52 protein-coding genes, 1 tRNA gene, 1 pseudogene and 1 CRISPR repeat array (2 of these 55 cut by a window edge) are annotated in these 57671 nt (G+C 37.1%); of the genes and pseudogenes, 22 read left to right on the forward strand and 32 right to left on the reverse strand.

Annotated features, from left to right (window positions below; translation table 11 throughout):
• Positions 1 to 190 carry the 3' end of a histidine kinase gene (locus AAEU33_RS17765; RefSeq protein ID WP_345989341.1) on the forward strand. 1475 nt of this gene lie to the left of the window's left edge, so the window shows 190 of its 1665 coding nt (coding positions 1476-1665); the start codon falls outside the window, past its left edge; it ends in the stop codon at positions 188 to 190.
• Positions 190 to 888, forward strand: a complete 699-nt coding sequence (locus tag AAEU33_RS17770; RefSeq protein WP_345989343.1) for a response regulator transcription factor — start codon at positions 190 to 192, stop codon at positions 886 to 888. Before AAEU33_RS17765 ends, AAEU33_RS17770 begins: the two co-directional genes overlap by 1 nt.
• An 11-nt stretch (positions 889 to 899) precedes the next feature.
• On the opposite strand, the gene AAEU33_RS17775 is transcribed toward AAEU33_RS17770, so the two are convergent.
• Positions 900 to 1499, reverse strand: coding sequence for a DUF6624 domain-containing protein (locus AAEU33_RS17775; RefSeq protein ID WP_345989345.1), 600 nt, complete (start codon positions 1497 to 1499; stop codon positions 900 to 902).
• A 253-nt stretch (positions 1500 to 1752) separates the two neighbouring features.
• On the opposite strand from AAEU33_RS17775, the gene AAEU33_RS17780 reads away from it, so the two are divergent.
• The 5 genes from AAEU33_RS17780 to AAEU33_RS17800 all read left to right on the forward strand — a co-directional run bounded on the left by AAEU33_RS17780 (position 1753) and on the right by AAEU33_RS17800 (position 5197).
• A complete protein-coding gene (locus tag AAEU33_RS17780) occupies positions 1753 to 2781 on the forward strand; it encodes a rod shape-determining protein (protein WP_172277960.1) in 1029 nt (342 codons plus the stop codon).
• A gap of 226 nt (positions 2782 to 3007) precedes the next feature.
• Positions 3008 to 3403 (forward strand): DUF3574 domain-containing protein, encoded by a 396-nt coding sequence (locus tag AAEU33_RS17785; protein ID WP_345989347.1) that lies wholly within the window; start codon positions 3008 to 3010, stop codon positions 3401 to 3403.
• Between the two features lie 286 nt (positions 3404 to 3689).
• Positions 3690 to 4148 (forward strand): MaoC family dehydratase, encoded by a 459-nt coding sequence (locus tag AAEU33_RS17790; protein WP_345989349.1) that lies wholly within the window; start codon positions 3690 to 3692, stop codon positions 4146 to 4148.
• 59 nt (positions 4149 to 4207) lie between these two features.
• Positions 4208 to 4738: a Crp/Fnr family transcriptional regulator gene (locus AAEU33_RS17795; RefSeq protein WP_345989351.1), complete on the forward strand. Its 531-nt coding sequence runs from the start codon at positions 4208 to 4210 to the stop codon at positions 4736 to 4738.
• Positions 4739 to 4813: 75 nt separating this feature from the next.
• Entirely contained in the window at positions 4814 to 5197 is a 384-nt protein-coding gene (locus AAEU33_RS17800) for a hypothetical protein (RefSeq protein WP_345989353.1), read from the forward strand.
• 78 nt (positions 5198 to 5275) lie between these two features.
• Here AAEU33_RS17800 and AAEU33_RS17805 read toward each other — a convergent pair whose 3' ends face one another.
• The 3 genes from AAEU33_RS17805 to AAEU33_RS17815 all read right to left on the reverse strand — a co-directional run bounded on the left by AAEU33_RS17805 (position 5276) and on the right by AAEU33_RS17815 (position 8606).
• Positions 5276 to 7075: a hypothetical protein gene (locus AAEU33_RS17805; RefSeq protein WP_345989355.1), complete on the reverse strand. Its 1800-nt coding sequence runs from the start codon at positions 7073 to 7075 to the stop codon at positions 5276 to 5278.
• 295 nt (positions 7076 to 7370) lie between these two features.
• Positions 7371 to 7835, reverse strand: a complete 465-nt coding sequence (locus AAEU33_RS17810) for a hypothetical protein (protein WP_345989357.1) — start codon at positions 7833 to 7835, stop codon at positions 7371 to 7373.
• 165 nt (positions 7836 to 8000) lie between these two features.
• A complete protein-coding gene (locus tag AAEU33_RS17815; RefSeq protein ID WP_345989359.1) occupies positions 8001 to 8606 on the reverse strand; it encodes a DUF6134 family protein in 606 nt (201 codons plus the stop codon).
• A gap of 441 nt (positions 8607 to 9047) precedes the next feature.
• On the opposite strand from AAEU33_RS17815, the gene AAEU33_RS17820 reads away from it, so the two are divergent.
• Positions 9048 to 10544 (forward strand): BspA family leucine-rich repeat surface protein, encoded by a 1497-nt coding sequence (locus AAEU33_RS17820; RefSeq protein ID WP_345989361.1) that lies wholly within the window; start codon positions 9048 to 9050, stop codon positions 10542 to 10544.
• A 233-nt stretch (positions 10545 to 10777) separates the two neighbouring features.
• Here AAEU33_RS17820 and AAEU33_RS17825 read toward each other — a convergent pair whose 3' ends face one another.
• The 7 genes from AAEU33_RS17825 to holA all read right to left on the reverse strand — a co-directional run bounded on the left by AAEU33_RS17825 (position 10778) and on the right by holA (position 22516).
• A complete protein-coding gene (locus AAEU33_RS17825; protein WP_345989363.1) occupies positions 10778 to 12016 on the reverse strand; it encodes an erythromycin esterase family protein in 1239 nt (412 codons plus the stop codon).
• Positions 12017 to 12306: 290 nt separating this feature from the next.
• A CRISPR array of direct repeats spans positions 12307 to 13893; the repeat unit is 47 nt; unit sequence GTTGTGAATTGCTTTCAAAAATTATTAACTTCGTGATTAATCACAGC.
• A gap of 57 nt (positions 13894 to 13950) precedes the next feature.
• On the reverse strand, positions 13951 to 14289 hold the full coding sequence (cas2, locus tag AAEU33_RS17830; RefSeq protein ID WP_345992788.1) for a CRISPR-associated endonuclease Cas2: 339 nt from the start codon (positions 14287 to 14289) through the stop codon (positions 13951 to 13953).
• Positions 14286 to 15179, reverse strand: a complete 894-nt coding sequence (gene cas1, locus AAEU33_RS17835) for a type II CRISPR-associated endonuclease Cas1 (protein ID WP_345989365.1) — start codon at positions 15177 to 15179, stop codon at positions 14286 to 14288. Before cas1 ends, cas2 begins: the two co-directional genes overlap by 4 nt.
• 2 nt (positions 15180 to 15181) lie before the next feature.
• On the reverse strand, positions 15182 to 19510 hold the full coding sequence (gene cas9 / locus AAEU33_RS17840; protein WP_345989367.1) for a type II CRISPR RNA-guided endonuclease Cas9: 4329 nt from the start codon (positions 19508 to 19510) through the stop codon (positions 15182 to 15184).
• A gap of 413 nt (positions 19511 to 19923) precedes the next feature.
• Positions 19924 to 20008, reverse strand: a tRNA-Ser gene (locus AAEU33_RS17845).
• A gap of 226 nt (positions 20009 to 20234) precedes the next feature.
• A complete protein-coding gene (gene trxB, locus AAEU33_RS17850) occupies positions 20235 to 21176 on the reverse strand; it encodes a thioredoxin-disulfide reductase (RefSeq protein ID WP_172277927.1) in 942 nt (313 codons plus the stop codon).
• Positions 21177 to 21478: 302 nt separating this feature from the next.
• The gene (gene holA / locus AAEU33_RS17855; RefSeq protein WP_345989369.1) at positions 21479 to 22516 is read right to left on the reverse strand and encodes a DNA polymerase III subunit delta; all 1038 of its coding nucleotides are present in this window, start codon (positions 22514 to 22516) and stop codon (positions 21479 to 21481) included.
• A gap of 6 nt (positions 22517 to 22522) precedes the next feature.
• Between holA and AAEU33_RS17860 the strand changes: the two genes are divergently transcribed.
• The 3 genes from AAEU33_RS17860 to AAEU33_RS17870 all read left to right on the forward strand — a co-directional run bounded on the left by AAEU33_RS17860 (position 22523) and on the right by AAEU33_RS17870 (position 24738).
• A complete protein-coding gene (locus AAEU33_RS17860) occupies positions 22523 to 22957 on the forward strand; it encodes a type I restriction enzyme HsdR N-terminal domain-containing protein (RefSeq protein ID WP_172277923.1) in 435 nt (144 codons plus the stop codon).
• Between the two features lie 232 nt (positions 22958 to 23189).
• Positions 23190 to 23801: an HAD family phosphatase gene (locus tag AAEU33_RS17865; protein ID WP_172277921.1), complete on the forward strand. Its 612-nt coding sequence runs from the start codon at positions 23190 to 23192 to the stop codon at positions 23799 to 23801.
• A 193-nt stretch (positions 23802 to 23994) separates the two neighbouring features.
• Complete coding sequence (locus AAEU33_RS17870) at positions 23995 to 24738, forward strand: dienelactone hydrolase family protein (protein WP_345989372.1); 744 nt, start codon at positions 23995 to 23997, stop codon at positions 24736 to 24738.
• Between the two features lie 84 nt (positions 24739 to 24822).
• On the opposite strand, the gene AAEU33_RS17875 is transcribed toward AAEU33_RS17870, so the two are convergent.
• The 7 genes from AAEU33_RS17875 to AAEU33_RS17905 form a co-directional block, all read right to left on the reverse strand.
• Positions 24823 to 25182: a cupin domain-containing protein gene (locus AAEU33_RS17875; protein ID WP_273647574.1), complete on the reverse strand. Its 360-nt coding sequence runs from the start codon at positions 25180 to 25182 to the stop codon at positions 24823 to 24825.
• Positions 25179 to 25709 carry a GNAT family N-acetyltransferase gene (locus AAEU33_RS17880; protein WP_345989374.1) on the reverse strand — a complete coding sequence of 177 codons (531 nt, stop codon included), beginning with the start codon at positions 25707 to 25709 and terminating at the stop codon, positions 25179 to 25181. Before AAEU33_RS17880 ends, AAEU33_RS17875 begins: the two co-directional genes overlap by 4 nt.
• Before the next feature lie 5 nt (positions 25710 to 25714).
• Positions 25715 to 26320 carry a DUF2911 domain-containing protein gene (locus tag AAEU33_RS17885; RefSeq protein WP_172277915.1) on the reverse strand — a complete coding sequence of 202 codons (606 nt, stop codon included), beginning with the start codon at positions 26318 to 26320 and terminating at the stop codon, positions 25715 to 25717.
• 78 nt (positions 26321 to 26398) lie between these two features.
• Positions 26399 to 26953, reverse strand: a complete 555-nt coding sequence (locus tag AAEU33_RS17890) for a DinB family protein (RefSeq protein ID WP_345989376.1) — start codon at positions 26951 to 26953, stop codon at positions 26399 to 26401.
• Between the two features lie 54 nt (positions 26954 to 27007).
• Positions 27008 to 27541 carry a Crp/Fnr family transcriptional regulator gene (locus AAEU33_RS17895; RefSeq protein ID WP_345989378.1) on the reverse strand — a complete coding sequence of 178 codons (534 nt, stop codon included), beginning with the start codon at positions 27539 to 27541 and terminating at the stop codon, positions 27008 to 27010.
• 48 nt (positions 27542 to 27589) lie between these two features.
• A complete protein-coding gene (locus AAEU33_RS17900) occupies positions 27590 to 28633 on the reverse strand; it encodes a methylated-DNA--[protein]-cysteine S-methyltransferase (protein WP_345989380.1) in 1044 nt (347 codons plus the stop codon).
• Positions 28633 to 29409: an isocitrate lyase/phosphoenolpyruvate mutase family protein gene (locus AAEU33_RS17905; protein WP_345989382.1), complete on the reverse strand. Its 777-nt coding sequence runs from the start codon at positions 29407 to 29409 to the stop codon at positions 28633 to 28635. The genes AAEU33_RS17900 and AAEU33_RS17905 overlap by 1 nt, the downstream gene beginning before the upstream one ends.
• A gap of 123 nt (positions 29410 to 29532) precedes the next feature.
• On the opposite strand from AAEU33_RS17905, the gene AAEU33_RS17910 reads away from it, so the two are divergent.
• Entirely contained in the window at positions 29533 to 30384 is an 852-nt protein-coding gene (locus AAEU33_RS17910) for a hypothetical protein (protein WP_345989384.1), read from the forward strand.
• Between the two features lie 23 nt (positions 30385 to 30407).
• On the opposite strand, the gene AAEU33_RS17915 is transcribed toward AAEU33_RS17910, so the two are convergent.
• From AAEU33_RS17915 to AAEU33_RS17940, 6 genes are all read right to left on the reverse strand, one after another.
• Positions 30408 to 31007: a hypothetical protein gene (locus tag AAEU33_RS17915; protein WP_345989386.1), complete on the reverse strand. Its 600-nt coding sequence runs from the start codon at positions 31005 to 31007 to the stop codon at positions 30408 to 30410.
• 49 nt (positions 31008 to 31056) lie between these two features.
• A complete protein-coding gene (locus tag AAEU33_RS17920; protein ID WP_172277903.1) occupies positions 31057 to 31560 on the reverse strand; it encodes a hypothetical protein in 504 nt (167 codons plus the stop codon).
• Between the two features lie 188 nt (positions 31561 to 31748).
• Positions 31749 to 34931: a carbamoyl-phosphate synthase large subunit gene (carB, locus tag AAEU33_RS17925; RefSeq protein WP_345989389.1), complete on the reverse strand. Its 3183-nt coding sequence runs from the start codon at positions 34929 to 34931 to the stop codon at positions 31749 to 31751.
• Positions 34932 to 34989: 58 nt separating this feature from the next.
• Positions 34990 to 35343, reverse strand: coding sequence for a four helix bundle protein (locus AAEU33_RS17930; protein ID WP_345989391.1), 354 nt, complete (start codon positions 35341 to 35343; stop codon positions 34990 to 34992).
• Positions 35344 to 35396: 53 nt separating this feature from the next.
• Complete coding sequence (locus AAEU33_RS17935) at positions 35397 to 36470, reverse strand: carbamoyl phosphate synthase small subunit (protein ID WP_345989393.1); 1074 nt, start codon at positions 36468 to 36470, stop codon at positions 35397 to 35399.
• Positions 36471 to 36568: 98 nt separating this feature from the next.
• Positions 36569 to 37459, reverse strand: a complete 891-nt coding sequence (locus AAEU33_RS17940) for an aspartate carbamoyltransferase catalytic subunit (RefSeq protein ID WP_345989395.1) — start codon at positions 37457 to 37459, stop codon at positions 36569 to 36571.
• Positions 37460 to 37702: 243 nt separating this feature from the next.
• On the opposite strand from AAEU33_RS17940, the gene AAEU33_RS17945 reads away from it, so the two are divergent.
• On the forward strand, positions 37703 to 38164 hold the full coding sequence (locus AAEU33_RS17945) for an Lrp/AsnC family transcriptional regulator (RefSeq protein ID WP_172277890.1): 462 nt from the start codon (positions 37703 to 37705) through the stop codon (positions 38162 to 38164).
• A gap of 92 nt (positions 38165 to 38256) precedes the next feature.
• Here AAEU33_RS17945 and argH read toward each other — a convergent pair whose 3' ends face one another.
• The 8 genes from argH to AAEU33_RS17985 all read right to left on the reverse strand — a co-directional run bounded on the left by argH (position 38257) and on the right by AAEU33_RS17985 (position 46841).
• Positions 38257 to 39561 carry an argininosuccinate lyase gene (argH, locus tag AAEU33_RS17950; protein ID WP_345989397.1) on the reverse strand — a complete coding sequence of 435 codons (1305 nt, stop codon included), beginning with the start codon at positions 39559 to 39561 and terminating at the stop codon, positions 38257 to 38259.
• Between the two features lie 247 nt (positions 39562 to 39808).
• Complete coding sequence (locus AAEU33_RS17955; RefSeq protein ID WP_345989399.1) at positions 39809 to 40891, reverse strand: M20 family metallo-hydrolase; 1083 nt, start codon at positions 40889 to 40891, stop codon at positions 39809 to 39811.
• Positions 40866 to 41657: an acetylglutamate kinase gene (argB, locus tag AAEU33_RS17960; RefSeq protein ID WP_345989401.1), complete on the reverse strand. Its 792-nt coding sequence runs from the start codon at positions 41655 to 41657 to the stop codon at positions 40866 to 40868. Before argB ends, AAEU33_RS17955 begins: the two co-directional genes overlap by 26 nt.
• A 9-nt stretch (positions 41658 to 41666) precedes the next feature.
• On the reverse strand, positions 41667 to 42629 hold the full coding sequence (locus AAEU33_RS17965) for an N-acetylornithine carbamoyltransferase (protein ID WP_345989403.1): 963 nt from the start codon (positions 42627 to 42629) through the stop codon (positions 41667 to 41669).
• 161 nt (positions 42630 to 42790) lie between these two features.
• Entirely contained in the window at positions 42791 to 43930 is a 1140-nt protein-coding gene (locus AAEU33_RS17970) for an aminotransferase class III-fold pyridoxal phosphate-dependent enzyme (RefSeq protein ID WP_345989405.1), read from the reverse strand.
• Between the two features lie 94 nt (positions 43931 to 44024).
• The gene (gene argC, locus AAEU33_RS17975; RefSeq protein WP_345989407.1) at positions 44025 to 44987 is read right to left on the reverse strand and encodes an N-acetyl-gamma-glutamyl-phosphate reductase; all 963 of its coding nucleotides are present in this window, start codon (positions 44985 to 44987) and stop codon (positions 44025 to 44027) included.
• The gene (locus AAEU33_RS17980) at positions 44984 to 46180 is read right to left on the reverse strand and encodes an argininosuccinate synthase domain-containing protein (protein ID WP_345989409.1); all 1197 of its coding nucleotides are present in this window, start codon (positions 46178 to 46180) and stop codon (positions 44984 to 44986) included. The genes argC and AAEU33_RS17980 overlap by 4 nt, the downstream gene beginning before the upstream one ends.
• The gene (locus AAEU33_RS17985; RefSeq protein ID WP_345989411.1) at positions 46152 to 46841 is read right to left on the reverse strand and encodes a GNAT family N-acetyltransferase; all 690 of its coding nucleotides are present in this window, start codon (positions 46839 to 46841) and stop codon (positions 46152 to 46154) included. Before AAEU33_RS17985 ends, AAEU33_RS17980 begins: the two co-directional genes overlap by 29 nt.
• A gap of 158 nt (positions 46842 to 46999) precedes the next feature.
• On the opposite strand from AAEU33_RS17985, the gene AAEU33_RS17990 reads away from it, so the two are divergent.
• The 9 genes and pseudogenes from AAEU33_RS17990 to acs all read left to right on the forward strand — a co-directional run.
• Positions 47000 to 47416, forward strand: a complete 417-nt coding sequence (locus tag AAEU33_RS17990; protein ID WP_172277876.1) for a helix-turn-helix domain-containing protein — start codon at positions 47000 to 47002, stop codon at positions 47414 to 47416.
• A 203-nt stretch (positions 47417 to 47619) separates the two neighbouring features.
• Positions 47620 to 48999, forward strand: a complete 1380-nt coding sequence (locus AAEU33_RS17995) for a porin (RefSeq protein WP_345989414.1) — start codon at positions 47620 to 47622, stop codon at positions 48997 to 48999.
• 57 nt (positions 49000 to 49056) lie between these two features.
• Complete coding sequence (locus tag AAEU33_RS18000) at positions 49057 to 50637, forward strand: MFS transporter (protein WP_345989416.1); 1581 nt, start codon at positions 49057 to 49059, stop codon at positions 50635 to 50637.
• A 43-nt stretch (positions 50638 to 50680) separates the two neighbouring features.
• Entirely contained in the window at positions 50681 to 50908 is a 228-nt protein-coding gene (locus AAEU33_RS18005; RefSeq protein ID WP_172277871.1) for a DUF6814 family protein, read from the forward strand.
• Between the two features lie 79 nt (positions 50909 to 50987).
• Positions 50988 to 51182 (forward strand): hypothetical protein, encoded by a 195-nt coding sequence (locus AAEU33_RS18010; protein WP_306611580.1) that lies wholly within the window; start codon positions 50988 to 50990, stop codon positions 51180 to 51182.
• Positions 51172 to 53871, forward strand: a complete 2700-nt coding sequence (locus AAEU33_RS18015; RefSeq protein WP_345989418.1) for an ATP-binding protein — start codon at positions 51172 to 51174, stop codon at positions 53869 to 53871. The genes AAEU33_RS18010 and AAEU33_RS18015 overlap by 11 nt, the downstream gene beginning before the upstream one ends.
• A gap of 9 nt (positions 53872 to 53880) precedes the next feature.
• The gene (locus tag AAEU33_RS18020) at positions 53881 to 54246 is read left to right on the forward strand and encodes a response regulator (protein ID WP_172277867.1); all 366 of its coding nucleotides are present in this window, start codon (positions 53881 to 53883) and stop codon (positions 54244 to 54246) included.
• 78 nt (positions 54247 to 54324) lie between these two features.
• Positions 54325 to 56223 carry an AMP-binding protein gene (locus AAEU33_RS18025; protein WP_345989421.1) on the forward strand — a complete coding sequence of 633 codons (1899 nt, stop codon included), beginning with the start codon at positions 54325 to 54327 and terminating at the stop codon, positions 56221 to 56223.
• A gap of 42 nt (positions 56224 to 56265) precedes the next feature.
• Positions 56266 to 57671: pseudogene (gene acs, locus AAEU33_RS18030) on the forward strand (acetate--CoA ligase); its annotated part runs 511 nt beyond the window's last position; the annotation flags it as partial.

Here is a 57671-nt window from a genome sequence, read left to right on the forward strand (position 1 = left end):
ATCGGGAAATCATCACAAATATGTATTCGAAACCATTGCAAAAAACCGTGAGGTATTCACAAGCCGGAGTGGCGGCAACGGACTTAAATATATCCATGCCCGTCTGACAGAAAGTTACGGACAAAACTGGGTATTCAAATCCGTTCAAACAGAAAACGGCTGGCTATCGACCATTCTAATTACAAGATAATGAATATATTGATTATAGAGGACGAATCAAGGATCGCATATCGCCTGCAGCGTATGACAGCAAAATTCTTCGGAAACAGACCTGCCCGGATTACAGTTTGCGATTCTCTGCAAAAAGGACTTTCCCAAATAGAACAGGATCTTCCTGATCTGCTGCTTCTCGATCTGAACCTCAATGGTGATAATGGTTTTGAAGTATTGGAACATATGGTAGCCTCTTCTTTTCACACCATCATTGTTTCAGCCAATACCGATAAAGCAATCACTGCCTTTGCATACGGAGTACTCGACTTTGTTCCCAAGCCTTTTGATGAGGACAGGCTTTTTCAGGCCCTTAACCGTTTTAGCAGCCCTTCCATAAAGTCGGGTGACGACATCCAATACCTGGCTGTGAAGAGATCCGGACAAATACGGTTGGTGAATATTTCGGATCTGATTTATATAAAAGGAGCCGGAATTTATACCGAACTTCACTTAAAAGATGGCCGGCAGGAGCTTCACGATAAATCTTTAGAGCTTTTACAACAGCTTCTTCCGGGAGAATTTGAGCGGATTCATAAATCCTATCTTGTCAATCTGTCTCAGGCTGAAAAGATCACCATCAGCCCCGGCTCCCGTTACGGCTTATTGCTTAAAAACGGGGAAACCCTTCCGATTGGACGTTCAAAATACAAAGAGCTCAGAAATAAGACCATTTGATTGTTACCGTTTTATTTTATCCATCCTACTTTCTTCTTCCAGGCTTCCACCTCATTTTTTCTTTTGCTAAAATCTTCAGGTGGCGATTGATTTTCTCTTTTTACCTGCTCACGGATTATGGCCGTTTGCTCTTCGAGTGTGTTCAGCCCAATAGATTTTCTACGTTCATTAACTTTTGTGATATTGTCAACAAAATTCGGGACCATTTCTCCGTTCTCATTCCAGTCAAATTGGGTTCCGTATAGCTGCGGCTTTCCTTCAAACACGGCAATCCGGTCACTAAGATAGGCGAGGTTTTTAGGATCGGCCTTTTGTTCATTTACTGCGTCTTTTAATAACCGGACGCATTTTCTCATCAATTCAGGCTGGCCGATAGCATGCTGTATAATCAGCCAGGCAGCTTCACTGGCTTCCTTACCCACTTTGTCAATACCGGGGTAACCAATAATATCCATGATATCATTCAGTTTTTTCGCATTCCTGTTATGCAATTGTTCCATTTCTTTATGATATCCTTCCCCGAGTTCCCCTCTTTTGATAAGCTGATCACGCAATTCGAGATCTTCATTTTTTAGTTCAATAATTCTTTCTGCAAAATGGTTATGGCTCATAATAAGTTTTTAATAATATTTACTACAGGTATTTTTGATCGCTTAATACCTATCTTGATCTGCCTTTATAAATATACTCTATATTTTAAACTAATCAATTGAACAATGACATTCCCGGGAAACTTTCCAAAACTCCGGAATGCGGATTAGGGAGAAAGATAATTAACACAACTTTAACGCCTTTACTTAAATTCGGAGGCTGTGATTTTAATACATAAAGCCGTACTTTGCAGCCTAAAAAACAACGAAAAAGATGGGGCTATTTGATATGTTTACACAAGAGATCGCAATGGATCTTGGAACCGCTAATACACTAATTATACATAATAACAAAATCATCATTGATCAGCCCTCGATCGTCTCTATTGACCGTACAACGGGAAAACCAATAGCAGTCGGAGAACAGGCGAAGCTTATGCAGGGGAAGACCCATGAAAATATTAAAGCAGTACGTCCGCTGAAAGACGGTGTGATTGCTGATTTTCATGCTTCCGAACACATGATCAAAGAATTCATTAAACAGATACCAGGAATTAAGGGAAGATTTATACAGCCAGCACTTAGAATTGTCATTTGTATTCCTTCAGGGATTACGGAAGTGGAAAAAAGGGCTGTAAAAGATTCTGCATTGAAAGTGAATGCAAAAGAAGTTAAGCTGATCTATGAGCCAATGGCCGCTGCAATTGGTGCTGGTATTGACGTTCAGAATCCGGAAGGAAATATGATTGTAGATATAGGCGGCGGAACGACTGAAATTGCAGTCATTGCACTGGGTGGAATCGTTTGTGACAGATCGCTTAAAATAGCCGGAGATGTCTTTACCAATGATATTGCTTACTTCCTGAGATCCTATTACAATCTGTATGTTGGAGAGAGAACAGCTGAAAGAATAAAAATCGAAATCGGATCTGCACTGGAAGAGCTGGACTATCCTTTGGAAGACATTCCGGTACAGGGAAGGGACATGATCACCGGGAAACCTAAAGAGATCATGGTGAATTACAAAGAGATTTTTAAAGCCCTGGATAAATCCCTGATGAGAATTGAAGATGCGGTGATGGAAACGCTTTCCCTCACTCCGCCTGAACTGGCAGCAGACATCTATAAAACGGGAATCTATCTCGCCGGAGGTGGTGCCCTTCTTCATGGACTTGCAGACAGAATACACAAAAAAACAGGATTACCTGTATGTGTGGCGGAAGATCCTTTGAGAGCCGTTGTACGTGGTACAGGTATCGCGCTTAAAAACATCAATAAGTTTAGTTTCCTGATGAGTAACTAATATTGAGCGGAATAAATAGCAAAAGGCTTTGAATACATATTTAAGGCCTTTTTGTGTTGGGTAAAAAACAACAATATTATAAATGGTTAAAATATATTTATCACCTGGCATTGAATTGTTTTAATTAAAATTTTATATTTGCTGAGTACATAATTTGCATCCGGATTCTAAGAAAAGCAGTACCAAAAAGGAAAAAGTGTTCCAACATATCATTACCCCAAAAGCCATGAAAACTTTAAAAACAGCCTTATCTGTATCTATTTTCAGTCTTGCTCTTACTTCCTGCGCTACCATGCAGCGAACCGATCTGTATTTTGGAACTAATATCCCGACCGGAGGCAATGTAACCCAGCAGCAGTGGAAGGAATTTTCTGACGGAGTTATTACCCACTACTTCCCTGAAGGATACACAGAAGTAGATGCTGTGGGGAAATGGATGGACACCCAGACCAAACAAACCATTTCCGAAAATACCAAGGTGGTGACCTTTCTCGGTAAACCCACCAAAAAAAGAAATGCTTCCCTCGACAGTATTACACAAAAGTATATTCGTCAATTTCATCAGCAAAGTGTCCTCAGAATAGATAGCAAGCCCAAAGTAAAATTCATCAGTAAGACATAATCTGTTTGTAAATTACTCTTTTCCTACATTTCATCCTTCTGGAAACTCCGTGTATACCCTTTCCATTAGAAAAATCATTAGTAACTGATTTTACTTATATTTTTTACAAGTAAGCCCAAAGTGAAATTCTTTTGTTCAAAACCCTCATCATCATTCATATAAAAGAACGACCAAAAAAGTGAAATGACTTTTAATATGTAATTCCGGATCAATAGCCTTAACTTGGCAGGAAACTTGGTAAGTAAAACAATAAAGCCGATCAGGTTAAAAAATAAACGGAAATACAATGGTAACGATCAACAATTTTGAAGAATATAAGTCCTTTGAAGGAAAAACCATAGGTGTTTCCAACTGGCATCAGATAGATCAGGAACAGATCGATAAATTTGCTGATGCAACTTTAGACCGGCAATGGATACATGTCGATCCGGAAAGGGCAAAAAAAGAAGGACCTTTTGGATCAACCATAGCCCACGGGTATCTCACTCTTTCTCTTATCCCCTATTTATGGAAGCAGATAGCGGATGTCCGTAATGTAAAAATGGAAATCAATTACGAAATAGAAAGCTTCAAATTCGGGCAGGCTGTACGTGTTAACAGCGAAGTACAGCTACAAGCCACCGCAAAAATGATATCCAACCTCAGAGGAACTGTTAAAGCGGTGATCCAGGCTAAGCTGATCATTAAAGGTGAAGAGAAACCCGCATACACCGGTGATGTTATTTTTCTTTACCACTTCGCTTAAAAACAGGAAGAATTCATTATTTTCATCCCGTAAACATGAATAATGTTTAGTTGCATTTTATGAAAGACCACGAATTACATCAGCTTACTGATCTTCTTTTCAAATCCGGGAAAGAAGAAAAATACGGGCCTAAAAGCGTAATAATCGAAGAAGGAACAGTTTCGCGAAAGTTCTATTATTTAAAAAAAGGAATTCTGAGAGGCTGGACTCATTATGACGGTAAAGAAGTCACATTTCAATTCCTTTTTGAAAATCATATTTTTTGCTGTTCGGAGAGCTTCTTTTATCATCAGCCAAGCTCTTATACAGTGGAAACGATCGAAGCATGCAGCCTTTTATCAGTAGAAAAAACGGATATCGATACATTATCCGAAGACATTACCTTCGTGAATCTCTTTAATAAATATCTCATAAGCCGGGTAAATGATTACCAGCAGTTATTGATCTCTCAGATCCGGGAAAAGCCGGAAATGCGCTACAAAAAGCTTCTTGAAGAAAATCCGGAAATCATCCTCTGTATTCCTCAGCATTTGATCGCGTCTTACCTCGGTATGACGCCGGTCAGCTTAAGCAGGATCAGAAATCGATGAACGATTCATTTCTTTACAATTGTTAACGACGGGTTACTTACTTCCAGGCTACATTTGTTGAAAATTATATCAATAATGGAAAAATTAATACAAGCCGTATTCAAAGAAGTCATAGAAAACAAAAATTATGACGAATCTCTTATCAACAAATACTTCAGTGAAGATTATATTCAGGAGGTAGATGGCGTAACGCTGGATTTTAATTCTTTTAAAAATCATATCCGGAAATTAAAGGAAAAAGTAGTTGAGCAAAAGGTAGTGTTTGACAATATAATGAGTGATGAAAATTGCGTGATTACCAAGCATTATGTGACCAGTATTCTTCAGAATCAAGAGGTGGTAAAACACAAAGTCTTTGCAGAATTCAAATTCAAAAATGACAAAGTAGTCCATTGTGACGAACTAACTTTCCTTTTAGAAGGTGCTTCATCTGAAAAAAAATTAGGTTCTGAAGTTTGATCTATTTCGGGCTATAATCTCAAACAAAAAGAGCCTTCTCAGGAAGGCTCTTTAAACGAAAGTATAAAAAACTGTCCTTTAATTTCCAAAATTCACAAAATGCGGAATATCGGTCGAAAAGTTATTGATTGGTAAAAGATTATTTCGGTTGCTGTTAAAATCAAAAACCGAATTATTATCAAACGGAACACGCGGATAATAAGTAAAAGAGATCTGGATCCTGTTGAAAACCAGAAAAGGATTATTGATCAGAACACCAATTCCTATTTTTGTGTTGGCTGTTGTTTTCAGTAATTTGTCATCAGGCATACCCAGCCAGCCCACTGCGGCGGTTAAATATGGGCTGAAGTGAAAATTCTTCCATGTTTTATTAACGAACAACTGAAGCTGATATCTCAGAACCAGTTTCTTAGTTCCGATATAATCCGAGTTATAAACCGGAAATTCATCTGAAGCTGAAAGATTAATTCTGTCTTTGTAAGAATAGTTATGCTGTGGATTTCCCAAAGCCAGGGTCGGAGAGAAAAAATGTCTCACCTTGGCAAATTTCCAATCCATAAGATGGGTAAAATAAGTTCCATCCAACCGGAAGGACTCGCGATTTTGATTGTCTTCATTAAAAAACCTTCCGAACTCAGCTTTTAAATTAAAATATCCCAGCCTGGTAAAATTACCATAAGACGCCGCAACTCCCACATATGGTTTTACGTCGTTATTTCTAGACAATCCCCCGGCAGTCAAATTCAACGATTTACCATAAGCAATATCTTCAGGCAAATCATATTGAAAAATATTTTTCTGAACCGAAAAATTCCTTTGGATAAACCCGATAGACATCAGGAAACTGCTGTAAGAATTAAAATACTGATACCGGTCGATTCCCGGGCTGTCTTTATATTGATAGTTTTGAAACCTCCCGATTATGGCAATATTACTGGAGACCTTTTCATTCGGATCGGATGAAACGGGAATCTGATATCCACCCCATACATCCTGGCTATATACCTTGATCTGGACTTCCGGATATGTTGTATCATTCTCTACAGGAAGTAAAACATGTCTCATGAAATATTCCAGACTAACACCACCGGCCCATTTGGTGAGCGGTGAGAAAAAGTCTCTCCTGACATTGAAGTTGATTCTTTCATTTTTAAAAAAATCCCTCTCTCCCAGAATCTGTGCATCAACATAGGACCCGAAAAGGTTATAGGCCGTGTAACTTCCCAAAAGGTAGTTTTGCTTTTCTTTGGAATCGTTCCGGTAAAGAAAATCGAAGGTATGGCCTAATCCCAGAACATTTTCTTCCGTAACTCCAAGCCCGATTTTACTTCCCGAGTAGCTTAGCCTGGGTTTTAAACTCCATGAGTCGAGAACCCTTACCACCACATCAATAGAATCATTGTTGGAATCACTTTCCTCAACATCGATATGAACCCTGTTGACAAAAGCCATCTTTCTCAGCAAACGTTCGGATTCATAGAGTTTCTGTGCATTATACTCTTCCCCTTCGTGAAAAAGCAGGTAATTATTAACCGTAGAAGTCCTGGTCTTAGGATGAAGGTGATTGGTGATCCAGTCGTACCATTTAGATTGCTCTTTGGTATCCTTGGAACCATATCCAAAGGGGTCTATCGTTTCTATACGGATATTTCTGATGTATTTCCTGTTATATTTCTCCTGCGATAGCTTTTCAGTTCTGGACTTAACAGAAGTAGAATCCGCTTCCCTACGGAATATGAGCCGGTGAAAGAATTTGGTCACTTTATGATGATCCGAAAATTCTTCTATTTTGTAATAAAGAGAATCTTTTTTTTCCTGTGCATTTAAAAAGAAAAAACCACCGAACAGCAAAATTAAAAATATAGTAGATCTAGTCATTAGTCATCAAAAATTCAATAAGCTTGATAATATCAATTTACAAGCCAATAAGAATTAAAAACGTACTAAATTCTATTGAAATCATATCATCTTTCACTCCAGGAAAGATGAATGCATCTGCAGATAGCAAATGAAAAAATCATCTTTTGATAGAAGTTGAACTCAACAAATTTAAAATCAAACGGTTACTTTGTTATAGATCAACTGGCAATTTATTGCGCTTTGAACCAAAGTAAACAGCAAGCAAAATACTGGGGTATTCAACCGTAATAGCGCAAAAAACTTTTGGAGAAAACTATTTCAAAAGCGACCAGATAAGAACCCCCGCACCGGCATAGGCCGCTACCGTAATGATGTCAGCTATGGGTTGCGAAAATCTTTTTTCAGCAATTCTTTCGGCATTAATCTGATTCTTATGAAATTTTAGAATTTTCTTAGGATTATGGACCGGATGCGCAACCAGACTATCACTCTCCCATCTGTCCACTATTACTTTGTAGGTTTTGCCGTCTGCTTCAATCCTCACATTTTTATTAGGTGAGAGCTTCTCCTGAACATTCACAGGAGCGGATACTTGTTGCAGATTCAGATTTTGGGAATCAGCGTTTGGATTTTTCGTTTGCGCAGGTGCATTATTACCAGAGCTCATTTTGGATGCCTGCTTATTGTCGGCTGTGGGATTGGCCTGTTTTTTTACCTGATAAGTATAGCAACTCACAAGAGAAAATGATAGGAGGATACAATAAAGATTCTTTCGCATGAGTCAAATTTAAGAAATAAACGCAAAAATCAGTATTTTCTTTTGAAAGATCCTGTGATATTATTACCAAAACAAAAAACACTGTCAACAATAATATTTCCATGTTTTTAAATGTATTGATTTCGGCCTTTATGAGAAAGGGTTCAGGTCATTTGTTACTCCTGATTATCGGTTCTGATCAAGAACAAATTTTAAGTTCGCAAAATCCGTATCGGCTTCCACCAAAGTACAAATTCCATTGCTGTAGGTATAAGTAGTGGAGTTTCCGTTGGGCAGATCAATTCTGTACTTTCCCGAAGTAATCTTCCGGACAGGAATCATTTTTTGGAATTTCTCCGAAAAAACAGATTTTATATTTCCCGGTTCATTAAAATACAAACTTGCCGTCGAACTGAAAATTGACTGTTTCAGCGAGCCACTCGCTCCATCTTTATCCGAAAGATGATAAAAACTTCCGTTCCAGGTAGCAGTATTGTTCACCTTTAGTTTCCCGTTCATTGTCCGGTAAAGTCTGGCCTGCTGAAGGATATTCTGTTTAAAGGTAACCCCCATTTTGTCATAAATTTCAATACTGTAAAGAAGTTTTACTTTGGCCCTGGATTCAAAAAGATATTCAGTGACATCATCCTTTAAAGAGCGCTCCACATGGATCTTGCCAATCATTTTATTATCCTTGATAATGGAATAGTTTAATTCTTTGTTAATGGGTGGTACCATTAAAGGTTGAAAATAAATGTACACCATCACCGTAAAAATCAGGAGTGCTTTCATAATAAAAATATTTATGAAGCAAAATTAGTCCGGGAAAAAGCTTAAAATGTTCCGGAGGATAAATGTGAACTTATTATTTTAAATAATTTAAACAATTGAAAACAAGATATTTGAGCATAAATCTTCGTTCTGGTTTATAATATTGAACCTTGTTTTTTAAATAATTATATTAAACTTAGCCACCGATTCGTATTGCTGTACTCCAATTAACTTGGGATACATTTTTCTCCACATTCTTTCCAATTTAAATTGTTCTGTTGTTGCCAATATTTTACAGGATAGTTTTCATCAAAAAAAACCCAAAAAAAAGAAATAATATTTTTTAATACGACGAGTTCTGTCGCTGTGCACAAGTACCTTTGTATTAGAGATAAGATAAAGAATCCCGGGAAATTAATTGTCTTACTAAACCAAATTTTAACCTAAAAACAACTTTTTTACATGATGTTTAAAAAACAACTGATAATCATTTTTCTTCTTTCTTTTTTCATTTCCTACGCGCAGAATGAATTTACTACGCTCTGGAAACCAAATGCAAATGGCATTATTGATCATTCAATAAAGTTTGGCGGCACAGGAACCGATTATACGATTTATTGGGAAGAAGTAGGATATCCTCAGCATAATGGAATCATGAATTCTGTCACTTCTAACAGTAACAATCCTATAACCATAAATTTCGGACCTTCATTACATGCGGATCCTCTGCAAGCTACCTACGAAGTGAAAGTATCCGGCGGTAACGGATTATTTTATGGGTTCAGGGCTAATACCGGTATTATGCCTCCTGAGGGAAATCAGGAGCTCATAGAAGTAAGTCAGTGGGGAAATACTACATGGCTTCAGCAATTCGAAAGTGCATTTGCCAACTGTCCAAGTCTTAATGTAACGGCAGCAGATACTCCTGACCTTACACATATAAACAATTTGTCACAAATGTTTCTAAACTGTTCATCTTTGACAGGGAACACTTCATTTTCTTATTGGAATCCATACAATATTACGGATATGAGCGGTATGTTCAGCGGAGCTACTCTGTTTAATCAGAATATTGGAAACTGGGATACAGCAAAAGTAACCAATTTTAGTGGCATGTTTTCTTCTGCTTCTTCTTTCAATCAAGATATTTCTTCCTGGAATACAATGTCCGGAACTGACTTCTCTTCTATGTTTTCGGATGCTACTTCTTTTAATCAGCCATTAAATTCATGGAATACGGAAAATGCAACTAATTTCCGTTATACATTCTATAATGCAAAAGCATTTAATCAGCCTCTTAATAACTGGAATACAGGTAAAGTAAAAGATTTTGAGCATATGTTTGAAAATGCAGTATCATTCAATCAGCCCATTGGAAATTGGGATGTAAGTAAGGTTGATTATATTGCCGGATTTAATATGTTTTCGGGTGCTTCCCATTTTGACCAGGATATTTCTTCGTGGAACATCAAGCTTCAAAACTTCAGCTGGAATGCAATCTATTTCGGATTTAAAAATGCCGGCTTATCATGTACAAATTACAGCAAGTTTCTTATTGCTCTGAATAATAATCCTACATGGGCGAACTCAACAATAACATCCGGAACGATAGATGCAACAGGACTTGTTTATTCTACACCGCAGGCTATGCTGGCCAGAGCTCAGCTGATCAATAAAGGCTTTAATATTATCGGAGATTCCTATATTGCCGGTTGTTTTCTGTCAACAAGAGAAGCTTCACCAAAAACTAAAACCTCCGCTTATCCTAATCCAACAACAGGAGTGATTAATGTGGAATCCTCATCAGACGAAAATGTTCATTTATATGATATCAACGGTAATCTTATTAAAAATATAATCTTTAGAAAGGGGAAAAACACGATCGATCTTACTGAATATCCATCAGGAGACTATTTCTTAAAAGGTGATACGATTCTCACTAAAATAATCAAGCAATAGCAGGTTAATTTACAATTAAATTCAGCTCCAAAGTCATTGTACTTTGGAGCTTTTTAAGTATTATATTTATGTAGGTGAAGAAAATTTAAAAGGCAATATAAAATGACAAAAATTTGATAATTACTATATTATCCTTACCGCTTTAGCAGCTTGTGGATGCACAAAAATGCATTTTTAAGCAACTGTGAACCATGACGACTTATCAATTTCTTTCATCTGTGGTGTATTTCCTGTTAAAATCCTCTCAATAAATTTGAATGCGAAGATTTATTGATAAAAATCAAATAGTCAAAAGAATCTGCAATATTTGTTTTTCTAAACTCATTACTTTCTGTTCCGGAACCGGTTTTTCGAAACAGAATCTTTTTCAATATCCATTCTCCCAATTCATTTTTATCAGCCTTTATAGATTTTAAATCTAACACAAAATAAGGTATGTTTAATGAATTTAAATTATATTCTAAACTACCTTGTGGTGCTGTTTGTGATGTGAATGTTCCTATCTTTTTATTTACGCTCGCCGTGTAATTCCCTTCAAAAAATGCAAATCCAAAGTTCACATAATCACTTTGGTATTTTTTGTTTACATGAAAGCCCATTGACGAGGAATTTTCTTTAGAAACATGGAAATTATGAGCAGATACAATTACCCTGCTTGGTGTATAGTTTTGTTTGATCCAATCTATATTTTCAGCCATAAATTTATCCCTGGTAACTGAACTTCCAACCTGTATATTTTGTCTTATTACTGTAATATTCTGTAAATATCTTTTCTTTGTCTCTGCATCATCAATTTTCACAGCATTTTGGGAGATTTTATCCAATAAGTTATTTATAGCAACTTGAATTTTATCTGTATATTTTCTTTGACCTCGATTGTTTTCTTTCAAAATTTCAGTCAGATTATTAATATCATCTAGCTCATAATTATTTGCTTTATAAATGTCTGTAATCTGCTGTAAAGCTCCTAAATAATATTGCATGTCAAAGCCGTCAAACAGTACTTTGTTATTCATATTTTCGTTATGAAGCTTTAACCATTCAACAAAATCCAAGGTCTCTTGTGTTTGCCAAAGCCAAAAATACATTCCGCGCAAAACATCTTTTGGGGAATCTGTATTTTTGTTAATATAATTATTCATCACATAACTCTCCGGCATATTTGCTTCTAAAGAAAAAATATTATAGTTTAAATTCTTGATTAAATACTCGCTTATACGATATTTCATTTTATAAACTTCACTTGAGCCGTGAGTGGATTCCCCTAAACCAACAATTTTAGAGTTTCCGATAAATTTGTCTAAAATTTTTAAATCTTCGTGATTAGGAGTTGTTGGTTCATAACTCGAAAGTGGATAAATGAATTTACTAAGATAATTTTTTTGCTCGTCAGTTAATTCATTTCGCTTTTGTGCTTGAATTTCAAAAAAAGAAAATATAAAAAGAATTATTAAATAGAATTTTATTTTCATTTATTGAGATAGTTTTTTGAGACTTATTATAAACTTAAACATAGTAATTTTTCATCAATATTAATTATAATTTTATACACTGTAACAAGATTTATAATCGTTTTTTGAGATTAATTATTTAAGGTTTATTAGTTTTTAATTCTATTTAAGCCAATACTTTCCCGGGATTTTTATTAAGACTGTTTTTAGAATTACACGAATTCAATTCTTTAGCAGGCAAAAAAATTCAAACATTGAAAAGTTTCAGTTTTGGCAGCAGCATAATAAACTTATAGAAATTTCTCTCATTGGTTGTGAATTGCTTTCAAAAATTATTACCTTCGTGATTAATCACAGCACTTTCTCTGAAGTGGCAGGAGCCCTGGGTGTTGTGAATTGCTTTCAAAAATTATTACCTTTGTGATTAATCACAGCAGGTTTAAAATTGTAAACAATATTGTATTTGTTGTGAATTGCTTTCAAAAATTATTAACTTCGTGATTAATCACAGCGACAGAAAAGGACATCATACTGAGAATTTAGTTGTGAATTGCTTTCAAAAATTATTAACTTCGTGATTAATCACAGCTCACCACCGCAACATTATCATCATTACCAGGTTGTGAATTGCTTTCAAAAATTATTAACTTCGTGATTAATCACAGCATACAGTAGGTAATTTAATGTGGGTAACCAGTTGTGAATTGCTTTCAAAAATTATTAACTTCGTGATTAATCACAGCAAAGAAGTAATAGACCATATCGACCGCCTAGTTGTGAATTGCTTTCAAAAATTATTAACTTCGTGATTAATCACAGCAAGACGTTGAAAAAGGAGCGAAAGCAGTTAGTTGTGAATTGCTTTCAAAAATTATTAACTTCGTGATTAATCACAGCAATAATCGATTACGATTCGATCGTTATGTAGTTGTGAATTGCTTTCAAAAATTATTAACTTCGTGATTAATCACAGCCTAAAGGAATATCTAATCAAGGCTACGTATGTTGTGAATTGCTTTCAAAAATTATTAACTTCGTGATTAATCACAGCAAGATTTAAAAGCACTTGTTGGTCTAACCGGTTGTGAATTGCTTTCAAAAATTATTAACTTCGTGATTAATCACAGCGACCTAAAGATTATTATAGTTTCTTCTTAAGTTGTGAATTGCTTTCAAAAATTATTAACTTCGTGATTAATCACAGCTTTCAAATAGCTTTCTTTCTGCATCCGTTAGTTGTGAATTGCTTTCAAAAATTATTAACTTCGTGATTAATCACAGCTCAATGATAAAATTCGTCCAGAAGAATTTAGTTGTGAATTGCTTTCAAAAATTATTAACTTCGTGATTAATCACAGCTTAGATATTTCTGCATACCTGTAAAAGCTAGTTGTGAATTGCTTTCAAAAATTATTAACTTCGTGATTAATCACAGCGATAATATAGAAATACATTTAACCTTATCCGTTGTGAATTGCTTTCAAAAATTATTAACTTCGTGATTAATCACAGCGGATTCGGAAATTTAAATACATAGGAAATGGTTGTGAATTGCTTTCAAAAATTATTAACTTCGTGATTAATCACAGCTTTAGTCATATCTAATTATTAGGGTGCGTCGTTGTGAATTGCTTTCAAAAATTATTAACTTCGTGATTAATCACAGCTAATAGTTTACACTATTACCTGAATCATTAGTTGTGAATTGCTTTCAAAAATTATTAACTTCGTGATTAATCACAGCTTTTCAGTACTTCTATAGCCTTATCAATGAGTTGTGAATTGCTTTCAAAAATTATTAACTTCGTGATTAATCACAGCGATCCACCAAAATGGAATGTTGTTGATGCGGTTGTGAATTGCTTTCAAAAATTATTAACTTCGTGATTAATCACAGCCTCAAAAAATAATCTACTGAAAATCAGTAGATTATTTTTGTATTTAGAATTTAAAATTTAGAATAATTCAAGTTGCTGAAAGGCTGGAGGTGGCTCTTCTTTATTCCAAGCAAAGAAGATTTCAATATCTCCAAATTGCTTATCAGTGATACACATAATGGCTACTTTCCCTGCTTTCGGAAGCATAAATTTAACTCTTTTAATATGAACCTCAGCATTTTCACGACTTGGGCAATGCCGTACATACATAGAGAACTGAAATAGGCTAAAACCATCATCAATTAGTGCCTTTCGAAAACGATTTGCATCTTTCATATTCGCTTTGGTCTCAGTCGGAAGATCATATAATACTAAAACCCACATAATTCGATACGCATTGAACCTTTCACATTTCATAATAGCTGCGGGTAAGAAATCAGCCGTTTTTCTCCTGTATAGCATTTATAAAGCGACGAAGCCGTTGTTTTAACAGCGACCAGCAATGGTCGTGTTTTATTATCAATACTCACATCTTTGGTTGCAACCTTCAAAACATGAGCTTTAAATTCTTTCGTCAATTCTTCTGTGTCAGGATGAATTTTCAGCCACTGCATTACCAGTAAATCAATAAACGGGCGGTAAGGTTCCATGAGATCATCAGCAAGACAGTAGGGATTATATTTATTTTTATGAAAAATTCCCAATACGGGTAATAATCCTGTTTCAACAATAGCCCTTGCAACAATACTCCTGAGAACCGCATACCCAAAGTTAAAGAATTGATTAGGTGATTCTCCGAAACGTTGTCTCAAAAAATCAAGACTGATCAGATATTTCCAGTAATGCTGAGCTGCAATACCTTCCATATTGGTTATATCCCCAGACTTTACATTTCTTTGGTATTCAATCATCGGCTCATAATAGTTTTCTAGTTTCATCAGAACATTTTTCTGATTTTCAATTTTACATTCCACAGTTTGCTTCCAAAGCTGTTTTTTCAACGGTTCACTTGCTTCCAGCTGATCTTTTACCCTATCAGAGTGTTCAGTATGACCATACAGCGGAAGCATTATTCCGTGAGGCAAATGATGAGCATCACAACTAATGACTACCACATTATTTCCCATCATTTTCTGAATGAGATGATGGGAAATAGTAATCTGATAATGATCCAGCATCAGTAAACCCAAATCTTCCACGGGTACACTTCCTTTTTCTGTTTTGGTTTCCGGGCAAAGGATTTTCATCTGTTCATCTTTGAGTTTGAGAAACGCAGCATTACCGATGTAGATGGAACGGGTGATCATAATTATGCCTTTGATATGTTACCTAAACGGTCGACTTTAAGTTTTACACAGTTTTCTTTTATCATAATGGGCTTGTCGTTTTTATCAAGCAGACAATTACCATCATAAAAATTCTGCATTCTTTCACTTTTACTATTCGTACCATTTTCATTTTTTATTATTTCTACTGCATTTGCATAAGGAATAAAATGTCCTTCACCACCTGTACAACTAACAAATTTATATACCCTTTTAATTTGCTCGTTAGAAAGACTTTCAAAATCATTATTTTTCATATGAGTCCGCTCATCATCAGATAGAATATAAACCAAATCATTCGGACATAAGTAGAAGTCATTCATACCTCTTATATCAACCACAGGTAAACCTTGCTTTTGTCTTTCAATCACTTCATTCAAAGGAATGGTTTCATAGCTTCTCTTGCTGTTTTTATCTTCATACACCGCGAAAAACAGATTGGTTCCTTTTGCAGCTTCAACATATTTATCTTTTTTATTTCCGGTTTGTCCTACCATAAATTTACTTCCCAATTCAAAAACCCTTACTTTATTGATGGGTTGATGAGGTTTTCCATCATTGTACTTTTCAATACTTTTATTCATATCTTCAATTCCTTCCGGTGAAAAAGCCAATTCAGGATTTCCATCTTTAAGTATTAAATAATTTTTGAGAATTTTCTGAATCCCTGTATCAGTAATAGACCTAATTGATTTTAAATCAAATGAAGTATCAAGGCGTTTCCTCGTTGCTGTTAAGATTCTACCTTTTGGAACTTTTACCCAAGGTAGATCTACTTTACCGGAAACCGTATCCTTATGCATTGGCTTTCTAATTGCCCAGTTTGTTCCGGTCTGTTCAACCCTTTCTTTACATTTTATACCATCTTTCTCTACATATTTTTCATAATAATTAGTTGCTTTATTAATGACACGAAGGTTTTGCTTAAAACTTACAATAATTATGTCCAAATTATCTTTAACTTCTACTGTAAAATTTTCCCAAGGTTTTAAAAATTGTTTTGGTACTTCTCTTTCGATTTTCTCCCCTGTTTGCCTGTGATGATAAGCAACTCTTTCAAACTTCATTAATTTTCTTTTCAAATCATAGCGTTTGGTTTCCGATTTTGCCGATTGATTATTCAATAAATTCACGTGATCCTTTGTAGCACAGGCAATCACCAAAGCATCCAGAGCGTGATGCCGATGATCAATTCTTTTCTTTGAAAATCCTTTGGAATATTCAATCGGAACGGTTGGCAAAAACTTTTGAAAATTTTCATTCCAGACCGTAAAATCTGTAGAACTAGTCAGTTGATTAATTCTTTTGAAACGTGGTAAAATCAAGTCATTCCAAATATCATTCAGTCCCCAATCTCTCTTCAGCTGTGTGGTGATATGTCCATTTCCGGGAACAATGTTTTTAGAATTAACCCCTTCGTCTGAACCGTCCTCTACCCGAACAATATTGGATAAAACACCCGAAATATATTTGCTGACGTAGCGTGTATCGTTCAATTGACGTTCAATCATTTTTTCAGGAATATCCTCCATCAAAAGTTTGTTCCTTTTACTTCGATTGTTGGCATAATGTTTTTTTACAAAATCCTCGTATTGATCTTGTTTTAAAACCGTTACTGATTTTCCGTTTCCACATTCTACAATAGTTCCACCCAGTTTCTTAATAAACCCCAAACCAATATAATTATCCTTCAATTTATTAACCGCCGATTCGCAAATCACTTTATTATTGAAACTGTCATCAAAATAACGGCTTTGTGGAATAATGTGTTCAATTTCATATTCCGACGTGAAAAGTTTATTTAAAGGAATAATTTGACCGGTATATGGTGATTTATATTTCTGCTCCAGCCAAAGTTTATATCGTTTTAAATCTGAAGAAGAAGGCTGTGCAGATTTACTGATTTTCAAATATTCATCTTCAACATCAATACCTGAATTTAAAACACCGTCTTCATAAATTTTCAAAATCTCTTGCTGCATTGGCGAAAACGGACGAACATTTTCTACAGAGCTATCGTTCATCATTTCGGCTAATAGAGCTTTAATACGAAGATTCGTATTTTCGTTTTCTACGATCCGGTTCGTTAATTTTTTTCTATCTTCAGAAGGAAGCTTCATTTCGCGTCCCAATTCAATATGAATTTCGTGAAAGAAATCTTTTGTTCCCTTTCCATATTTTAACCAAATATCTTTTACAACGCGAAGTGTTTCTGTAATTACTTGTTCTACAATCGGATTGCGAAGTGAGTGTTGTTTAAAACCCTTTAAAAATTCTTCCAAATCTTCAACAGAATTCCATTTTCCAATCATTGAAGCTTCTGAATGCCTACCATATACAATATATTGAGCCAACCATAGTTGCAATCCCTGAAAAGCATCTTCTACCGTAAGATGAACGGCTTTTTCTCTTATTTTATCTTTGATACTTTCATCATATTCTCCATTGATGATTTTCTGAATCCTGTCTTTGGAATTTTTATCAACATCAGCATAATTCCAATATTTTCCTAATCGCATCAGTGGTAGCAATTTCTTAATTGCTTTTTCAGAAAAAGAACCGTATTCACTTCTAAACGGAGGAAACTTTTTGAAAGCCTCGAAAAAAGAACTTTCATCCAAATGATGTTTTCCCGCAAAAGATTTTAAGGCTTTTTCGTACTCTACTTTATCATTGACAGAATAGATGATGTGCCAAATTTGTTGTTCTATGTCTCTTGTTAAAAAATTATCAGAAATATTATTAACATTATCCAAACGAGAAGAAATCATTGTCTTGGTTTCGTTGCAGGGATATTTTTTATCCTCTACAAAATTCCAACGATGTGTTTTTTCATTGATTTTTAAGTACTTAAGCAATGCCTTTTGGTCAACTTCTTTTCTGTTGTTTAAAAACTCAAATATATATTCGAAATCTTTTGTTGTATTTAAAAATTCTTTGGTAACATTAGCTTCATCATTTTTTCTGTAAATGTTTAAATTATATATCCACTGCCAAATGCGAAATTCCTGATAATAAGGATTAGATTTCGGAATTGCTTTTAAGTATTGCGTATGCTCGGCACCATTTTCGTCCCTATATTTTCTGAACTCTAGAGCACAGTTGGAAACAGAAGATTTTTGGCTTCTTAACGGTCTTTGATAGAAAATAATATCTTCCATAAAAAGATGAACAAAATCCTTATTGCTTAAAGTATGTTGATGACCTTCATTATTTTTATACAATTCACGAATACAATCATTGTAAAGATCATCACTCTGTAGCTCCAGATGAAATTCTTTTTGCTTTTCAAGAATTTGTCTGAGTTCCTCTTTATAAAATTTTCTTTCAATCGTACGAACAAGTTTTCCTTTTACCTTTTGTTTAGGATTTTCCAGCAGGCTCTCGTAAATGTATGTTCCGACAGTTTTATGAGATTGGTATATTTCCTGTTCTGTTTTCTTTTTCACTAAAGTCCAATCGTTCTCATTGGGTGCACGAAAACTCCTTTTTTCATTGCCCTCTTTGTCTTTTTTAATGCTTCCATCATCATTCAGATCCGTGGTCACAATAAAGTCTCTCTTTTTATCTTTCCACTCAAATAAAGGTATTTTGCTTGAACGTCTGTAAATCCAATCATTTTCCAAAACCAAAGAATACCAAATATCGGATTTTCCTTTTTGCCTTTCTTCCGCCAAAACATCTACAATTTTTAAGGAATAAAACTCAACCAATTTATTTGGATTTTCTTCCTCTTCTTCACCACGTAACTGGTAGTATCCACGTTTCTGATTAAAATTCAAAAGGATCCAAGCCAATTCTTGCTTCTCAATTTTTTGAGAAAGAGCTTTTTTACGGAGATAATAAATCGTCCAGTCGTAAGGTATTGTTAAATTCTGTCCGTTTACCCTAAAATCTTCACACATCTCATTAAAAGAAGACTGAAATAAAAATGAAAACTGCTCATCAATATATTCCCATACCAATTTTGGTTCAGTTCCCACTTTAAACTTTCCGAATCGTTTTTCAAAATCTATTTGGGAAGAATAATGTTTGGGAAGAAAATTCAAAATATATAAAACTCTGTGAATCCGTTCTCTTCTTAGAAGAAATCGTTCCCGTAATCTCCTTACACTTCTGTATTTTGTACGTTCTGCAGTTTGCGAAACAGAATTCCCTTTTCCAAAATCGCCCAGAATATCCTGAGACATTGGAATAATCCGGCTTCCCATCCCAAGAATTTCACCTTGTTTGTTTTCAAAATCCTGTCTTATCAAGGCCCATCCAATAGAGTTTGTTCCCAAGTCCAGTCCAAGTATATTTTTAGTCATCATTATTAATTTTTTTGATCTCACATAAAAATAGTAATAAAAAAAACATCTAAATTGTGGGTTCCCACAAATGCAGTTATATTTTTTCTTTTATATTTGTATGATAATTTTGAAAGCAATTCACAATAAGGATTATTCCGTTGTGAAAACATTTAGCGCCTCGACTATCTTCGGGGCATTTTTTTATCAGAAGTATTATTCTTTTCAATACATAAAATTTTAAGCTAAATATTTTAATTTCAGAAACTTTTGAATCTGTTTGTTGCAGTTTTGAATGATGTAAAAAATACAACAAAATTTTTGAGGAATTTTTGAAAATATAGCAATTTCCAAAACAAAAAAATCCCGCAAATCAAAGATTTGCAGGATTTACCTATTTTTTAATGCCATTTGAAAACTTCCGTTTTCACATTTTGCGGAGAGTGAGGGATTCGAACCCCCGGACCTGTTACAGTCAACAGTTTTCAAGACTGCCGCAATCGACCACTCTGCCAACTCTCCCTGAACTCCGGCTATGCCTTCGTTTTCAGTGGTGCAAATATAGAACGTTTTTTAATTCTGACAAAATAATTCCCGGATAAATTTTAACAAAATAAAATAATCAGCTAGAAATCAATCGGATTAATTTCCTGGGATTGTCTTTCTGTGTTTATTGATCAACAAACAGGATAAAAAATAAACGCACCAATTCATGATGCGTTTATGATATGATGTATTGATTCAAGTATTAATGCAGTTCAGCAAGATACTTTTCAGCATCCATGGCTGCCATACATCCGCTTCCCGCAGCTGTAATGGCCTGTCTGTAGATATGATCCTGAACATCTCCTGCTGCAAAAACACCAGGAAGGTTGGTTCTTGTTGATCCTTTCTCCGTTTGAATATACCCGTTTTCATCCAGATCAATTTGTCCGGCAAAAATATCTGTATTGGGTTTGTGACCAATGGCAATAAAGATCCCATGCACATCCACGGTAGATTTTTCCTGAGTCTGGTTATTGATTACCACAGCTCTTTCTACAAGATTGTTTTCCCCTTCGATCCCGATCAATTCATGATGAAACTTCACTTCAATATTCGGTGTATTCTGAACTCTGTGAACCATTGCTTTTGAAGCTCTGAACTCATCCTTTCTTACCAACATGGTTACTTTATTCACCAATTTTGCAAGATAGGTAGCTTCCTCAGCAGCTGTATCACCCGCTCCTACTACCACTACGTCTTTTCCTCTGTAGAAAAATCCATCACAGGTGGCACAGGCAGATACTCCTCCTCCATTATATTTTTTCTCATCGTCCAGCCCCAGATATTTTGCAGTGGCTCCTGTAGAGATAATTACTGTTCTTGCCAGGATTTCTTTGTTTCCCGCATACAATTTATGAACACCACCCACTTCCTTAGAAAATTCAGCCTTTGTGATCATTTCATAATGAACTTTGGTGTCAAATCTTTCTGCCTGTTTCTGCAAATCCATCATCATTTCAGGACCTGTAATACCTGCAGGATATCCGGGAAAGTTATCAACCTCCGTTGTTGTTGTTAATTGTCCGCCCGGTTCCAAACCTGTGAACAATTCAGGTTTAAGATCTGCTCTTGCTGCATAAATTGCCGCTGTGAACCCAGATGGCCCTGATCCAACTATTACACAATCTAAAATGTTTTGCTCCATAATTTACTTTTCAAAAAGATTAAAATTAAAGTTCGCTAATTTCGTAATTTTTAATGTTTTATTAAAGGAATTTTAATGATACTTGTCAATAATCAATATGTCGATTGTCGATGAATGTAGTATGGGTTATCAGGCGCTGGTTTCGGGTTCATCAGAGTTTCAAAATTGCTTAATCGCGAAATCGCTTTATATGTCAACATGAGCAATCTCCGACTTCTCAACGCTCTATAAAAATCTTACCCCCCGCAACTCTCAACTCTCAACTCTCAACTCTCAACTCTCAACTCTCAACTCTCAACTACCTACACCTTCATCTTAAATTTATCCACATTAATAATCTTATATACCAGTTCCTTGATCAATTCTGCTTCGCTCATATTCACGGCACCAAGCCCCTTTCCTTTCATATCGAATTCCCTTAAAATAGAAATAACCCTTGTTGCATGTTTCAAAGGATATAGCCTGGCTGTCTCTGCATAATCTTTGATAAAATACGGGTTGATTCCCATCTGAGAGGCGATAACCTGTGGTGGCTGCCCTGCCATTGTCTGGTAAATAATTACATTTGAAAAATAATTGTACAAACTGGCCAGCATCATCACAAAAGGATTATTCTTGGGATTTTTTCCCATAAAATGAGCAATTTTAAATGCTGCATTGGAATTCTTTGTTCCCAAAGCCTTCTGAAGTTCAAAAACATTGAATTCTTTACTGATCCCGATGTGGTTTTCAACGATCGTTCCGTCCAGAACTTCTCCTTCCTTTAAAATGATCTTTAATTTTCCAAGCTCATTGGCGATCCGTGAAAGATCATTTCCAAGATACTCCGCTAAAAGATGGGAAATATTAGGTGCTGTCTTAATATTCAGCTTGATGCATTCATCAGCAATCCATTTAGGAAGATTATTCTCCCGGATCGATTCGCTCAGGAAAAGAGCCTTCGCCTTATCCAACGTTTTTGTTACTTTTTTCCGGCTGTCGAGCTTCTTATGCTTATGGGCAAAAACAAGAACGGTGGAAGGTACAGGGTTTTCAACGTAGGCTTCAAGGATTCTACTTTCCTCTTCATTCAGTCTGAGATCCTGCGCTTCTTTTACAATGATCACCTGCTTGTCCCCCATCATAGGAAATTGTCTTGCCAGCGAAAGAACTTCCTGATAGGTAGTATCTTTCCCATAGGTCACGGTCTGGTTGAAAGCTTTTTCATCCTCTTCCAGAAAGTCGTGTTCAAGAGCCTTTACGGCAACATCAATAAAATAAGGTTCATCTCCGTGGAAAAAATAAATCGGTAAAACTTCTTTATTTTTAATATTTTTGAGGATTAAATCTAATTCTTTCATCTTTTAATGGAACTTCCAAAACTGAATTTTCAGGAAACTTTTGATTTTAAATTCAAGAAAGACAAAGATAAGTTTTTTATTTATGACTTGGTTCGTAAAACTTACCTTTTGCTTACCCCTGAAGAATGGGTAAGACAACATTGGATACATTATTATCTTACTGTAAAATCCTACTCTGTATCTGCATTGGTTACGGAAAAAAAGATCGTTTTAAACGGTCTCACAAAAAGAGTTGACCTGCTGATCACAGAAAAAGCCAAGCCTATTGTTTTGGTGGAATGCAAAGCTCCCCATATTAAACTGACGGAAAAAACTTTTGAACAAACGGCAAGATATAATTCGATCATCGGAGCTAAAGAAATTGTCCTTACCAACGGCCTTCAGCATATCAATGCTTATTTTGAGAATGAGCAGTATCAGTTTTATAAAGCGGATCATTAAAATTTCATTTGCCATTAAATATCTTAGCATCCAATTGTATATGAATCCTCCCGTTAACTAATAGTTCACAATTTTTAAACACAGTCTATAGTTCATAAGAGCATAAATCTCCCTACATTTAAGCTACAAAAATTGTAAATCATTAAATAACAAAGCACTTAAGAGATTCAGTTGAATGTAAAATTCAGATGATAAAGCTATTGTGCGGTTAGTAAATATTGAGCGGATTACTATGAACATCAGGAATATTATATTCGATTTCGGGGGCGTTTTAATGGATTGGAACCCAAGATATTTTTTCAGGGACTATTTCAATGACGATGATAAAATGGAATATTTCCTTACCCACATCGCACAGTCGGAATGGAATGAGGAACAGGACCGGGGAAGAAGCCTTATGGAAGGAACCAACATTCAGGTTCAGAAATTTCCGGATTGGGAAAGAGAGCTTAGAGCGTATTATGACAACTGGCATGTTATGCTGAAAAGTGATATCCCACAAAATGTGGAGGTTTTAAGAAAACTCAGCAAAACCAATTATCACCTGTACGGACTCACCAACTGGTCTGAAGAAACATTTCCCTACGCTCTTGAAAATTATGATTTCTTCCAGCTTTTTGATGGAAAAATTGTGGTTTCAGGAACCGAAAAACTGATAAAACCGGATCCCAAAATATGGCATCTCCTACTGGAACGTTACGATATCCATGCTCATGAATCTGTTTTTATAGACGACAATCCAAAGAATATTGAAATGGCAGAATCTTTAGGTTTTCATACCATACAGGTATATCCTACAACAGATCTGGAAAAAGAACTGATCGGTTTGGGATTGAAATTCTAATAAATAACGGCTTAACAATGTTTTAATGGTTCTTCTGATAAGTTATTTTTATTAACTTAGATGAGGATTTTGATACATTTTTGTTACTTTATTGAGGAAAAAAAAACTCTTTTTACATGAAGTTTCAAGATCGTACCTCATCCATATTCCTTCAGCTATTAAAGAATAATTAGTGTAATTAAAATAACAAAATATGATACGTTCCATCTTATTAACCACCCTTTTTATGACATCGGGAGCATTATTCAGTCAAAACTTAAAACCCGTTTCTTATCAGGACGGCTCACAGAAGCTCAATGGTCTTGTAACATCCAATGCCGGAAAAAAGCTTCCGGGAGTACTAATTTTACCCGCTTGGAAAGGAATTGATGACGAAGCCAAGACAGCTGCTGTAGAGCTTGAAAAACAAGGTTATATTGCGTTTATTGCTGATATTTATGGTGAAGGGAATATTCCTGCCGACAACGACGCAGCCGGAAAAGCAGCGGGACATTACAAACAAAATTATACGGAATACCAAAAACGGATTTCATTGGCGTTAGAACAGCTTAAAAAGAACGGTGCATCCAACGGGAAAGTAGCTGTGATCGGCTATTGTTTTGGTGGAACCGGAGCTTTGGAAGTTGCCAGGGCCAATATGCCTGTAGCCGGTGTTGTATCGATTCATGGAAGCATTGGTAAGGACCAGACAAGAAAGAACGGTCCGATCTCAACGAAAATGCTGATTGAAAATCCGGCAGACGATAAAGGGGTTACCCAACAGGATTATGATAACCTGGTGAAAGAAATGAACGACGGGGCTGCTGACTGGCAGATCATCACCTATGCTCATTCAAAACATATGTTTACTGATCCAAAATCTCCTGATTACAATGAAGTGATGGCTAAGAGAGCATGGAACCATACCCTGATGTTTTTGAAAGAAATTCTGAAGTAACTTTTATACGGACAATGTATTGATCTGGCGATACAACAACGTTATATTGTCAGATCAATATACTGTCCGGTTTTTTATTAATGGCTACTCTTCTCTGTTCACCAGTTCCATGGAAAAGGCAGGAAGACAGATCGCAATGTATTCACAGGGCTCAGTAAAAGGATTACTGTAACGCACTCTGGCTCCCTTTTCCACAAGAATGCTTTGCCCCTTTTCGAGGATGACCGTTTCACCGTCAATTTCAAACTGCTTTTTTCCGGAAACAATAATGGTAAATTCATCAAACTGAGGAGTCTGGTGAGGTTCGCTCCAACCGGGAGGTGCTACCATATGAGCAATTGATATATCTGAATTGTTCGTAGAATTTCCCCAATGTTCCTCAATGAGTTTCCCATCTGTAGTGGGAACGATAAAAGGGGATTTCTGAATTTTATATTTTTTCATTTCAGCCAGCTTTCTTTTTTGATTTCGTACACAAAGTTGGTCCGGGTAGGTTCTGCAAAATAAGCAACCTCTTCTTCTCCTGTCTTTATACCTCCCAATCGTTCCATAGCAATCTGGGAGCGGAGATTTTCTTTTCCTACATGGAAATGAACTTTATCCACGAACTGAAAAATGTAATCCAGCATCAGCTTTTTCACTTTAGGATTGATTCCTTTTCCCCAGGATTTTGTTCCATAAAACGTATACCCGATAAAGATGCTGCTGTCATCTTCGTCGTAATTATAATAACGGGTGCTTCCCAATACGTCTCCCGATGCTTTATCAATAATTTTAAAAGCTCCTTTACTTTCCATCGCTCCCTGAAAAAAGCTTTCAAAAACGTCTCTCTTGTAACGGTCTTTGTTCGGGTGTTGTTCCCAGACCTTAGGATCTGAAGCCACCTCGTATACAGATTCAAAATCCCCTTGTACCAAGGGGATTAATTGAAGTTCATCATTTTCTAAAATAGGTTGAACAGAGAAATTCATACGTCTTAGCTTTTGGTTTTAGCTGCGTCGGTTTCTATTTTCTTGATTTCTTTCAACTTATCAGAAATTTTGATCACCGCATCTAATTTTGCCGGCTTCAAAGCAACTTCTGCCTGAGCCATATCCCACTTAATGACCAAATTTCCGGAATTTTCATCGGTAGGGTTTAATGTAATTTCAAACCATTCCTGTTTATCTGCTAATTTATTTACGGGTACGGTAACGTCTACAACATCCTGCTTTGGATCATAGGTGTACGCGCCCCATTGCTGGAAATCTTTATTTAAAATAACTTTCCATTCTTTTTCAGTTGGAATAATGAATAATCCATAAGTTCCTGCAGGAACTGTTTTCCCTCCAAAGTTAACGGACTGTCCGAAAGTAATTTTTGTTGAAGAGTTTGCTCCTGCTCTCCAAACCTGTCCATAAGGAACCAATTCACCGAAAATTTTACGGCCTTTCACTCCGGGTCTTCCATAATCGATCGTAATCTTAGACATCGAAAATTGTTGTTCCACTCTCTGACGTGGACTTGCTGCCGGTACAGAATAATCCTGTGCAAAACTTAAAGCTGAAGCAGACAGGCAAACTGCGAATAGTAATTTCTTCACGTGTAAATTTTTGCCTAAAATTACGAAATCAAAATAAAACAGCCCTCCCCATTCTTAATAATTTTTGCTTTCGCACTATTAATTTTTAAGACTTTCCAATACTTTTTTTGCCTGCTCAATATGCCTCAAATGATGGTAGATCACAAAACGTAAAGTGTCTCCGAGCTTCAGTTTAATAAGCTTTGAAATACTGATGTTCGTTCTGGTCTTTTCAAGGTTAATATCTTTAGCTTGCTCAAGCAGTCCGAGTAATTGATGCTGTTGTTCAATAAAATCCTTCAACACGTTCTTATCCAATTTACTGTGAATGGGATTCATTGTTTTGAATGTTTTCATTGGATTAAGCTTCTCTTTTGGAAGCATAGACTTTGCGAAGTAGTCCCCTAAAATTCCAGGTGAAAAAGTAACTTTGGGTGGAAATTTTGAGGATAATATCCTTCGGTGGATTTCCGGAATATAAAATTGACCATACCGGTTAAGGTGTGCTATACATTCCAATACAGTCCAGGAGTTTTCAGAGGTTCTGTAATTGAGTTCCTGATCCGTTCTATTGAGAAGAGTTTCTACGTACCGGGTGTTATTTTGCGTAATTTCCTTTAATTCTGATAATAATTGGTCGGTAAGAATTTTCATTGATCCTTTTTCTACAAATTTCAGGATTAATCCATTCTGAAATCTTGATTGAACTCAAGATTTCTTTAACCTCGATAATGTTTCGGGGCTCATGCGCAGATAATTGGCAATATATTTATTGGGAATCTCCTGAAACAGCTTCGGACTCCTTTTCAAAACCCTCTCAAAACGCTCACGGGGAGAATAGATCAGGAGATCTTTTTCCCTTTCAATCTGTTGCAGAACGAGATCTTCCAGAACATGGGTCCACCAATTCAGATGCTGGTCATCCGACCGGATCAACTCATAAAAACTTTTCTTGGAGGCTATTTTTACTGTAGTCCTTTTTATAGCCTGGATGTAAAAATCAGAGGGTTTTTCTGATAAAAAAGAATCAAGTGAAACAATAATGTTCCCTTTATATCCAAACCTGACGATCCGTTCTTCATCCTCATCCATGATAAAAATCCTTACACTTCCTTCTTGCACAAAGTAAATATGGGTATCAGTCTCTCCTTTTACTTTTAAAAACTGGTATCGCTGAATGGTTTTCTGAGCCTGAAATAAACCGGCATCGATCATTGTTTGGAGGGTATTTACAGAACTCATAAATTCCGGATATTTGTTATGATGTGTTCTATAAATTTAAATAAAAAATCAGAATAAGATCGCTTTTTCCAGCTCCAGTAATTTTTGTTTTCTCCAGATGCCACCGGCATAGCCAACCAGATCACCATTAGACCCGATCACCCTATGACAAGGAACCAATATAGCTATTTTATTAATCCCGTTGGCGGTTCCTACAGCACGTATAGCCTTAGGGTTTCCTAAAACCTCAGATTGCTGCTTATAGGTCCTGGTCTCTCCCATTGGAATTTCACATAGCAGCTGCCATACTTTTTCCTGAAACTCTGTACCCGTTATGTATAACGGAACATCAAAAGACTTTCGCCTTCCCTCAAAATATTCCTGTAATTCTCTTTCGAGCTGCTGGAAATGTTTGTTTTCTCCCTGAACGATTTCTGCATTGAGGAATTTTGACAACGAAGCAAACTGCCGGTCCATATTTTTCCGGTCTGTAAATTCAAGAAGACAGATTCCTTCATCAACAGCACAGGCAAACATGGTTCCTAAAGGTGTTTCAATCCTTTTAAGGTCAATAATCTTCTGCCTTCCTGTATGTTTTGGGGAGACTCCTACTATATTTTTAAAGCGTTCATTAAAACCACTCAGACTTTCATAACCCGAGGCCATTGCGGCATCGAGAATACTTTCCCCGTTTTTAATCCTTTTGAAAGCCTTATTTACCTTCAGTTTCCTTTGAAAAGCATGAAAAGTGATCCCGTGATTTTTCAAAAACCAACGGCGAACTGTTACCGGCTCTATATTTCTCGCAATCAAGTCGGAGTCCTTAATTTTCACCGATTCATCACCCATTAATTCATTCAGCAATTCCCGGATGTAGGATGGTGTTTCATTGAGTTTTTCCAGCGGTCTGCATACTTTGCATGCTCTGTAACCATGTGCGATAGCCTCTTTCGTGTCTAAAAAAAACTCCACATTTTCTCTTTTGGGCTTTCTGGCAGTGCAGGTGGGACGACAGAATATTCCGGTCGTTTTTACGGCCATCCAGTACGTTCCTTCAAATGTGGAATCCTTTTCCAGGGAAGCCTGATACATTCTGTCTTCTGTAAGCCTCATTATGATATAAAAATAGGTGAAAAGCTTTGTTTTGCAACAACCTCGCGGCCCGCATCTTCCAAACGATCATAAATGTATCCGTTTAAAAAACTACCGGAGGAAATTCTTTTTACATTAAGCGTTTTTAAAGTTTCAAAATTGGGTAATTCCGGCATACACATAACATTGATAGGAGTCTCCGTGGCATTCACGATGGTTTTGATATCCTCTTCATCGGTAATACACGGTACAAAGATCCCATCCACTCCCAGTTCTTCAAAGATCCGGATTCTTTGCAAAGTTTCTTCAACAGAATTTTCAATTCCCATCAAAAAGGGATCTGTCCGGAAATTGATGAAAATTTCAACAGCATTGTCTTTCAGTTTTGAAATAACAGGTCGGAATTTTTCATAAATTTCATCCTGTGATAGTAATCTCCTTTTTCCGTCCACCACGATACTGTCTTCAATGTTAATCCCTACAGCTCCGGCAGCCGACAGTTTGGAAATATTGGAAACGATCTCATCGGTTGTATTTCCATAACCCGCTTCCAGGTCCACAGATACAGGAATATGAACAGATTTCAGTATCCTTTCAGCCATATAGAAATACTCATCAAAACTCATCTCTTCTCCATCCTCGTACCCCAAACTATGGGCTACCGCAGAGCTTGAAGTGGCTAAAGCTTTATAGCCCAGTTTTTCGTATACTTTCGCGCTTTGTACATTCCATACATTTCCCACCAATAAAGGTTCATTACCATGATGCAGATCTCTGAAAATTTGAATATTTGTCATTTCGCTTTTTTTTATAAAATTAAGTACTGTAGGGTATATTTTGCAACCGAAAAATGAACAAGTATTTTTATTCTTTTATATTTCAAAAATAAAGGTTAATTTCTATACCGAAATCTTTTATCCATGCTGACAAAAATAAAATTCATACTCTTTTTCCTTATTAGCCTCACTACTCTTCACGCACAGGAACCAATTCCTTTCAGATTAACCAAGCACAATAATATTATTGTAAAAGCACTGGTTAATGACAAGGATTCACTAGATCTGATGTTTCAGATTGCCATGGAGGATGCTTCAATATCCCCTCAACGAACCCGGAAGGCAGATCATATTATTTTTAATAAGGATGAAGTCAGTGACAACAACAGGGTGCAATTGGGAAAAATCACCTGGAAAAATGTACGTTTTTTTGATAATGAACTGACCGGACATGAAGCTGACGGAAAGTTCGGAACAGGAGCTTTCTCCGGAAAGGCCTTCAAGATCGATTATGACCATAATCAGTTTGTAATTTATGATCATCTACCCGATCTGAAGGGATTTCAGCCTATAAAATTATATCCCGACAGGGATCAGTTGTTTATTGAGGCAGAAAATATAATCGATGGGAAAACGATTACCGGCCGCTTTCTATTACAATCGGGATATTCCGGTGGACTGCTGTACAATAATCAGTTTGCAGAAGATAACCAGCTGGATAAAAAATTAAAAATAACGGGCGAGAAAACATTAAAGAATTCCAGCGGAAAAAGTGTGATCACAAAACAAGGAATTTTACCTGAGTTTAAAATCGGAAATACAACATTAAAAAATGTTTCTGCAGGATTCTTTGCAGGAGATCTTAAAACGCAAAAAGTAAGTTATTTTGCAGCTGACCTGATCAAAAGGTTCATATGGATATTTGATGCAGACCGGAAAACAGCTTATATTAAACCCAGCCGGTATTTCTCCGATCCTTATTATAAAATCAATTAAAAATTGAAATTCTTATTATGGCCTTAGAACCCAATCTTATTATTTTGCTTACCAAATATGAAGTCCAAATCTTTTAGTTTTTCATTAAATTCAAATTCATTTATTACCTCCATATTTCTAAGCCATACAAAATTATTGTATTGTTTTTCATAGTTTAAGTTAGAGTTTACGTTTCCATATGTTTCAATTAAATATTTATTTCTTTGCCTGAACATATTCGCTATAAAATCATTTACTACAATTTCATTGGGACTTTTCTTATAAATTTTAATAAACTGATTATTTACAATATTTATTCTCCAAATGTTTTCAATAGATTTTAAAGCAAAAAACAAAAAGGAAGTCCCAATAATAAACCAAATAATAGAAGCTTCTCCTTCAACAGTTGGATCACCTTCAATGTATCTCCAGTAATAAACTGCTCCAGATAACAAATAAAAAAAGGCAGAAAGAATAAAGAGAATTAGATTATTTCCTTTGACATCATATTTATTCGGCAAAATACTTTCATAACTAATATCAAATTCATTTTTGTTTCCTAGGTGTTTTGTTTTAATATGAATTTTCGTATCGTAAAATTCTATTATTTGTTTTCTAAATAAACTTTTTTGAGACAATTTCATTTAACAATAAACTTTTATAAAATAATGAATTTTAAGCTGCTCTGTTTATCTACACTATAGCAGCAGAACTCATCATAGACATGTAATAATTGGCACAATGCAATGAAGTGATCAATATAATTTCTTTATCAGGAATTTCCTCAAAAGCTTCGGAGGTAGCGATCTGGTATTCATAATCGGGGTTATTCCACTTAAAATTAGGTTTCATCACTACATATTCAGAACCCTCTTCATCCACCAGCACGAAAGATTCTTTAAAAATCCCTCTGTGCTTAAAGGCATAACTTTTTTTACAATCATTAAAATGGGTCTGAATGACGATTTCTCCGTTCCAGTTCATTCTGAACTTCAGCAGAACACGATCATGGTATTTCAGTTCAATCGTTGTTCCCCAAAAACCTTTAGGTTCTATTACATAATGGGAATAATCCGCCAGGTCAATGACTGCATTGAACTTAAACCAGCTATTATAAGAAAGTTTTCCAATTAATTTCTCATCTTTTGTCACTTCAAAAGATAAAGCATTATTTGATTTTGCGTTATATTCTGCCATGGTTACTTTTGATTTGATGGAATTCTTATTAGTTTTTTTACAATTTTAACAGCCTGAATTTTAACGCTCTAATTTATAAATAAATCGGCAAAAAAAACTAATATGTTTACATCAACTAAAAACCCCGTAAAAAATTTACGGGGCAAAAATTATCTATTTTTTTCGTTTTACATTTATTTTTTCAGGAATTACATCGCTTCCATTTTGAAAGTCATGCTTTCAATTACTTTTAGAATTGCTTCTACAGTATCCATGGAAGTTAAACATGGTACTCCGTTTTCAACACTCATTCTTCTGATCTGGAAACCGTCTCTTTCAACTTGCTTCCCTTTTGTCATGGTATTAACTACATACTGTACTTTACCTTTCTGGATCAGGTCGATAAGGTTGACATCCTCTTCTCCGATCTTGTATCCTATTTTACAAGGAATTCCTTTCTCTTCAAAGAATTTAGCCGTTCCCTCGGTTGCCCAGATTCTGAATCCGACTTCATGGAATCTTGCCGCAAGATCAGCAGCCTCTTCTTTATGCTTATCAGCCACAGTGAAGAGAATAGAGCCATGCATCGGAACTTTTCTTCCTGCAGCGATCAAACCTTTGTAAAGTGCTTTTTCCAGAGTTGTATCTTTTCCCATAACTTCTCCTGTAGATTTCATTTCAGGTCCCAGGGAGATATCAACTTTTGTTAATTTGGAGAAAGAGAACACAGGAACTTTTACAAACACCCCTTCTTTATTAGGTACCAGTCCGTTTTCATATCCAAGGTCTTTTAGTTTCTGACCTAATATTGCTTTTGTTGCCAGATTAGCCATCGGCACATCCGTAATTTTTGAAAGGAAAGGAACCGTTCTTGATGAACGTGGATTTACCTCGATCACATATACATTTCCTTCAAAAAGAACATATTGGATATTCATTAATCCGATCACATTAAGGCCTTTTGCCAGCCTTTGTGTGTAATCTACCAATGTATCAATTTCTTTTTGAGAAACATTCTGCGGTGGATACACTGCGATAGAGTCTCCGGAGTGAACCCCTGCTCTTTCAATGTGCTCCATAATTCCAGGGATAATTACAGTTTCCCCGTCACAGATGGCATCCACTTCCACTTCTTTTCCGGTGATGTAGCGGTCTACCAGTACCGGATGTTCCGGGCTTGCATCTACCGCAAATTCCATATAGTGTGCCAGTTCTGCTTCTGTATATACAATCTCCATGGCTCTTCCTCCCAACACATAACTTGGTCTTACCAACACCGGATATCCGATTTCATTGGCGATCTTTATTGCCTCTTCTTTCGAAGTTGAAGTTTTTCCCAGTGGTTGAGGAATTCCAAGCTCCTGAAGCGCTTTCTCGAATTTATCTCTGTTTTCAGCTCTGTCAAGATCTTCTAATGAAGTTCCCAGGATCTTTACTCCATGGCTGGCCAATTTATCTGCAAGGTTAATCGCTGTTTGTCCTCCGAACTGTACAACGACTCCTGTTGGCTTTTCCAGTTCGATGATGTTCATTACATCTTCTTCCGTCAGAGGTTCAAAATACAGCTTATCTGAGATTGAGAAATCTGTAGAAACAGTCTCAGGGTTGTTATTGATGATGATTGCTTCATATCCCATTTCTTTGATCGCCCATACTGAATGTACCGTTGCATAATCAAATTCTACCCCTTGTCCGATTCTGATAGGTCCCGAACCTAAAACAATGACCTTTTTCTTATCTGAAACCACACTTTCATTTTCCTCCTCATAGGTTCCGTAGAAATATGGGGTTTCACTTTCAAATTCAGCTGCGCAGGTATCCACCATTTTATAAACCGGCATCACCCCATTTTCTTTTCTGAAGTTGAAAACTTCACGCTGTGTCGTCTCCCAAAGGTGGGCGATATTAAGGTCTGCGAAACCTAATTTTTTAGCTTCAATTAAAGTCTCTTTATTGAATTTATTATCTGCAATAACTTTTTCGAAATCAATAAGCTTTTTGATCTTCCAGATAAAGAATTTGTCGATCTTACTCCATTCTACGATCTGTTCCCAGTCATATCCTCTTCTCAACGCATCCCCGATGATAAATAATCTCTCATCATCACAAACTCTGATTCTTCTTTCGATTTCTTCTGCTGTAAGCGCTTCAGCCTGCTTTTTCTTTAATCCGAGATGTCTGATTCCTGTTTCTAGAGAACGGATCGCTTTTTGTAAAGACTCTTCAAAATTTCTTCCGATGGCCATAACCTCTCCGGTAGCTTTCATCTGAGTAGAAAGTCTTCTGTCAGCAGTTTCAAATTTATCGAACGGGAATCTCGGGAATTTGGTTACCACATAATCCAGTGCAGGCTCAAAACATGCATATGTTTTTCCTGTAACCGGATTCATAATTTCATCCAGTGTAAGTCCTACTGCAATTTTAGCCGCAATCTTAGCGATCGGATATCCTGTTGCCTTACTTGCTAAAGCTGATGATCTGGAAACCCTAGGGTTTACCTCGATGATATAATAATTGAATGAGTGAGGATCCAGGGCCAGCTGCACGTTACATCCCCCCTCAATTCCTAATGCTCTGATGATTTTCAGTGATGCATTTCTCAATAGTTGATACTCTCTGTCCGAAAGTGTCTGTGAAGGTGCCACAACAATTGAGTCCCCCGTGTGAACTCCTACCGGATCGATATTCTCCATGTTACAAACCACAATGGCATTGTCGTTCGCATCACGCATAACCTCATATTCAATCTCCTTGAAACCGGCAATTGATTTTTCGATAAGACACTGGGTAACCGGGCTGTATTTCAATCCTAATTCAGCAATCTCCTTCAATTCAGTCTCATTGGAAGCGATTCCACCTCCTGTTCCTCCCATCGTAAAGGCAGGACGAACAATTACAGGATATCCGATTTCTTCTGCAAAATTAAGTGCTCCTTCCACCGTATTTACAATATCAGATTCCGGAACCGGCTCGTTCAACTCTCTCATCAACTCACGGAACAAATCTCTGTCCTCCGCTCTGTTGATCGCTGAAAGTTTAGTTCCAAGTACCTCAACTTTACATTCTTCAAGAATCCCTGATTTCTCTAATTCTACTGCCATATTCAATCCGGTTTGTCCTCCCAAAGTAGGAAGTAACGCATCCGGACGCTCTTTTCTGATGATATGACTTACAAACTGAAGGGATATCGGCTCGATATATACTTTATCAGCGATCTCCACATCCGTCATAATCGTTGCAGGATTTGAGTTGATCAAAATTACCCTGTAGCCTTCTTCTCTCAAAGACAAACAAGCCTGCGTTCCTGCGTAATCGAATTCGGCCGCCTGTCCAATGATGATAGGCCCGGAACCAATTACTAAAATTGTTTTTATATCTGTACGTTTTGCCATTTTCTTTTTTTAGATACAAGATGTTAGATGTCAGATTTCAGACTTCCAACATTGTGTTTTACTTTTTTAAATTAGATTTGAATGTATAAATCATTCTTTGAATTTCATTCAGATGTGATATTAGACTGTCGACTTTTTCCACACTTAGCAATTCCAGTTCTCTTGTTAATATTAGCTGTGTCTGTAGCTCAAAAGAAGAGGCATTTGCAATACCCAGAAAATGATAAAATTCTCTATCATTATTTCTTCCTGCTCCCTCCGCAATATTAGATGGAATTGAGACTACGGATCTTTTAATTTGAGAAATCAAACCAAATTTCTCATCCTTCGGTAAATCAACACAAACCAGGTAAACTTCTTTTGCAAGTTGAATTGATTTCTGCCAGAAAAGTAATTTCTCAAAGTTGTGCATATTTACTTTATTAAAGTCTGAAGTCTAGTGTCTGATATCTGATGTCTATATTATTACTTCTTAAATTTCTCCATTAAATCAATAAACTCATCAAACAAGTAGTTCGCATCTTCCGGGCCTGGGCTTGCTTCCGGGTGATACTGAACAGAGAAACAAGGGTGGATTTTGTGTTTTAATCCTTCATTTGTTCTGTCGTTCAGGGCGATGTGTGTTTCGATAAGATCGGTTCCTTTAAGGCTTTCCTGATCCACTGCATAACCGTGGTTCTGAGAAGTGATTGAAACTTTGTTTTTCTCTAAATCTAACACTGGGTGGTTACCTCCTCTGTGTCCGAACTTCAATTTGAATGTTTTGGCTCCGCAGGCTAATCCGATCAATTGGTGTCCGAGACAGATTCCAAAGATGGGAACTTTTCCTAAAAGACCACGGATCATTTCCAAAGCTTTAGGATTATCTTCAGGGTCACCAGGACCGTTTGAAAGCATAATTCCATCCGGATTCATTAATAAAATTTCTTCGGCTGTAGTATCGTGTGATACAACAATAATATCACAGTTTCTTTGGGAAAGTTCTCTGATGATTCCCAGTTTGGAGCCGAAATCTACCAGCACCACTTTAAACCCTCTTCCCGGATTAGCATATGGTGTTTTTGTAGAAACTGTTTCTACCTGGTTGGTAGGGAAAGTTGTTGATTTTAATTCCTGTACGATTGTGTTTTCATCTGCATCGGCGTTCACTATTTTCCCTTTTACAACTCCCGAATTACGAAGAATCCTTGTCAGTCTTCTTGTGTCAATTCCTGAAATTCCTGAAAGGTTTTTCTTTTTGAATAGTTCATCTAAAGTAATCTGAGTACGGAAATTCGATGGTAAATCGCAAATTTCTTTTACAATAAGACCTTTAATAGCCGGCTCAATACTTTCATAATCATCACGGTTGATCCCGTAATTTCCGATCAGCGGATACGTCATACATACAATCTGACCACAATAAGATGGGTCGGAAATCAATTCTTGATATCCCGTCATTCCGGTATTGAAAACCACTTCTCCTGCAGTTTCCAATTCTGCTCCGAAACCTTCTCCGTAAAAAACCTCTCCGGATTCTAATATTAATTTCTTTTTCATTTTACTTTTATTAGAGCTAAGAACCTAGAGTCAAGAATCAAGATTTAAAATCTTGTGCGTCATCATTGCTCTTGGTTCTTGTATCTTGTTTCTATTATCTATTTAAATTTAAATCCTTTTCCTTCCAATGCATTTTTCAGTATGGCCATCCTTGCAAAAACCCCGTTCTGCATTTGTTTGAAGATCCTTGAACGTTCACATTCCACAAGATCTGTGTCAATCTCCACTCCTCTGTTGATCGGTGCCGGATGCATAATAATAGCTCCTTTCTTCATTGCCTGCTCCCTTTCTTTTGTTAATCCGTATTTTCTATGGTACTCGGATGCTGAAAAGCTCATTTTAGCATCGTGTCTTTCGTGCTGAATTCTCAACAGCATCAGGACATCCACTTCATGGATCAGCTCGTCTACCGATTGGTATGTTCCGTTGATTAAGGCTCCCTCATCAAACCATTGCTCAGGCCCAGAAAAATATACTTTGGCACCTAACCTTCTTAATGCCTCAGCATTCGAGTTGGCTACCCTGCTGTGTTTCACATCTCCTACGATTCCTATTTTCAGTCCTTCGAATTTCCCAAACTCCTGGTAGATGGTCATGAGATCCAGCATACATTGTGACGGATGGTTTCCGGTTCCGTCTCCCCCGTTGATCACAGGGATGTTGATATTTTTCAATTCTTCGAAGAACCCGTCTTTTTTGTCTCTTATTACGACTAAGTTTACTCCTATACTTTCGATCGTCTTCACAGTGTCATATAAACTTTCGCCTTTATTTACTGAACTGTGAGAAGCATCAAAAGGAACCACCTGCAATCCCAGTTTTCTTTCAGCCACATCGAAGCTTGTTTTTGTTCTGGTGCTGTCTTCAAAAAACAGATTTGAGCAAAAAACCTCACCGTCAATTTTAGCTGTTTTTCCTTCAGCAAAAGCCAGCGCTTCTGTTAGTATACTGTTGATTTTCTCTGTACTTAGTTCTGCAATCGTAAACATAATATCTTAATTTTTTTACATAAAAAAAGCGAAGACAAAATCTTCGCTTAATAACAATAAATATCGTAAAGGGCGCTTTCGCCCGGTAAATCTAATGATATAAATACTCTTTTATTCATTAGGTGCAAAGATATAACAATTAACCGAATTGACAAAACTAAAGTTCTAAAAAAATTAAAAAACTTTAATCACACCTTATTCTCATTTTTTCTTAATATTTTTGTTAAAATTCAAATTGCTCATATGGACGCCAAAGACAAAATGATTCTCAGTATTATCCAGGAAGACTCTACCTTATCAGTAAAAGAAATCTCCGAGAAGATAGGTCTTACTTTTACTCCTACTTATGAGCGTATCAAGCAGCTGGAGAAACAGGGTGTCATTGAAAAATACGTCGGCCTTCTGAATCGTGAAAAACTAGGCCTTAATATTGTGGTGTATTGTAATGTCCGGCTCAAAGAGCAATCCAAGAAAGTATTGGAGACTTTTGAGAAAAACATCAGCAAATATGACGAGGTTCAGGAAATCATAAGTCTCTCCGGAGAATATGATTATATGTTAAAGATCATCGCTAAAGATATCAACTCTTATAATGATTTTGCCGTAAGCGTGATTTCAAACATTCCTAATATTGGTCAGTACCACAGCTCCATCGTTCTGCATGAGGTTAAAAAATCCACCAAATTTAAAATTGACCTGGACTAATTTCTTTTAGCAGAAAGGCATAATGGCCATTATACGATTGGGCAATTCAGCTATTCTACCTTTTTGCCGGATTTGAAATCCAATGTACTGATTTACCCTACTATCTTATTTTTTAATTTATTGAACTGGTAGCTTACTTTATCCAGACAAAGGTTTCCGATACTTCCCTGGTGAGAATGATGGAGGTCTGTAATTTCATAATCAAACTCATTATTCTCAATTTCCTGTCCTACCTTTATATATGCATCACGGAAAGAACTTCCTTTTTTAACCTCTTCATTGATCTTCTCTACACTGAACAGATATTTATATTTCTCGTCTTCAAGAATACCATCCTTTACTTTAATATGTGGTAAAGTGTAGTTCAGAATTTCAAGACATTCCTTCAAAGAGTCAATCGCAGGAAATAAGATTTCTTTTGTGAGCTGCACATCTCTGTGATATCCCGACGGAAGATTATTCGTTAATAAGATAAGCTCATTGGGCAGCGATTGAATTCTGTTGCATCGTGCCCGTACCAGTTCGAAGATATCAGGATTCTTTTTATGAGGCATAATACTGCTTCCGGTAGTAAATTCTTTAGGAAAGCTTATGAAATCAAAATTCTGACTTAAATACAAGCATACATCATACGAAAATTTCCCAAGGGTCCCTGCCATTGTTGCCATTGCCATTGCAAGCATTTTTTCAGATTTACCGCGGGTCATCTGTGCATATACTGCATTGTAATTCATCGTCTGGAAACCCAGATTATAGGTGGTACTTTCACGATCTATAGGAAAAGAGGAACCATAACCCGCAGCAGACCCTAACGGATTTTTATTAATGATGTTTTTTACTGAAAACAACATTTCAAGGTCGTCTAACAAAGCTTCTGCATAGGCTCCAAACCACAGTCCGAAGGAAGATGGCATTGCAATCTGTAAATGGGTATACCCGGGAAGCAACACATTTTTATGTTGGTCTGCCAGCTGGATAAGCAGTTGGAAAAACCCATCCGTAAGACCTGCTATTTCACGGATCTCATCCAGAAGGTATAGTTTTATATCCAGTAAAACCTGATCATTACGGGATCTTGCCGTATGAATTTTTTTACCGGTATCTCCTAATTTTTCAATCAGGATGGCTTCAACCTGTGAGTGGATATCTTCTGCCTGGGTATCGATTTCGAAATCTCCGTTTTCTATATCTTTTAATATCATCGACAGAACAGAGGTCATCTGTTCAGCTTCGTCATGGGAAATAATTCCAACCTCTGCAAGCATCTTACAATGTGCCAAAGAACCTTTAACATCATATTTCGCCAGACGTTCATCAAAATCAAGGTCTTTACCGACAGTAAACTTATTGACTAATATATTGGTGGCAAGATCATCTTTCTGCCATATCTTTTTCATAATTGTTTGTTTAAAATAGTATTAATTGATTTTAGGTTGTTTTTTTTACCCAGCATGCTCTTTCCATCTTCCTGAACTGAACATCTTCCACATTCAACAAAGTCTTTTATTTTTAATTGTCATTTTGCATAAATCTTATTAAAAACGATACTCTTCATTATGATCATGCTGGGTGTCAAAACATTTTCTTTAGATTTCAGATGTCAGATATTCAATGCTTTCAAATAATTCTGATATCTGCTGTCTTTTACAAAACCCTTTCTAAAATCCGGATATAAATATCAATCCCTTCTTTTATCTCATGGAGTTCTATAAATTCATCAGCCGTATGAGAGCGCCTACTGTCTCCGGGACCGATCTTAACAGAAGTACATGGGATAATTGCCTGATCCGAAGATGTCGGGGAACCGTAAGTTGACCTTCCAATAGCCAGTCCTGCCTGTACAAAAGGATGGTCAGGTTCTATTTTTGAAGAATTCAGCCTGAAAGACCTTGCCGTAAGGTTGGATTTCATTTGAGACTGAATGATTTCAAAAGCCTCTTCATTCGTATACTCATCCGTCACCCTCACATCCAATGTAAACTGGCAGGATTCGGGAACTACATTGTGCTGAACTCCTGCATGGATACCGGATAGGGTAATTTTAACCTCTCCGAGATAATCAGATACCTTTGGGAATTTAAAATGGGTGATATGCTGCAGATCCTCCATACATTTTACAATGGCATTATCATCATTGGGATGGGCAGCATGGGAAGCAGTGCCTTTCATTTCACCGTCAATGACCAGAAGTCCTTTTTCTGCTATCGCCAGATTCATCTGTGTGGGTTCTCCCACAATAGCCAGCTCCACCTTAGGTAATTGTGGAAAAAGAGCTTCAATTCCATCAAATCCTGAAATTTCCTCCTCTGCCGTCAGGGCAATAATTAAATTATATTTTAAATCGTCTCTATTATAAAAATGTAGAAAGGTTTGTGCTAAAGAAACCAAGGATGCTCCTGCGTCATTGCTTCCCAAACCATACAGTTTTCCATCTTTTTCAATCGCCGTAAATGGATCCAGTGTATACGCTTTATTAGGTTTCACCGTATCATGATGGGTGTTCAATAACACAGAAGGTTTGGATGCGTCAAAATATTTATTGACAGCCCATATGTTATTTTTAAAACGTTTTACCGGGATCAGATGCTTCTGAAAAAAGTTTTCAATAGCTACAGATGTATTGTACTCATCCTTGCTGAATGAAGGAATTTCAATCAGTTTTTTCAGCAGTTCAATCGCATTATCGAACAATTCTTCTTGACTATAAACAGATTTCAGTGCCTCCATGATGGTTTTCTATATGGTTTTTTAATTGAGTTTCTTTTATTAAGAATACCTTATTTACATTGTTTTTAATCGCACCCAGTGCGTTTTCAAGTTTTGGCAATATGCCTTTATGCAGTTTTCCCTCTTCTTTCAGGGTTGAAAAATCTTCGGACGATACACTTTTAATTACAGAATAAGGATCATCCACATTTTCCAATACTCCTTCTTTATCAAAACAATAGAGCAATTCCACATCGTATTTCTTCGATAAGGCCTGTGCAATCACCGAAGCTATTGTATCTGCATTGGTATTGAAAAGATTTCCTTTTTTATCATGCGTAATAGCCGAAAATACAGGAACAAGCTCAAGCTTAATTAATTTGGATATCAATTTATTATTGACGCTTTTCTTCTCAATGTCTCCTACAAATCCAAAATCAATTTCTGCATGTTCTCTTTTCTTGGCTTTAATCAAATTGGCATCAGCTCCTGAAAACCCTATTGCTTTACATTTTTTCTGCTGAAGTTTTGCGACAATGTTTTTATTAATTCCACCTGCATACACCATTGCCACAATATTCAGAGTCTCCTTATCAGTAATTCTACGCCCGTTGACGAGCTTCTGCTCAACTCCCAATTTATCAGCCAGGTCAGTAGCTAGTTTTCCGCCACCATGAACAAGAATCTTCTTTTCTTTGATTTGAGAAAACTGCTCTAAAAACTGATCCAATAACTCTTCGTCATCAATTAATGCACCTCCTATTTTTACAACAAAAAGCTTGTCCATAATCTCCTGTTATTTACTTTGGTTAATTTCATCCAGGATTTCACTGAACACTGCCTGAGCAGAAAAAATCCGGTTTTTAGCCTGTTGGTAAATAATAGAATTTTCACCATCCATTACTTCGTCACTCAATTCTACATTCCGGCGAACCGGAAGACAATGCATTACTTTTCCGTTATTGGTTTGCGCCAACTTCTCAGCTGTCAACATCCAGTTTTCCTTCACTTCTGGCATCGCAGCATATTCATCAAAAGATGACCAGTTTTTAACATAGACAAAATCCGCATCTTTTAAAGCTTCATCCTGGTTATGAATGATTTTCGTCTGTTTTGTGAAGTTTGAGTCCAAATCATACCCTTCAGGATTGGTAATAACAAAATCCACATCCATTTCCTGCATCCATTCCGTAAAGGAATTCGCAACTGCCTGAGCGATCGGCTTGATATGAGGAGCCCAAGTAAGGACTACTTTAGGCTTACGTTCTTCTTTCCAGTTTTCGCTAATGGTTATACAATCCGCTAAACTCTGCAGAGGATGACGTGTTGCCGACTCCAAAGAAATTACAGGAACCTTCGCGTGTTGCTGAAACTGGCTTAGAATACTTTCATTCACATCATCTTCTTTACTTTTCATTCCCGCAAAGCAACGAACCGCAATGATATCGCAGTATTGATTCAATACTTCTATCGCATCTTTAATATGTTCTACAGTATCTCCGTTCATTACAGCTCCGTCAGCAAATTCAAGATTCCAGGCTTCTTGTGCAGCATTTAATGTTAAGATATTAAGTCCCAGGTTCTGTGCAGCGATCTGGCTGCTTAAACGGGTTCTCAGACTTGAGTTAAGAAATACCAATCCAATGGTTTTTCCCTTTCCTTTTTCGGTTTCAGAATGGGGATTTTCTTTTATATATAAGGCTTTTTTTATAATTTCCTGTAAGTTTTCAATATCGCTTACAGCAGTAAAGTTTTTCATTGTATAAATTTTATTTAATGGTCAACAGACTCTTATTTCTATATTTTTAAAACCATTAGAGACGTCTTATGACTATCCTATAGTTTTACCCTTTTACGATCCTGCAATTTTACGCTTAGCAATCTATCATTTTCGTTTTTGCAATTCCGCAATTTTCACTCTTACAATTTCGTCAGTACTTCCCTCAATGCATCAATGAAAAGATTTGTTTCCTCTTTCCTGATATTGAGTGCAGGAAGGATCCTCAGCACCGTTTTATCATTAGAATTTCCGGTAAAAATATGATGATCGTAAAGCAGGCTTTTCCTTACCTCTGCACAATCCCTGTCCAGCTCTATCCCTATCATCAGGCCTTTCCTTCGTATAGAGATGATATGTGGTAAATCTTCAATTTCTTTTTCGATATAGCTTCCCATATGCTCAGCATTATCAATAAGGCTTTCATCCCTGATAACATCTAAAACAGCAATCGCTGCAGCACATGCCAGGTGATTACCTCCAAAAGTAGTTCCCAGCAAACCATGGCTTGCTTCAAATTTAGGATGGATCAGGACTCCACCAATCGGAAAGCCATTCCCCATTCCTTTTGCGGTTGTAATTATATCAGGCTGGATACCGAACTCCTGGTGAGCAAAGAAATAACCCGTTCTACCATATCCTGACTGAACCTCATCTAAGATCAAAATAGCATTATATTGATCGCATAGCTCTTTAATTCTAGATAAAAACTCCGGCGTTGGAATCATAATTCCACCCACTCCCTGAATCCCTTCAATAATCACCGAAGAAATTGAATCTCCCTGAGTTCTGAAAACTTCATCTAATTGCTCTACATTATTCCATTCCGACTTTATGAAACGTTCGGAATAATTGACAGGTGCTACAATTTTCGGATTATCCGTTACGGAAACTGCCGCAGAGGTTCTCCCGTGAAAAGACCCGGAAAAATAAAGCACTTTACTTTTTCCATTATGAAAAGAAGCAAGTTTTAACGCATTTTCATTGGCTTCAGCTCCGGAATTACACAGGAAAAGATCATAGTCTTCGTATCCTGATATCTCTCCAAGTTTCGATGCCAGTTCATTTTGCAATTCGTTTTGTACTGAATTGGAGTAAAAAGAAATTTTTTCTAACTGATCCCTTAATTTCTCCTGATAATAAGGATGATTATGACCTATAGAGATCACTGCATGGCCTCCATAAAAATCAAGGTACTTTTCTCCCTTATCATCCCAAAGAAATGATCCCTTTGCTTTTACAGGATTTATATTGAATAATGGATATACGTTAAATAAGTTCATTTTTTTTAATTGAAGTTGAAAGTTTTTAGTTACCGGTTTCGGGTTATTGTTTTACAATTCCACCCTTCCCCATTTTACTTTTATAAGAATGTATTTAAAAACCTATTGGTTTCAAAACCAGTCCCAGGTTTTCTTTCCATCCCATGGCAATATTCATATTCTGAACAGCCTGTCCGGAAGCTCCTTTTAACAAATTATCAATCGCTGAGTGAATAACAACAACATTATTATTCTTTTCAATATGAATCACACAGCGATTGGTATTGATAACCTGTTTGAGATCAATTGCTTTTTCACTTACCTTTACAAAAGGTGCATCTCCATAAAACTTCCTGTACAATGTCTCAATATCTGAAAGCTCCAGGTCTGATTTAACCGTTGAGCTGGTAAAAATCCCTCTTGTAAAATCTCCCCTCCAGGGAACAAAATTCAGGCTTACGTCTTTATTGTTAAAAGAATTCACTTGCTGCAAAATCTCATCTACATGCTGATGGCTAAGTGTCTTGTATGCAGAAATATTATCATTTCTCCAGGTAAAATGAGTGGTTGCCTGTAAAGACTGTCCGGCCCCTGTCGATCCGGTAATTCCTGTTGTATACACATCATTCAAAAGTCCTTTTTCAGCCAATGGCAATAGAGCCAGCTGGATAGCAGTTGCAAAACATCCAGGATTGGCAATACTTTTTACGCCCAAAAGATTTTTTTTATTGATTTCCGGAAGTCCGTAGATAAAATTTCTGTTTCCGAAAGCACCTTCCAAACGAAAATCATTTCCCAGGTCAATCACCAACGTCTCATCTGTAACAGCATTCTGATTCAGCCAATTCTGGCTTTCCTTATGAGGAAGACACAAAAAAAGAATATCTACAGCCGAAGGGTTGTCCGTTAAAACCATTTCACAAACCGTCGCTAAATCCGGGTACAGATCAGAAATCTTTGTACCCGAATTAGAACGACTATATAAAAAACTCAATTCAATATTGGGATGAAAAGCCAACAGGCGCACCAATTCACTACCGGTATATCCGTTAGCTCCTACAATTCCTACCGTTTTCATATTTTCACGCCGTTAATCTGGTGGTAAATATTCAGGGAATTGCTTACAATTTTTGTGTACCCTTTTACATCGTCTCCGCTCCATGCTCTGTTTGCCTCTCCGTAACTTCCAAATTGATCAGACATCAGATCATGTTCAGATTCAATGCCGTTCAAAACAAATCTGTAAGGATAAAGAGTGATGAAAACTTTTCCTGTTACCATTTTCTGAGAGTCAGTAAGGAAAGATTCTATATTTCTCATCACAGGATCTAAAAACAATGCCTCATGCAGCCAGTTCCCATACCAGTCGGACAATTGCGACTTCATCATTTGCTGGTATTTCGATAAAGTATGTTTTTCCAATAAATGATGGGACTTGATGATCACAGATGCAGCAGCCGCCTCGAATCCTACTCTTCCTTTAATTCCGACAATAGTATCCCCTACGTGAATATCCCTTCCGATACCGTAAGCAGAAGCCAATTGTTCTATTTTCTGGATAGCATACACAGGATGGCTGAAGTTCTCCCCATTTACTGCTGTAATTTCACCGTTTCTAAATTCGATTTCCAGTTCAGATGACTGGGTTTCTTTGATCTGCGACGGAAAGGCCTCTTCCGGAAGGTTATTTCTGGAAGTCAGCGTCTCTTTTCCACCCACAGAAGTCCCCCACAACCCCTTATTAACAGAATACTGAGCCTTTTGAAACTCCATATCATATCCGTGACTTTTCAGGAATCCAATCTCCTCTTCTCTCGAAAGTGCCATATCACGGATCGGCGTGATAATCTCAACATGGGGAGCCATTACCTGGAAAATCAGATCAAAACGAACCTGGTCATTTCCCGCTCCTGTGCTTCCATGAGCAATAGCATCCGCCCCTTTTTCCAGTGCATATTTTGCAATTTCCTGAGCCTGAATGGTACGCTCAGCGCTTACGGAAAGCGGATAAGTATTATTTTTCAATACATTTCCGAAGATCAGATACTTCACACATGAATTATAGTAATCTTCCTGAGCGTCAATACACCTGTATTCCTTTACCCCTAATTTCAGGGCTCTGTTTTCAAGTTCTTTTTCTTCTTCTTTTGAAAAACCTCCTGTATTCACAGTTACTGCATACACCTCATATCCCAGACTTTCACTAAGATATTTGGCACAGTAAGAGGTATCCAAACCACCACTAAACGCTAAGATTACTTTCTTTTTCATCGATCTTCTTTTTCGTATTATTATTCGTATAATGTAATCCACCGGATGTAATCTGCCCCAAAGACAAAAGCCCATCCTGATTTACTTCATCATTATCCTTATTTTGAGGTTCATTATTTTTCACCTCATTTATATCATTGTTGGAAGGAATAAAAAGCATTGCTGTACATAAGCAGTTCTTTCTTTCCTTTTTCATTAAAATTTCGTAATTCACACAGTTTTTACAACCATTCCAAAATTCCTCATCCTGGGTAAGCTCAGAATAAATAACGGGCTTATAACCTAAATCGCTGTTGATTTTCATGACAGCCAACCCGGTTGTTAATCCAAAAACCTTAGCCGCAGGAAATTTATCCCTTGATAACTGGAATACTTTATTTTTAATCAGGGTCGCAACACCCCTGTTCCTGTATTTTGGCGAAACGATCAGCCCCGAATTGGCCACAAACTGACCGTGGGACCAGGTCTCTATATAGCAGAAACCGACCCATTCCCCGTTTTCAGTAGCAACAACGGCATTGCCTTCTGAAATCTTCTTACTTAAATATTCTATGGAACGTTTTGCGATCCCCGTTCCTCTCCGTTGTGCAGAATCATACATTTCCTGCTGTATTTCACTCACATACATTAAATGTTCGCATGAGGAAATTTCTATTTCCATTTATTTATCTGAATTTTTTGGCAAATTTAAAGCATAATAACTTTAATAACCAAATTAAAAAGATATTTTTTTTGTTTAAATGATTATTACAAGATAATATATCTTATTTGAAATATACAATTTTGCTAAATTATTATATATTTGCTAAAATATTATACATGGAAAATAAATGCCCTAAATGCAATAGCACCCATCTTGTAAAAAGTGGGGTGATCAACCAGAAACAAAGATTTCATTGCAAATCCTGCAATTATTATTTCACCGTAAAAAAAATAGGCAAGCAGATCGATGACTACTATGTTACCAAAGCCCTTCAGCTTTACCTCGAAGGATTAAGCTTCCGCGAAATAGAAAGGATTATCGGGGTCTCTCATGTAACCATAAGCTCATGGATCAAGAAATACAATATCACCCGGCCGCCGCATTCCGAATTCCATCCCGTATATAAAATCCTGAAGCAAAACGAATTGATCGAATACATGTCCAATGAAGACAATATTAAAAACTCAGGATTGATCATCACACAGTTCGCAGATAAATACATGTTGATCAAGTGGGAACGGTTTAAAAAGTAAACAGACAAAAAGAAGGAATCATAAAATCACCTATTTGCAAAATCAGGAAATGAAACTCTCTATTCCGAGCTTCAGCTTCAACTAACAAACAGGTATTTATAATAAAACTATATACTTACCATTAATATATATTAAATTTCTCTAAATAAATTATTAATTCCAATTTGGCTTTCACAAAATTAACGCCAAAAAATTGATAATTTATGAAGAAAATACTCACTTTTATTGGATTAGCTTTAATTAGCAACACATTGTACTCCCAGGGATCTCCCGACTACGGAAACGGATTAAAAATAAACCTTAATCCTGAAGGAGATAAATTCGTCAGATTTATTTTATGGGATCAGTTCTGGTTAAGGAACTCACAAATGAATCCGGGAAGTATGGTCGGAGGAGAACCCACAGACAATACCTGGAATGTAGGGAACCGCAGACTCCGTGCCTTAACGTACGCCCAGGTTACCAAGCGATATATGATCCTCCTTCACTTCGGCATCAATAACCAAACCTTCATCAATGGAGGAGCGCCGGGTACAACAGGAACAGGAGGAAACGGAAATGGCAAAAAAACACAGCTTTTTTTCCATGATGCATGGAATGAATATGCAGTCCTGATGCCGGGAGAAGCAGGAAAATTCACTTTAACATTAGGAGCTGGACTGCATTATTATATGGGACTCTCCAGAATGACTATGGCCTCCACCCTCAATTTTTTAACCCTCGACTCTCCGATATTTTCGTGGCCGTTAATCGATAGCTCTGATCAGTTCGCAAGACAACTGGGTATGTTTGCCAAAGGAAAGTATGGAAAACTTGAATACCGCCTCAGCTTAAACAAACCCTTCGCTACAGATCTGGTTCCTGTAAATGTAACCGATCCTTCAAAAGCTGTTGCTGTGGATAATAACGGAAATCCCAGCTTTTCCAAAGCCGGATACGTAGAATATCAGTTTCTGGACGAAGAATCCAATACCCTTCCTTTCAAAGTTGGATCATATCTGGGAACAAAGAAAGTGTTTAATGTAGGAGCCGGTTTTTATCATCAGGCGGACGGAACCAGAACTTCCGTAAACTCAAATATCGAAAAGCACGACATTACTCTTCTAGCTGTGGATGCTTTTGCAGATATCCCTTTGGGAAATGCCAAACATAAAATGGCAGTTTCTGCCTACGCGGGATATTATAATTATCAGTTCGGCCCCAATTATATCCGAAATCTGGGGACTATGAATATCGCAGCAGCTGATCCTAACTTTACAGGACAAAAGGCAATTGCCGGACCTGGAAACTTACAACCGACAATTGGAACAGGTAATATTATCTATGCACAAGCCGGATTATTACTTTCCAACGAAGCAGAAAAGCCTAAAATCAGAATTCAGCCGTTTGCAGCATATACCCATAAAAACTTTGAAGCCTTCGACAAGTCGTCTTCACAGTTTGACGTTGGAGCCAACTGGTTTATAGACGGACATCACGCCAAAATAACAACCCAATACTCCACCAGACCGGTTTATACCAACCCTAGCGAGCGTCCAAAATCCAAAGGCGAGTTCATTGTTCAGTTTCAGATTTATTTATAATGACAGACTCGTTTAAACCCGCATAAAAAAAATTAATTAACATCAAAATCAAGTGATATGAGCGAAAACCATCATGAAAGCTATGAAAATATGACCGATAAGCAGAAGAACAGAACCATATGGAGCGTTATTACTGCATCTTCACTCGGTACACTGATAGAATGGTACGATTTCTATATTTTCGGAAGTTTAGCTGTTGTGCTGGCAACAAAATTCTTTCCGGCAGACAACCCTACCGCAGCATTTTTATCCACCTTGGCTACTTTTGCCGCAGGATTTGTTGTGCGACCTTTCGGAGCCCTGTTCTTCGGAAGATTAGGAGATATTATCGGACGAAAATACACCTTCCTGGTCACCCTGCTGATCATGGGATTTTCCACTTTCCTTATCGGATGTATTCCTAGTTATGAAACCATTGGATTTATGGCTCCGGTTCTGGTTCTGATCCTGAGATTATTACAAGGACTGGCCCTGGGAGGAGAATATGGAGGTGCAGCAACTTACGTTGCAGAATACGCACAACCCCACAGAAGAGGCTATTGGACTTCATGGATCCAGACCACTGCTACCGCCGGACTTTTTATTTCATTGATTGTTATTTTAATAACAAAAAACACCCTTTCTGCAGAGGAATTCGACGGCTGGGGATGGAGAGTTCCTTTCTGGATTTCTATTTTAATGGTGGGCGTCTCTTACATCATCAGAAAAAACATGAAGGAATCACCGCTTTTTGCTAAAGCCAAAAGTGAAGGTAAAACATCAAAAAATCCATTAAAAGAAAGTTTCGGAAATAAATACAACTTCAAATTCGTCCTGCTGGCATTGTTCGGAGCCGCAATGGGACAAGGTGTCATCTGGTATACAGGACAGTTTTATGCCATGAGCTTTTTGCAAAAAGTAATGAATGTAGAATCTGCTCAGGTTGATTCATTAATGGCCACCGCATTATTTTTAGGCACACCATTCTTCGTATTTTTTGGATGGCTTTCGGATAAACTGGGCAGAAAAGCCGTTATGATGACCGGGATGCTGGTTGCCATTTTAGCTTACCGCCCGATTTACAACAGCATGTACAAGAGTGTTAATCTCGAAAGCAAAACCATAGCTTCCAACGGCATCAGTGAAAAGAGAACAGCAAAAATCCATAAAGATATTGCCAGCGACAGCCTGATCACTTTCCATAAGGAAACCCTCTTTACGGATGGAACTTTAATAAAAAAAGACAGCATCATACACTGGTCGGCAAACGGCCCCGTTATAAAAGACGGAAAGATCGAGGAACCTAAGGTGTCACAGTCCTTAAAGCTCAGTGATGATACCAAATGGTACCTGATATTCCTGGTGTTCATTCAGGTGATCTTTGTAACGATGGTGTATGGTCCTATCGCAGCATTCCTGGTAGAAATGTTCCCGGTAAGAATACGCTATACTTCCATGTCATTGCCTTACCACATTGGTAATGGTGTATTTGGAGGACTATTACCTGCAGTAGCCACTTACCTTGTAACCACAGGAAAAGAGGCAGGACATCCTTCATGGTATCTTCAGGGACTGTGGTATCCTATCGGTGTTGCAGCCGTGTGTTTACTCATCGGATTATTTTATCTTAAGAGCAAGAACAATAATATCCACGATTAACCACTGAATCAGTCAAATTTTTATTAATTTTAAAACTACTAAAATGAACGGACTAAAAAAAATATTAGGTATCCTCTGGATTTTAATTGCTTTGGTTGTAGGATATTTCGGGATCACCGTTTTGGGTATTCCAAAAATCACTTCAGGAAAGCAGGAAGACCTTGTTTTTGGCATCATCATCCTTTTTGTTTTGATGCCAATTATTTCCGGAGGACTGGCAGTCTTTGGATATTACGCCTTAACCGGAGAATATTCTGACGACAAAATATAATTATTAATGATGAATGATAATTGATGAACAATCTGTACAAAGGATCTGTTCATCAATTGTCTTTTATCCATCATCATGTATGAAAAAAAGACACGAACAAAAACTGATCATACTAAGCATTGGATTAGTCATTCTCTTCAGCATTCCTATTTCATTGTTATTCAACAGTGAAAAAGATACTTTTGGCTATCCCGTGATTTTGATCTACATCTTCGCCGTCTGGATGATTTCGATCATCATATCGTTTATAATCGTGAAAAAATATGATGAGTAGTTTTGCTTTATTTGTTGTTGTCCTGCTTTACCTGGCCCTTCTATTTGTTGTCGCCCACCTGGCAGAAAAGAAAAAAAGCAAGTTATGGATCAACAATCCTTACATCTATGCGTTATCCTTAGCAGTATACTGTACAGCCTGGACTTATTACGGGAGTATAGGTGTTGCTGCCACTAGCGGGCTCAACTATCTTCCGATCTACGTAGGACCTATTGTCATTATTCCTGCATGGATATTTATCAACACAAGAATCGTAAGAATTTCACGAATCAATAAAATAAGCAGTCTCGCCGATTTTATTTCGCTGCGCTACGGAAACAGCAGAAGCTTTAGTGCCGTTATTACCATCGTTTGCCTTTTAGCAATCGTCCCTTATATAGGTTTACAGATTAAAGCCATATCAGAAACCTTCCATTTGGTTACGAAAACTCCGGTATCTCAAAATATTTTAACCGATAATGCAACCTTCGTAGTGGTTTTGATTGCTTTATTTTCCTCCTACTACGGAACAAGATATGTGGATGCTTCAGAAAAGCGCCTTGGAATCATATCCGCTATTGCCCTGGAAAGTTTTCTAAAGCTGTTTTTCATTATCATCCTTGGATTATTTGTGATTTATTTTGCCTTTGACGGATTTTCAGATATTTATGAAAAGGCAAGCAAATTCGAAGATTTCAAACAAAAGAATACATTCAATGGTATTGAAGGTGCTTTGAACTGGATGATCTTATGTATAATCTCTGCAACAGCTATTTGTATCCTTCCAAGACAGTTTCATACAGCCATCGTAGAAAACAGACAGGAAAAACACATCAAAACCGCCATTTGGTTTTTCCCTCTCTATCTTTTAATTTTTACCATTTTCATTTTTCCAATTGCTTGGGGAGGCAGGCTTTTATTTAACGGACAGAATGTAAATCCTGAATTCTATTCGATCCTGATCCCTCAATATTTTGACAACACTTTAATCACAGTATTTGTTTTCCTTGGAGGACTGAGTTCTTGTATTTCAATGATCATTATATCTGCGATCACATTATCCATCATGCTTTCCAATAACCTCATCATTCCTTACGGTTTACTGGGAAAATTTAAATCTGAAAATGAAATTCAAAACACAAGAAGCATAACGAATATCAGGAAGATAAGTATTTTTGCCCTCATCATAATGGCTTTTGCCTTTTACAAGTATTTTATCCTTAAAACATCCCTGGATTCAGTGGGCCTGATCTCTTTTGTTGTTATTGCCCAACTGGCACCTGCCTTTTTCGGAGCTTTATTCTGGAGAAGAGGAACCTATAAAGGTGCAGTGGTGGGGCTTCTTGCCGGGCTGGCCATTTGTTATTTCGGTCTGATTATCCCACAGTATTATTTTTCTTACAATCAGGAATTCAAAGGAGTATTGAGAGAGATGTATACTCTTTTTGATTTTTTCAAGATCCCTTATTTAAGTAAGATCCCGGAAATTTTCTTTTGGTCAATCTTAGTAAACACCGGGCTATTTACTACAATTTCAGTCAGCGTAAAAGGAAATTACAGGGAACGAAACTTTGCCGAGCTGTATGTGGATGTTGATAAATATATTCAAAACCATGAAAACGCCTTTATCTGGCGGGGTACGGCTTATGTTTCGGATATAAAAAACATCCTGGAACGATTTTTAGGAAAAAAGAAAACAGAACAGGCACTGCGGATATTTAATTTAAAATACAACATCGATTCTCAAACCGAAACAGCAGATTCGAGGTTTATAAAATTCTCTGAAAACCTTCTGGCAGGAAGAATAGGAACCGCTTCTGCCAAGATTCTCATCGAAGGTGTAACGAAAGAAGATAAAATTTCTTTAAAGGAAGTTCTGAACATCCTCGAAGAATCAAAAGAGAATATTACACTCAACAAAAAACTGACTGAAAAATCCAAAGAACTTAAACAACTTTCTGAAGAACTTACCGTAGCTAATGAAAGTTTAATAATTAAAGACCGTCAAAAGGACGATTTCCTCGATTCCGTCGCACATGAACTGAGAACTCCTATCACGGCCATCCGTTCTGCGGGAGAGATTCTAGCCGATGACGATGATATCCCTGCGGACATCAAAAGAGAATTTTTAAACAATATTATTACGGAATCCGATCGTTTAAGTGAGATCATCAATGACATTCTTTATCTTGATAAGCTGGAACATGGAGAAATTGCCCTTACGATAAAGAAAAACGACATCACAGAAACCTACAGGAAGGCATTAAATCCTATCCTTCACCTGATCCAGCAGAAAGATATCCAGGTTAGTGAAACCAATCTTCTCACAGAAAGTGTATTTGAATACGATGAAGCAAGAATGATCCAATTGTTTCAGAATATCCTTGGAAATGCTTTGAAATTTGCAGATGAGCAGGGAGAGATACAAACCCGTTTTTTAAAAAATGAAAATGCCTTAAATATCACTATCTTCAATACGGGTAAACCAATTCCTGAAGATGATCTGGAGATGATTTTTAATAAATTTTATCAGTCCAAAAATCAGAATATTTTAAAACCAACAGGAAGCGGGCTTGGGCTTGCCATCTCAAAGCAGATTATTGAGGCCCACGGAGGTATAATCTACGCTGAAAACAAAAGCTCAGGAGTAATATTTACCATAAGCCTTCCGGAAAATATATATAAAAAAGATGAAGTCGAACAGTATTAAAAACACATTATGAAAAAAATAATCATTGCAGATGATGAACATAAAATACTGATGTCCCTGGAATATAGTTTCAAAAAAAACGGCTATGACGTATTCATCGCCAGAGACGGTACTGAGGTATTGGATTTTCTTAAAACCATGGTTCCTGATGTTATCCTTCTGGATATTATGATGCCGAATCTTGACGGATACAGCACCCTGGAAGCTATTAAAGAACAGGAACAGCTGAAACATACAAAAGTTATTTTCCTGAGTGCCAAAAACAACCCAAAAGACATTGAAAAAGGCCTCGAAATGGGAGCTGATGCCTATGTTACAAAACCTTACTCTATCAAGAAGCTGATACAGCAGATTGAGGAATTATTGGATAACTGAGAATAAAAGCTTGGAGAAGCCAGATACAAGACTGCGGACTATCACAAAACAAAAAAAACACGAAATACTATTATTAATATGAATGCAGAAGATTTATTTAAAAGAAGTATCGAAGACAAAGAAAATTTCTGGAAGGAACAAGCCCGGGAAATAAGCTGGTATACATTTCCTCAACAAATTCTTTCGGGAGATACAGACCGCTATCCGGAATGGTATCCGGATGGGCAGCTTAATATGTCTTATCTGTGTATAGATCAACATATTGAAGATGGTTTTGGAGATCAGATCGCTATCATTTATGACTCTCCTGTTACAGACCAGAAAAAAACATACACATTCAGGCAACTGCAGGAAGAGGTTTCAAAATTTGCCGGCGGACTTGCTTCTTTAGGATTAAAAAAAGGAGATACCGCTGTAATTTATATGCCGATGATCCCACAAACCCTTTTTGCAATGCTGGCCTGTGCCCGGATTGGAGTAATTCACAATGTTGTTTTCGGAGGATTTGCCCCGCATGAACTTGTGGTAAGAATTGATGATTGCAAGCCTAAAGCTTTGATTACCGCTACTGCAGGAGTAGAAATCGCCAAAAGAATTCCTTATCTGCCATTGGTAGAAAAAGCAATTGAGCTGGCTCAGGACAAAGTGGATCACATCATTGTTTACAACCGAAAACTGGTTGATAATGAAGATGAGATGTTTGACGGCCTGATCGATTATGAAGAACTCACCCATAAGTCTTCCCCGGTTTCTCCTGTTGCAGTGGAATCTACCCACCCACTCTATCTTCTTTATACTTCAGGAACAACAGGAAAACCCAAAGGAATAACAAGAGATACGGGAGGCTACGCAACAGCCCTGAAGTTCTCAATGAAATATATTTATGGTATTGAGCCTGGAGAAACCTATTGGGCTGCTTCCGATTTCGGATGGGCGGTGGGACATAGTTTTTCCGTTTATGGACCTTTAATAAACAGAAACACGACTATCATTTTTGAGGGCAAACCAATTATGACTCCGGATGCCGGAACTTTCTGGCGCATCATTTCAGAATATAAGGTTTCCGCCATGTTTACCGCTCCTACAGCCATCAGAGCCATAAAAAAAGAAGATCCGGACGGGGAGCTCGTCAAAAAATACGATCTATCGCATTTTAAAAAGCAATTTTTGGCAGGCGAACGGTGTGATGTGGCTACCCTGGATTGGTTTAGTAAACAAATTGGAGTACCCGCCATTGATCACTGGTGGCAGACGGAATCGGGTTGGCCGATGCTGGGACTGATGACTTTTGATCATCATTATACCATTAAAAGAGCAGCAGCAGGAAAGCCTATTCCGGGGTATGACATTAAAATATTCGATGAAAATGGTTTTGAACTCGATCCTCATCAGGAAGGCTACCTGGTGATCAAACTTCCCCTGCCTCCAGGTGCACTTTCCGGAATATGGAAAGATGAAGAACGTTTTCAGAACAGCTACTTATCACAATATAAAGGATATTACTTCTCCGGAGACGGAGCCATACAGGATGAGGACGGATATTTTTTCATCACCGGAAGAGTGGATGACGTTATCAACGTTGCAGGACACAGGCTCTCCACTTCGGAAATGGAGGAAATTGTCGCTTCCCATCCGGAAGTTGCGGAATGCGCCGTAGTAGGAATCGATAATGAGCTGAAAGGACAAGTTCCTTTTGCCACTGTAGTATTAAAAAACGGTTCCACGATTTCAGAGGAAGATCTTGAAAAAGACATTGTACGAATGGTACGGGAGAAGATAGGAGCAGTCGCATTCTTAAAGAATGCCATGGTTGTAAAACGATTACCCAAAACACGCTCAGGTAAAATCCTGCGAAAACTTATCCGGACGCTTCTGGATGGAAAAGAATTTCAGGTTCCCTCAACGATAGACGACGATCAGATCATTGAGGAAATACAAGAAAAAATCGTTAATTACAGGGCAAAATTCACAAATTAGACATACATTTAATATCAATAAAATTCAAATTTCAAAAACAAAAGGGATATGAGAAATTACTTAATAGAAGATTTACCACATTATTTTGAAGAGTATAAAAAATCTATTAAAAATCCTAAAAAATTCTGGGATAAAATAGCCGATCAAAATTTTGTGTGGTATCAGAGATGGAGTAAGGTAGTTAAGTATGATATGAACGAGGCAAAAATCACCTGGTTTAAGAACGCAAAATTAAATATTACCAAAAACTGCATCGACAGGCACCTGAATGAAAGAGGAGATAAGACGGCTATTATCTGGGAACCCAACGATCCTAAAGAAAAAGCTGAGCATATTTCTTATAGTGAATTGTACGTAAGAGTTAACAAAACGGCTAACGTCCTAAGGGATATGGGCATTGAAAAAGGTGATCGTGTATGCATTTACCTTCCTATGATCCCTGAACTGGCAATCACAATGCTCGCCTGTGCAAAATTAGGAGCGGTACATTCAGTAATCTTTGCAGGATTTTCAGCCAATGCAGTAGCTTCAAGGATCAATGACTGTGAAGCGAAATTAGTAATTACCTCCGATGGCAGCTACAGAGGAAATAAAGTGCTAGACCTTAAAAGTATCGTTGATGAAGCTCTTGAAAAAACAACTACGGTTGAAAATGTCCTGGTCGTTAAAAGAACAAACAATGAGATCAAAATGAAGGAAGGCAGAGATCACTGGATGTCTGAACTCTATGAAAAAGCTTCTCCTGATTTTGTTACGGTAATAATGGATGCCGAAGATCCCCTTTTCATTCTTTATACTTCAGGTTCTACCGGAAAACCAAAAGGAATGCTCCATACCTGTGCGGGATATATGGTCTATACCGCGTATACTTTTAAAAATATTTTCAATTACCAGGAAAATGATATCTATTGGTGTACTGCAGATATCGGCTGGATCACGGGACATTCGTACATCCTTTACGGGCCTTTGCTAAACGGAGCCACTACAGTTATTTTTGAAGGTGTTCCTACATATCCTGAACCGGATAGATTCTGGGAGGTTATTGAGAAGCATAAAATCACCCAGTTTTACACAGCACCAACTGCTATTCGCTCCCTGGCCAAGGAAAGTGCCGAATGGGTAGATAAACATGACCTTAGTTCATTAAAAGTGATCGGGTCAGTAGGAGAACCCATTAATGACGAGGCATGGCATTGGTTCAATGACCATGTGGGTAAAAAGAAGTGTCCTATTGTGGATACCTGGTGGCAGACCGAGACAGGAGGAATTATGATCTCTCCTCTACCTTTTATAACGCCTACCAAACCTACCTATGCAACGCTCCCCTTACCTGGTGTTCAACCGGTGCTGATGGATGATAAACGGAATGAAATCACAGGAAACCAGGTAACGGGAAATCTTTGTATCCGTTTTCCATGGCCTGGAATTGCAAGAACCATCTGGGGTGA

The sequence above is a fragment of the Chryseobacterium sp. Chry.R1 genome (assembly GCF_039645525.1).
Lineage (GTDB): Bacteria > Bacteroidota > Bacteroidia > Flavobacteriales > Weeksellaceae > Chryseobacterium > Chryseobacterium proteolyticum.

Coding starts and splice junctions, on each gene's coding strand:
- AAEU33_RS18020 (WP_172277867.1), top strand. CDS start 53,881: ATGAAAAAAATAATCATTGCAGATGATGAACATAAAATACTGATGTCC.
- AAEU33_RS17990 (WP_172277876.1), top strand. CDS start 47,000: ATGGAAAATAAATGCCCTAAATGCAATAGCACCCATCTTGTAAAAAGT.
- AAEU33_RS17985 (WP_345989411.1), bottom strand. CDS start 46,841: ATGGAAATAGAAATTTCCTCATGCGAACATTTAATGTATGTGAGTGAA.
- AAEU33_RS17860 (WP_172277923.1), top strand. CDS start 22,523: ATGGAACTTCCAAAACTGAATTTTCAGGAAACTTTTGATTTTAAATTC.
- AAEU33_RS17780 (WP_172277960.1), top strand. CDS start 1,753: ATGGGGCTATTTGATATGTTTACACAAGAGATCGCAATGGATCTTGGA.
- AAEU33_RS18010 (WP_306611580.1), top strand. CDS start 50,988: ATGAAAAAAAGACACGAACAAAAACTGATCATACTAAGCATTGGATTA.
- AAEU33_RS17905 (WP_345989382.1), bottom strand. CDS start 29,409: ATGACAAATATTCAAATTTTCAGAGATCTGCATCATGGTAATGAACCT.
- AAEU33_RS17875 (WP_273647574.1), bottom strand. CDS start 25,182: ATGAAAAAATATAAAATTCAGAAATCCCCTTTTATCGTTCCCACTACA.
- AAEU33_RS17865 (WP_172277921.1), top strand. CDS start 23,190: ATGAACATCAGGAATATTATATTCGATTTCGGGGGCGTTTTAATGGAT.
- AAEU33_RS17795 (WP_345989351.1), top strand. CDS start 4,208: ATGAAAGACCACGAATTACATCAGCTTACTGATCTTCTTTTCAAATCC.
- AAEU33_RS17815 (WP_345989359.1), bottom strand. CDS start 8,606: ATGAAAGCACTCCTGATTTTTACGGTGATGGTGTACATTTATTTTCAA.
- AAEU33_RS17800 (WP_345989353.1), top strand. CDS start 4,814: ATGGAAAAATTAATACAAGCCGTATTCAAAGAAGTCATAGAAAACAAA.
- AAEU33_RS17770 (WP_345989343.1), top strand. CDS start 190: ATGAATATATTGATTATAGAGGACGAATCAAGGATCGCATATCGCCTG.
- AAEU33_RS17810 (WP_345989357.1), bottom strand. CDS start 7,835: ATGCGAAAGAATCTTTATTGTATCCTCCTATCATTTTCTCTTGTGAGT.
- AAEU33_RS17820 (WP_345989361.1), top strand. CDS start 9,048: ATGATGTTTAAAAAACAACTGATAATCATTTTTCTTCTTTCTTTTTTC.
- AAEU33_RS17965 (WP_345989403.1), bottom strand. CDS start 42,629: ATGAAAAACTTTACTGCTGTAAGCGATATTGAAAACTTACAGGAAATT.
- AAEU33_RS17935 (WP_345989393.1), bottom strand. CDS start 36,470: ATGAAAAAGAAATTAATATTAGAATCCGGAGAGGTTTTTTACGGAGAA.
- AAEU33_RS17915 (WP_345989386.1), bottom strand. CDS start 31,007: ATGAAATTGTCTCAAAAAAGTTTATTTAGAAAACAAATAATAGAATTT.
- carB (WP_345989389.1), bottom strand. CDS start 34,931: ATGGCAAAACGTACAGATATAAAAACAATTTTAGTAATTGGTTCCGGG.
- AAEU33_RS18015 (WP_345989418.1), top strand. CDS start 51,172: ATGATGAGTAGTTTTGCTTTATTTGTTGTTGTCCTGCTTTACCTGGCC.
- AAEU33_RS17970 (WP_345989405.1), bottom strand. CDS start 43,930: ATGAACTTATTTAACGTATATCCATTATTCAATATAAATCCTGTAAAA.
- AAEU33_RS17940 (WP_345989395.1), bottom strand. CDS start 37,459: ATGTTTACGATTGCAGAACTAAGTACAGAGAAAATCAACAGTATACTA.
- AAEU33_RS17790 (WP_345989349.1), top strand. CDS start 3,690: ATGGTAACGATCAACAATTTTGAAGAATATAAGTCCTTTGAAGGAAAA.
- AAEU33_RS17890 (WP_345989376.1), bottom strand. CDS start 26,953: ATGAAAATTCTTACCGACCAATTATTATCAGAATTAAAGGAAATTACG.
- AAEU33_RS17930 (WP_345989391.1), bottom strand. CDS start 35,343: ATGCACAACTTTGAGAAATTACTTTTCTGGCAGAAATCAATTCAACTT.
- AAEU33_RS17880 (WP_345989374.1), bottom strand. CDS start 25,709: ATGAATTTCTCTGTTCAACCTATTTTAGAAAATGATGAACTTCAATTA.
- AAEU33_RS17900 (WP_345989380.1), bottom strand. CDS start 28,633: ATGAGGCTTACAGAAGACAGAATGTATCAGGCTTCCCTGGAAAAGGAT.
- holA (WP_345989369.1), bottom strand. CDS start 22,516: ATGAAAGAATTAGATTTAATCCTCAAAAATATTAAAAATAAAGAAGTT.
- AAEU33_RS17895 (WP_345989378.1), bottom strand. CDS start 27,541: ATGAGTTCTGTAAATACCCTCCAAACAATGATCGATGCCGGTTTATTT.
- argC (WP_345989407.1), bottom strand. CDS start 44,987: ATGAAAACGGTAGGAATTGTAGGAGCTAACGGATATACCGGTAGTGAA.
- AAEU33_RS17910 (WP_345989384.1), top strand. CDS start 29,533: ATGCTGACAAAAATAAAATTCATACTCTTTTTCCTTATTAGCCTCACT.
- AAEU33_RS17870 (WP_345989372.1), top strand. CDS start 23,995: ATGATACGTTCCATCTTATTAACCACCCTTTTTATGACATCGGGAGCA.
- cas2 (WP_345992788.1), bottom strand. CDS start 14,289: ATGAAATGTGAAAGGTTCAATGCGTATCGAATTATGTGGGTTTTAGTA.
- trxB (WP_172277927.1), bottom strand. CDS start 21,176: ATGGAGCAAAACATTTTAGATTGTGTAATAGTTGGATCAGGGCCATCT.
- AAEU33_RS17920 (WP_172277903.1), bottom strand. CDS start 31,560: ATGGCAGAATATAACGCAAAATCAAATAATGCTTTATCTTTTGAAGTG.
- cas9 (WP_345989367.1), bottom strand. CDS start 19,510: ATGATGACTAAAAATATACTTGGACTGGACTTGGGAACAAACTCTATT.
- cas1 (WP_345989365.1), bottom strand. CDS start 15,179: ATGATCACCCGTTCCATCTACATCGGTAATGCTGCGTTTCTCAAACTC.
- argH (WP_345989397.1), bottom strand. CDS start 39,561: ATGAAAAAGATATGGCAGAAAGATGATCTTGCCACCAATATATTAGTC.
- AAEU33_RS17995 (WP_345989414.1), top strand. CDS start 47,620: ATGAAGAAAATACTCACTTTTATTGGATTAGCTTTAATTAGCAACACA.
- AAEU33_RS18005 (WP_172277871.1), top strand. CDS start 50,681: ATGAACGGACTAAAAAAAATATTAGGTATCCTCTGGATTTTAATTGCT.
- AAEU33_RS17980 (WP_345989409.1), bottom strand. CDS start 46,180: ATGAAAAAGAAAGTAATCTTAGCGTTTAGTGGTGGTTTGGATACCTCT.
- AAEU33_RS18025 (WP_345989421.1), top strand. CDS start 54,325: ATGAATGCAGAAGATTTATTTAAAAGAAGTATCGAAGACAAAGAAAAT.
- argB (WP_345989401.1), bottom strand. CDS start 41,657: ATGGACAAGCTTTTTGTTGTAAAAATAGGAGGTGCATTAATTGATGAC.
- AAEU33_RS17825 (WP_345989363.1), bottom strand. CDS start 12,016: ATGAAAATAAAATTCTATTTAATAATTCTTTTTATATTTTCTTTTTTT.
- AAEU33_RS17785 (WP_345989347.1), top strand. CDS start 3,008: ATGAAAACTTTAAAAACAGCCTTATCTGTATCTATTTTCAGTCTTGCT.
- AAEU33_RS17945 (WP_172277890.1), top strand. CDS start 37,703: ATGGACGCCAAAGACAAAATGATTCTCAGTATTATCCAGGAAGACTCT.
- AAEU33_RS17775 (WP_345989345.1), bottom strand. CDS start 1,499: ATGAGCCATAACCATTTTGCAGAAAGAATTATTGAACTAAAAAATGAA.
- AAEU33_RS17805 (WP_345989355.1), bottom strand. CDS start 7,075: ATGACTAGATCTACTATATTTTTAATTTTGCTGTTCGGTGGTTTTTTC.
- AAEU33_RS17955 (WP_345989399.1), bottom strand. CDS start 40,891: ATGGAGGCACTGAAATCTGTTTATAGTCAAGAAGAATTGTTCGATAAT.
- AAEU33_RS18000 (WP_345989416.1), top strand. CDS start 49,057: ATGAGCGAAAACCATCATGAAAGCTATGAAAATATGACCGATAAGCAG.